The organism is Aquamicrobium sp. YD-1-mutant5 (genome assembly GCF_059509755.1).
On the sequence record NZ_JCAKKP010000003.1, the window covers coordinates 1 to 55452 of the forward strand.

General features: G+C 62.3%; 60 protein-coding genes (1 of these 60 only partly in view). 18 read left to right on the forward strand and 42 right to left on the reverse strand.

Features of this window, described 5'->3' with window-relative positions:
* Positions 1-649 precede the first annotated feature (649 nt).
* Positions 650-2617, forward strand: coding sequence for a M23 family metallopeptidase (locus AC5XE7_RS04200; protein WP_495364950.1), 1968 nt, complete (start codon positions 650-652; stop codon positions 2615-2617).
* Positions 2618-2705: 88 nt separating this feature from the next.
* Here AC5XE7_RS04200 and AC5XE7_RS04205 read toward each other — a convergent pair whose 3' ends face one another.
* The 7 genes from AC5XE7_RS04205 to AC5XE7_RS04235 all read right to left on the reverse strand — a co-directional run bounded on the left by AC5XE7_RS04205 (position 2706) and on the right by AC5XE7_RS04235 (position 13960).
* On the reverse strand, positions 2706-4121 hold the full coding sequence (locus AC5XE7_RS04205) for a L,D-transpeptidase family protein (protein WP_495364951.1): 1416 nt from the start codon (positions 4119-4121) through the stop codon (positions 2706-2708).
* A 167-nt stretch (positions 4122-4288) separates the two neighbouring features.
* Complete coding sequence (clpB, locus tag AC5XE7_RS04210) at positions 4289-6901, reverse strand: ATP-dependent chaperone ClpB (protein WP_495364952.1); 2613 nt, start codon at positions 6899-6901, stop codon at positions 4289-4291.
* Positions 6902-7144: 243 nt separating this feature from the next.
* Complete coding sequence (locus AC5XE7_RS04215; protein WP_495364953.1) at positions 7145-7975, reverse strand: DUF4167 domain-containing protein; 831 nt, start codon at positions 7973-7975, stop codon at positions 7145-7147.
* A 312-nt stretch (positions 7976-8287) separates the two neighbouring features.
* The gene (prmC, locus tag AC5XE7_RS04220; protein WP_495364954.1) at positions 8288-9142 is read right to left on the reverse strand and encodes a peptide chain release factor N(5)-glutamine methyltransferase; all 855 of its coding nucleotides are present in this window, start codon (positions 9140-9142) and stop codon (positions 8288-8290) included.
* 27 nt (positions 9143-9169) lie between these two features.
* Positions 9170-10246, reverse strand: coding sequence for a peptide chain release factor 1 (gene prfA / locus AC5XE7_RS04225; protein WP_495364955.1), 1077 nt, complete (start codon positions 10244-10246; stop codon positions 9170-9172).
* Between the two features lie 114 nt (positions 10247-10360).
* Positions 10361-12631 carry a phosphoenolpyruvate--protein phosphotransferase gene (gene ptsP / locus AC5XE7_RS04230; protein ID WP_495364956.1) on the reverse strand — a complete coding sequence of 757 codons (2271 nt, stop codon included), beginning with the start codon at positions 12629-12631 and terminating at the stop codon, positions 10361-10363.
* A 75-nt stretch (positions 12632-12706) separates the two neighbouring features.
* A complete protein-coding gene (locus AC5XE7_RS04235; RefSeq protein WP_183833185.1) occupies positions 12707-13960 on the reverse strand; it encodes an aspartate kinase in 1254 nt (417 codons plus the stop codon).
* Positions 13961-14159: 199 nt separating this feature from the next.
* On the opposite strand from AC5XE7_RS04235, the gene ubiG reads away from it, so the two are divergent.
* The gene (gene ubiG / locus AC5XE7_RS04240; RefSeq protein WP_495364957.1) at positions 14160-14912 is read left to right on the forward strand and encodes a bifunctional 2-polyprenyl-6-hydroxyphenol methylase/3-demethylubiquinol 3-O-methyltransferase UbiG; all 753 of its coding nucleotides are present in this window, start codon (positions 14160-14162) and stop codon (positions 14910-14912) included.
* 15 nt (positions 14913-14927) lie between these two features.
* Here the strand turns inward: ubiG and AC5XE7_RS04245 are convergent, their stop codons facing one another.
* The 5 genes from AC5XE7_RS04245 to AC5XE7_RS04265 form a co-directional block, all read right to left on the reverse strand.
* Positions 14928-15836, reverse strand: a complete 909-nt coding sequence (locus AC5XE7_RS04245; RefSeq protein WP_495364958.1) for a DMT family transporter — start codon at positions 15834-15836, stop codon at positions 14928-14930.
* 100 nt (positions 15837-15936) lie between these two features.
* Positions 15937-16362: a DUF1178 family protein gene (locus AC5XE7_RS04250; protein WP_183833192.1), complete on the reverse strand. Its 426-nt coding sequence runs from the start codon at positions 16360-16362 to the stop codon at positions 15937-15939.
* Positions 16359-17219, reverse strand: a complete 861-nt coding sequence (locus AC5XE7_RS04255) for a carbon-nitrogen hydrolase family protein (protein ID WP_495364959.1) — start codon at positions 17217-17219, stop codon at positions 16359-16361. Before AC5XE7_RS04255 ends, AC5XE7_RS04250 begins: the two co-directional genes overlap by 4 nt.
* A gap of 18 nt (positions 17220-17237) precedes the next feature.
* Entirely contained in the window at positions 17238-17501 is a 264-nt protein-coding gene (gene grxC / locus AC5XE7_RS04260; protein ID WP_239799572.1) for a glutaredoxin 3, read from the reverse strand.
* Positions 17502-17531: 30 nt separating this feature from the next.
* The gene (locus AC5XE7_RS04265; RefSeq protein WP_495364960.1) at positions 17532-18341 is read right to left on the reverse strand and encodes a ComF family protein; all 810 of its coding nucleotides are present in this window, start codon (positions 18339-18341) and stop codon (positions 17532-17534) included.
* Positions 18342-18404: 63 nt separating this feature from the next.
* Here AC5XE7_RS04265 and AC5XE7_RS04270 point away from each other — a divergent pair, with 63 nt between their 5' ends.
* Positions 18405-19277, forward strand: a complete 873-nt coding sequence (locus AC5XE7_RS04270; protein ID WP_287944460.1) for a methyltransferase domain-containing protein — start codon at positions 18405-18407, stop codon at positions 19275-19277.
* Positions 19278-19439: 162 nt separating this feature from the next.
* Here AC5XE7_RS04270 and AC5XE7_RS04275 read toward each other — a convergent pair whose 3' ends face one another.
* Positions 19440-20063 carry a transglutaminase-like cysteine peptidase gene (locus AC5XE7_RS04275; protein ID WP_495364961.1) on the reverse strand — a complete coding sequence of 208 codons (624 nt, stop codon included), beginning with the start codon at positions 20061-20063 and terminating at the stop codon, positions 19440-19442.
* A 132-nt stretch (positions 20064-20195) separates the two neighbouring features.
* Positions 20196-21470: a polyhydroxyalkanoate depolymerase gene (locus tag AC5XE7_RS04280; RefSeq protein ID WP_495364963.1), complete on the reverse strand. Its 1275-nt coding sequence runs from the start codon at positions 21468-21470 to the stop codon at positions 20196-20198.
* 343 nt (positions 21471-21813) lie between these two features.
* Between AC5XE7_RS04280 and yihA the strand changes: the two genes are divergently transcribed.
* Positions 21814-22497 carry a ribosome biogenesis GTP-binding protein YihA/YsxC gene (gene yihA, locus AC5XE7_RS04285; RefSeq protein ID WP_495364964.1) on the forward strand — a complete coding sequence of 228 codons (684 nt, stop codon included), beginning with the start codon at positions 21814-21816 and terminating at the stop codon, positions 22495-22497.
* 4 nt (positions 22498-22501) lie between these two features.
* On the opposite strand, the gene AC5XE7_RS04290 is transcribed toward yihA, so the two are convergent.
* The 6 genes from AC5XE7_RS04290 to AC5XE7_RS04315 form a co-directional block, all read right to left on the reverse strand.
* The gene (locus AC5XE7_RS04290; protein ID WP_183833207.1) at positions 22502-22684 is read right to left on the reverse strand and encodes a Flp family type IVb pilin; all 183 of its coding nucleotides are present in this window, start codon (positions 22682-22684) and stop codon (positions 22502-22504) included.
* 91 nt (positions 22685-22775) lie between these two features.
* Positions 22776-23093 (reverse strand): hypothetical protein, encoded by a 318-nt coding sequence (locus AC5XE7_RS04295; protein ID WP_239799576.1) that lies wholly within the window; start codon positions 23091-23093, stop codon positions 22776-22778.
* A gap of 120 nt (positions 23094-23213) precedes the next feature.
* Positions 23214-23627: an 8-oxo-dGTP diphosphatase MutT gene (gene mutT / locus AC5XE7_RS04300; RefSeq protein WP_183833211.1), complete on the reverse strand. Its 414-nt coding sequence runs from the start codon at positions 23625-23627 to the stop codon at positions 23214-23216.
* A 4-nt stretch (positions 23628-23631) separates the two neighbouring features.
* Positions 23632-24399 carry a GNAT family N-acetyltransferase gene (locus AC5XE7_RS04305; protein ID WP_495364965.1) on the reverse strand — a complete coding sequence of 256 codons (768 nt, stop codon included), beginning with the start codon at positions 24397-24399 and terminating at the stop codon, positions 23632-23634.
* A 5-nt stretch (positions 24400-24404) separates the two neighbouring features.
* Positions 24405-25646: a bifunctional glutamate N-acetyltransferase/amino-acid acetyltransferase ArgJ gene (gene argJ / locus AC5XE7_RS04310; protein WP_495364966.1), complete on the reverse strand. Its 1242-nt coding sequence runs from the start codon at positions 25644-25646 to the stop codon at positions 24405-24407.
* Between the two features lie 147 nt (positions 25647-25793).
* On the reverse strand, positions 25794-26702 hold the full coding sequence (locus AC5XE7_RS04315; protein ID WP_495364967.1) for a peptidylprolyl isomerase: 909 nt from the start codon (positions 26700-26702) through the stop codon (positions 25794-25796).
* On the opposite strand from AC5XE7_RS04315, the gene AC5XE7_RS04320 reads away from it, so the two are divergent.
* Both AC5XE7_RS04320 and secA read left to right on the forward strand, forming a co-directional pair.
* Positions 26701-26901 (forward strand): hypothetical protein, encoded by a 201-nt coding sequence (locus AC5XE7_RS04320; RefSeq protein WP_495364968.1) that lies wholly within the window; start codon positions 26701-26703, stop codon positions 26899-26901. The two genes, AC5XE7_RS04315 and AC5XE7_RS04320, sit on opposite strands and share 2 nt — an antisense overlap.
* Positions 26902-26957: 56 nt before the next feature.
* Complete coding sequence (gene secA / locus AC5XE7_RS04325; RefSeq protein WP_495364969.1) at positions 26958-29684, forward strand: preprotein translocase subunit SecA; 2727 nt, start codon at positions 26958-26960, stop codon at positions 29682-29684.
* A 64-nt stretch (positions 29685-29748) separates the two neighbouring features.
* Here the strand turns inward: secA and AC5XE7_RS04330 are convergent, their stop codons facing one another.
* The 8 genes from AC5XE7_RS04330 to AC5XE7_RS04365 all read right to left on the reverse strand — a co-directional run bounded on the left by AC5XE7_RS04330 (position 29749) and on the right by AC5XE7_RS04365 (position 35901).
* Positions 29749-30495, reverse strand: coding sequence for an HNH endonuclease (locus AC5XE7_RS04330; RefSeq protein WP_495364970.1), 747 nt, complete (start codon positions 30493-30495; stop codon positions 29749-29751).
* A 12-nt stretch (positions 30496-30507) separates the two neighbouring features.
* Complete coding sequence (locus tag AC5XE7_RS04335) at positions 30508-31386, reverse strand: 3-hydroxybutyryl-CoA dehydrogenase (protein WP_495364971.1); 879 nt, start codon at positions 31384-31386, stop codon at positions 30508-30510.
* 102 nt (positions 31387-31488) lie between these two features.
* Entirely contained in the window at positions 31489-32418 is a 930-nt protein-coding gene (locus AC5XE7_RS04340) for an electron transfer flavoprotein subunit alpha/FixB family protein (protein ID WP_495364972.1), read from the reverse strand.
* 24 nt (positions 32419-32442) lie between these two features.
* Positions 32443-33192: an electron transfer flavoprotein subunit beta/FixA family protein gene (locus AC5XE7_RS04345; protein WP_280198346.1), complete on the reverse strand. Its 750-nt coding sequence runs from the start codon at positions 33190-33192 to the stop codon at positions 32443-32445.
* 225 nt (positions 33193-33417) lie between these two features.
* Positions 33418-34191 carry a rhomboid family intramembrane serine protease gene (locus tag AC5XE7_RS04350; protein WP_495364973.1) on the reverse strand — a complete coding sequence of 258 codons (774 nt, stop codon included), beginning with the start codon at positions 34189-34191 and terminating at the stop codon, positions 33418-33420.
* 21 nt (positions 34192-34212) lie between these two features.
* Complete coding sequence (locus tag AC5XE7_RS04355; RefSeq protein ID WP_495364974.1) at positions 34213-34794, reverse strand: cob(I)yrinic acid a,c-diamide adenosyltransferase; 582 nt, start codon at positions 34792-34794, stop codon at positions 34213-34215.
* Between the two features lie 40 nt (positions 34795-34834).
* Positions 34835-35026, reverse strand: a complete 192-nt coding sequence (locus tag AC5XE7_RS04360; RefSeq protein ID WP_239799586.1) for a twin transmembrane helix small protein — start codon at positions 35024-35026, stop codon at positions 34835-34837.
* Between the two features lie 35 nt (positions 35027-35061).
* Positions 35062-35901 carry an SDR family oxidoreductase gene (locus tag AC5XE7_RS04365; RefSeq protein ID WP_495364975.1) on the reverse strand — a complete coding sequence of 280 codons (840 nt, stop codon included), beginning with the start codon at positions 35899-35901 and terminating at the stop codon, positions 35062-35064.
* Between the two features lie 74 nt (positions 35902-35975).
* Between AC5XE7_RS04365 and AC5XE7_RS04370 the strand changes: the two genes are divergently transcribed.
* Positions 35976-36830 (forward strand): YihY/virulence factor BrkB family protein, encoded by an 855-nt coding sequence (locus AC5XE7_RS04370; protein ID WP_183824186.1) that lies wholly within the window; start codon positions 35976-35978, stop codon positions 36828-36830.
* Here AC5XE7_RS04370 and AC5XE7_RS04375 read toward each other — a convergent pair.
* Together AC5XE7_RS04375 and gluQRS are read right to left on the reverse strand one after the other, a co-directional pair.
* Positions 36800-37684, reverse strand: a complete 885-nt coding sequence (locus AC5XE7_RS04375; RefSeq protein WP_495364976.1) for a DMT family transporter — start codon at positions 37682-37684, stop codon at positions 36800-36802. The genes AC5XE7_RS04370 and AC5XE7_RS04375 overlap by 31 nt on opposite strands.
* Before the next feature lie 93 nt (positions 37685-37777).
* Positions 37778-38653, reverse strand: coding sequence for a tRNA glutamyl-Q(34) synthetase GluQRS (gene gluQRS / locus AC5XE7_RS04380; protein WP_495364977.1), 876 nt, complete (start codon positions 38651-38653; stop codon positions 37778-37780).
* Between the two features lie 93 nt (positions 38654-38746).
* Between gluQRS and AC5XE7_RS04385 the strand changes: the two genes are divergently transcribed.
* Complete coding sequence (locus tag AC5XE7_RS04385; RefSeq protein ID WP_495364978.1) at positions 38747-39388, forward strand: DNA-3-methyladenine glycosylase family protein; 642 nt, start codon at positions 38747-38749, stop codon at positions 39386-39388.
* 137 nt (positions 39389-39525) lie between these two features.
* Positions 39526-40083: an HNH endonuclease gene (locus AC5XE7_RS04390; RefSeq protein ID WP_183824196.1), complete on the forward strand. Its 558-nt coding sequence runs from the start codon at positions 39526-39528 to the stop codon at positions 40081-40083.
* 22 nt (positions 40084-40105) lie between these two features.
* Here AC5XE7_RS04390 and AC5XE7_RS04395 read toward each other — a convergent pair whose 3' ends face one another.
* The 5 genes from AC5XE7_RS04395 to AC5XE7_RS04415 all read right to left on the reverse strand — a co-directional run bounded on the left by AC5XE7_RS04395 (position 40106) and on the right by AC5XE7_RS04415 (position 44041).
* Positions 40106-40402, reverse strand: a complete 297-nt coding sequence (locus AC5XE7_RS04395; RefSeq protein WP_239799591.1) for an HPr family phosphocarrier protein — start codon at positions 40400-40402, stop codon at positions 40106-40108.
* Positions 40399-40800 (reverse strand): PTS sugar transporter subunit IIA, encoded by a 402-nt coding sequence (locus AC5XE7_RS04400; RefSeq protein ID WP_183824202.1) that lies wholly within the window; start codon positions 40798-40800, stop codon positions 40399-40401. Before AC5XE7_RS04400 ends, AC5XE7_RS04395 begins: the two co-directional genes overlap by 4 nt.
* A 145-nt stretch (positions 40801-40945) precedes the next feature.
* On the reverse strand, positions 40946-41410 hold the full coding sequence (locus AC5XE7_RS04405) for an HPr kinase/phosphorylase (protein WP_495364979.1): 465 nt from the start codon (positions 41408-41410) through the stop codon (positions 40946-40948).
* 8 nt (positions 41411-41418) lie between these two features.
* Complete coding sequence (locus AC5XE7_RS04410) at positions 41419-43209, reverse strand: sensor histidine kinase (RefSeq protein ID WP_495364980.1); 1791 nt, start codon at positions 43207-43209, stop codon at positions 41419-41421.
* Positions 43210-43339: 130 nt separating this feature from the next.
* Positions 43340-44041 (reverse strand): response regulator transcription factor, encoded by a 702-nt coding sequence (locus AC5XE7_RS04415; RefSeq protein WP_183831199.1) that lies wholly within the window; start codon positions 44039-44041, stop codon positions 43340-43342.
* 323 nt (positions 44042-44364) lie between these two features.
* On the opposite strand from AC5XE7_RS04415, the gene AC5XE7_RS04420 reads away from it, so the two are divergent.
* The 4 genes from AC5XE7_RS04420 to AC5XE7_RS04435 all read left to right on the forward strand — a co-directional run bounded on the left by AC5XE7_RS04420 (position 44365) and on the right by AC5XE7_RS04435 (position 47737).
* Positions 44365-45975 (forward strand): phosphoenolpyruvate carboxykinase, encoded by a 1611-nt coding sequence (locus AC5XE7_RS04420; RefSeq protein WP_495364981.1) that lies wholly within the window; start codon positions 44365-44367, stop codon positions 45973-45975.
* A gap of 80 nt (positions 45976-46055) precedes the next feature.
* Entirely contained in the window at positions 46056-46493 is a 438-nt protein-coding gene (arfB, locus tag AC5XE7_RS04425; protein WP_495364982.1) for an alternative ribosome rescue aminoacyl-tRNA hydrolase ArfB, read from the forward strand.
* Between the two features lie 71 nt (positions 46494-46564).
* Positions 46565-47023 carry a peptidoglycan-binding protein LysM gene (gene lysM / locus AC5XE7_RS04430; protein WP_183824214.1) on the forward strand — a complete coding sequence of 153 codons (459 nt, stop codon included), beginning with the start codon at positions 46565-46567 and terminating at the stop codon, positions 47021-47023.
* 102 nt (positions 47024-47125) lie between these two features.
* Positions 47126-47737, forward strand: coding sequence for an alpha-ketoglutarate-dependent dioxygenase AlkB family protein (locus tag AC5XE7_RS04435; RefSeq protein WP_495364983.1), 612 nt, complete (start codon positions 47126-47128; stop codon positions 47735-47737).
* Between the two features lie 112 nt (positions 47738-47849).
* Here AC5XE7_RS04435 and coaA read toward each other — a convergent pair whose 3' ends face one another.
* Genes coaA through hisB form a run of 7 tightly spaced genes read right to left on the reverse strand, consistent with a single transcriptional unit; the run spans position 47850 to position 52468 of the window.
* Positions 47850-48809: a type I pantothenate kinase gene (coaA, locus tag AC5XE7_RS04440; protein WP_495364984.1), complete on the reverse strand. Its 960-nt coding sequence runs from the start codon at positions 48807-48809 to the stop codon at positions 47850-47852.
* A gap of 26 nt (positions 48810-48835) precedes the next feature.
* The gene (locus tag AC5XE7_RS04445) at positions 48836-49162 is read right to left on the reverse strand and encodes a phosphoribosyl-ATP diphosphatase (RefSeq protein ID WP_239799597.1); all 327 of its coding nucleotides are present in this window, start codon (positions 49160-49162) and stop codon (positions 48836-48838) included.
* A gap of 8 nt (positions 49163-49170) precedes the next feature.
* The gene (hisF, locus tag AC5XE7_RS04450) at positions 49171-49965 is read right to left on the reverse strand and encodes an imidazole glycerol phosphate synthase subunit HisF (protein ID WP_495364986.1); all 795 of its coding nucleotides are present in this window, start codon (positions 49963-49965) and stop codon (positions 49171-49173) included.
* Positions 49962-50726, reverse strand: coding sequence for a 1-(5-phosphoribosyl)-5-[(5-phosphoribosylamino)methylideneamino]imidazole-4-carboxamide isomerase (hisA, locus tag AC5XE7_RS04455; protein WP_495364987.1), 765 nt, complete (start codon positions 50724-50726; stop codon positions 49962-49964). The genes hisF and hisA overlap by 4 nt, the downstream gene beginning before the upstream one ends.
* The gene (gene hisH / locus AC5XE7_RS04460) at positions 50723-51373 is read right to left on the reverse strand and encodes an imidazole glycerol phosphate synthase subunit HisH (RefSeq protein WP_495364988.1); all 651 of its coding nucleotides are present in this window, start codon (positions 51371-51373) and stop codon (positions 50723-50725) included. The genes hisA and hisH overlap by 4 nt, the downstream gene beginning before the upstream one ends.
* A gap of 1 nt (position 51374) precedes the next feature.
* A complete protein-coding gene (locus tag AC5XE7_RS04465) occupies positions 51375-51866 on the reverse strand; it encodes a DUF2628 domain-containing protein (RefSeq protein WP_495364989.1) in 492 nt (163 codons plus the stop codon).
* A 2-nt stretch (positions 51867-51868) separates the two neighbouring features.
* On the reverse strand, positions 51869-52468 hold the full coding sequence (gene hisB, locus AC5XE7_RS04470; protein WP_495364990.1) for an imidazoleglycerol-phosphate dehydratase HisB: 600 nt from the start codon (positions 52466-52468) through the stop codon (positions 51869-51871).
* A gap of 180 nt (positions 52469-52648) precedes the next feature.
* Here hisB and hslV point away from each other — a divergent pair, with 180 nt between their 5' ends.
* The 5 genes from hslV to AC5XE7_RS04495 form a co-directional block, all read left to right on the forward strand.
* A complete protein-coding gene (gene hslV / locus AC5XE7_RS04475) occupies positions 52649-53200 on the forward strand; it encodes an ATP-dependent protease subunit HslV (RefSeq protein WP_239799603.1) in 552 nt (183 codons plus the stop codon).
* Positions 53190-53705: a GNAT family N-acetyltransferase gene (locus tag AC5XE7_RS04480; protein ID WP_495364991.1), complete on the forward strand. Its 516-nt coding sequence runs from the start codon at positions 53190-53192 to the stop codon at positions 53703-53705. The genes hslV and AC5XE7_RS04480 overlap by 11 nt, the downstream gene beginning before the upstream one ends.
* A 9-nt stretch (positions 53706-53714) precedes the next feature.
* Positions 53715-54227 carry a GNAT family N-acetyltransferase gene (locus AC5XE7_RS04485; RefSeq protein ID WP_495364992.1) on the forward strand — a complete coding sequence of 171 codons (513 nt, stop codon included), beginning with the start codon at positions 53715-53717 and terminating at the stop codon, positions 54225-54227.
* A 140-nt stretch (positions 54228-54367) separates the two neighbouring features.
* Entirely contained in the window at positions 54368-54967 is a 600-nt protein-coding gene (locus tag AC5XE7_RS04490; protein ID WP_280198374.1) for a DUF2585 domain-containing protein, read from the forward strand.
* Positions 54967-55452: the start of a hypothetical protein gene (locus tag AC5XE7_RS04495; RefSeq protein WP_495364993.1), read on the forward strand. The gene runs 579 nt beyond the window's last position; the window shows 486 of its 1065 coding nt (coding positions 1-486); its start codon is at positions 54967-54969; the stop codon falls past the right edge of the window. The genes AC5XE7_RS04490 and AC5XE7_RS04495 overlap by 1 nt, the downstream gene beginning before the upstream one ends.

Genomic DNA, 55452 nt, shown 5'->3' on the forward strand with positions numbered 1-55452 from the left:
CGGTGTAACTTTCTCTCGAAACGTGTCCGCCAAAGTCTCGTAATCCCCATCACTGCAAAGGCCAAAACCCTTACTCCGAGGAAGCTAAACTCTGCCGCCCACGCTTCTCTTTCTTCATATTCAATTGTCAAAGAACGGACTTCACATGAAGTGAGGTCTGTAGGCCGCATCCGCCTCTCAGCGAGGGCCCGTCAGAGTTTCGCTATCGCTTGTCTCTGGCTTTTTGTCAACTCCGAACCGGCTAACTTTTTGGCTTCGTTTAGAGCGAACTCTTCCGTCGCCAGCGGCACCGCCGTCGTTGTTGAGCGGGTTATAGGGGGTGACCGCCCAAAGAGTCAACAACGATTTTGAAGTTTTTTGTATTTTTTACGACAAAAGTTTTGGCGGCGTTCTTCACTGTTTTTTCACGTTTTTTCGGCGCAGGCCTCTTGACTCGCAAAACGCGATTCGAGGCCCTATTGCCGCCTCATTGAAGGCCGACATGCGCACGTGCAGGCGCCGCATCCCTCCTCTCTATATATAGGGGCATCCGGGAGGCGACGCCGGCATCGACACGGTTTCGTTGACTTGAGCCTCTTACGCAGGCAAAGGTCGTTTCCGCGTCATCGACAAGATGTAAGAGACCACGGGAAAGAAGCAGCCTTTCTGGATGCGGGATACCGAAGAGGTCATAGCCGAACTCGGCAACGAGCCGCCTCTTATAGAGGACGGCCGCATGAGCCCCCCGGATCGCCGGGAGGTTTCCGCACGCTGGCTCTCGGGCACATTCCTTACAGGGGTAACCTCAAGCGTGCTGATGGGCGTTGCCCTGCTGGCCGCGCTCGACGGGCGCCAGCAGCTCGCAACACCTCCGGAAATCGCAGAACTCGCCAGCCTTGCATCGAACGACGTTTCCGGCGCGAAGGCCAAGAAACCGCGTGTTACGCCTCCCCGCCAAATTTCCCGCGCCAAGGACCGCCGGCGCATGGATGTTTCCATGGTCACCAGGGTCGGCGACCGCGAGGTAATCCACTCGATACCGCTGGTGCAGGTCAACATGGCGCTGGCCGCGGCCTACACGACGACGACATCCTATCCGGCTTTCGATCCCTTGCGCGTGTTCAGAGATGATGGCGCGGCACCGGCAGCGGCACCATCCGCGATCGCCGGACAGATTTACGGAGCCAAGGTTGAAAGCGAGATCAGCCTGAAAACCATCGACTTCCCGATCGCTACTGCCTCCTTCGATGAAAAGAGCGAACTGTCGGCAGACGAGGTCGAGAAGGTTGTCCGCGAAGCAGCCGACGACCTTTCCGAAGGTTCAATTCAGGTTGCATCGCTGCATTATGTCGACCCGCAGCGTTTCGGCGACCAGCTGACGCAGAGTCTCGCCGGCACTTACGGCGTCAGGGTCGTTCCTGAAAACGTATCCGTGGCGCCACGACCAGACCCGGAAGCCGGCGAACAGGGCCCGGTGTTCGCAGAGGAGATCATCCCGTTCCGGGAAGATCGCCGGATCGATGAAGCCCTGGCCGATTCAGGCTATGACGGAAGTGATGCAAAGGGGATGGCAGCCTCCATCGCCAAGCTGCTGAATGCGCCCGCCCTCAAATCCGGAACCGTTCTGCGTGTGGGGCTGGAAATCCGTGGCGACGTTGCCACCGTGGTTCGCACGGGCGTTTACGACAGGAAGCGCCACATCGTGACCATAGCCCGCAATGATGACGGGCAATATGTACCTGCCGGCGAACCGGAACCAAATCCCGAGTTGCTGACCGCCTTTGATGATTCCCCGCCGGTTCAGGCGCGTGGCAACCTGCCTACCGTATATGACGGCATTTACCGGGCCGCCTATTCCTACGGCATGTCCCGGGAAATGACGCAGCGCCTGATCAGGCTGCTCGCCTCAAATGTCGACTTCCAGTCGCGCACCACAACGTCGGACCGACTGGAAGTGCTTTTCTCTCAGCCCGACGAGGACGACGATGCCTCGGAAAATTCCGAGCTTCTTTATGTGTCCGCCAGCATCGGCGGACAGTCCCGCAATTTCTATCGCTTCCGCATGGAAGACGGTTCATTCGACTATTTCGACGAAAACGGCAGCAGCGCCCAGCAGTTCCTGCTGCGCAATCCATTGCCGAATGGCAAGTTCCGGTCCGGCTTCGGCGGCCGCAGGCACCCGATCCTGGGCTACACCCGCATGCACACCGGTGTGGACTGGTCGGCCCCGCGCGGCACGCCGATCATCGCCGCGGGCAATGGCGTCGTCGAAAAGGCCGGCTGGGCGGGAGGTTATGGCAACCAGACGCTGATCCGCCATGCCAATGGCTATGTCAGTTCTTACAATCACCAAAGCGGTTTTGCGAAGAACATCGTTGCCGGTGCGCGGGTGCGGCAGGGCCAGGTTATCGGCTATGTCGGCTCGACCGGCCTCTCGACCGGCGCTCACCTTCACTATGAGCTGATCGTCAACGGAACCAAGGTCGATCCGATGCGCGTGCGCCTGCCTGTCGGCAAGGTTCTGAAGGGCGATGAACTGGCCAGCTTCCAGCGCGAGCGCGCGCGGATCGACGAATTGCTGCAGCGGCAGGACCGCAACGGGCTCAAGGTCGCGAGCGCCAACAAGGTCGAAGGCTGACGCAAAACCCCGCCCCTCTCCCGCAAAAATTCTGGCTGCAAAGGAGTTTTGGCGGGCGCCCTTCAGTCTCCGACGCCGCCCCGCGGGATCAGTCTATAAATTCCACCGTTACGCCCGGCTTCACCAGCTTGGCGAGCTCGGCCGCGTCCCAGTTGGTCAGGCGGATACAGCCATGGCTTTCGGTCTTGCCGATTTTCGAGGGCTCCGGCGTCCCATGGATACCGTAAGTGGGCTTGTCGAGCGCAATCCAGATCGAACCGACCGGCCCGTTGGGGCCAGGCGGAATCGTCAGTACCTTGTCGTTCTCGCCCTGCTTGAAATTGACCTTTGGATTGTAGGTGTAGTTGGGATTCACGGCGATGCGCGTCACGGCATGGATTCCGGAAGGTGAAGGCGTCGCCGAGGAGCCGATGGTTGCGGGATAGGCCGCGACCAGCTTGCCGCTTTCATCATAGGCACGCACCTGCTTCGTCGCCTTGTCGGCGGTGATACGCGCCACGGGCGTCGAAACCAGCCTGCCGAAATTCGCAACCCTGATAATGGTCCCGGGACGATTGAAGTTGGCTTCCGGATTGAGCGCCTTTAGATAGGCCTCATCCATGTGGAACCGCTCGGCCAGTGCCTCCTCCACGGAGGTAAAAGACATGTGTTCGAGCTGAGCCTTATGGCTGTAATCAACCGGAACCGAGGCGATATAGGGTCCGGCCACATCCTGATTGGTGATCTCGTAATGAGAAAAGGCGTCGCCGCCGGTGTTGGCCAGAGCCTCGGTAATGGCGATGGCATCCGTGGAACGCAGCGTCTGGCCGGTGATTTCCCGATAGACGCCCAACGCCTTTTCCACATTGGAACCGAACCGGCCATCGATCACGCCCGGCGAGGCGCCAGCCCGATCGAGCAGGATTTGCAGTGCGGCTATATCCTCACGCGCGCCAAGTGCGAGGGAAGAATCGACGCGCGTCGTCGGCGTCGCCGGCTTGGATGGCGAGTCGGGTGCGCGAAGATTGGGTTCGAGCGAAGCCTCTTCAAGCTGACGCCTTTCGATTCGTGAAGAATCCGGCACCTGCGGGAACTCGCCTGATGGACCGCGATAGGTGTCGCCCGGCGGTTCAGGGAATTCCTGATAATAGCCGCCGGAATAGGGATCGTAGACCCGGGCTTCTTCTTCACGCTGGCGCTGAAGGAAGCGCTCCATGTCGCCGGGGTCGTCGTTGTAATACCGTTCCTGCTGCCTTTGCTGCCGGCGCATTGCCCGCCGGTCGCGGCGCGTATCCGGCGGTTCGACCGCGATCACCTCGCCCGTATAGCTGTCGACGATAACGCGGTTGCCGGCACCATCGAAATACACTTCAAGATCGCCCGACTGCGCCAGCATCAGCGAACCGGCCGGTTCGGACACCGGCCTCTGCTCTTCAGCAGAACCAAAGCCCCGGGAAGCCATCGCATCGAATGAAAACAATGCTGCGGCAATTACCGAAGCGGACAGGAAAATATGCGACGACATGCAGGCTAAGCTCTCCATGCATTCCATACGCCCGCAGGGGCGAATCATTTTTCAGGGCATTTTGCCCACAACCCGACCTTTGAAGATAATTTTCCAAGATGAACCGGGCATGAAGATGGCCGCATTGCTGCGGCCATCCTGTTTAGCCAGCACGGCTGGAGCGGGGCTTACGCTGCCTGTTCGGCCTCGGCTCCCGCACCCGACCGGCTCCGGAAGTTCAGGCGATCGGATCCGGCGGTCACCTTCACCGTCGAGCCGTCCAGGATTTCGCCCCCGAGAATCTTCTCGGCCAGCGGATCCTGCAACTCCTTCTGCATCACGCGCTTCAGCGGGCGTGCGCCATAGGCAGGATCATAACCCTTCTGCGCAAGCCATTCGACCGCCTCGTCATCCAGCTCGAGATGGATCTTGCGATCGACCAGCAGGCTTTCGAGCCGCTTGAGCTGAATGCGGACGATCTGGCCCATATCCTGCCTGCGCAGGCGGTGGAACAAAATCACCTCATCGATGCGGTTCAGGAATTCCGGCCGGAACGAAGCCTTGACGACATTCAGCACATCGTCGCGCACCACATCCACGTCCTGATCGTCGGTCAGATTGACCAGATATTCCGCACCGAGGTTGGAAGTCATCACAATCAGCGTGTTGCGGAAGTCGACCGTGCGGCCCTGTCCGTCGGTCAGGCGTCCGTCATCGAGAACCTGCAGCAGAACGTTGAAAACGTCCGGATGCGCCTTCTCGATCTCGTCGAACAGCACGACCTGATAAGGCCGGCGCCGCACAGCTTCCGTCAGGGCGCCACCTTCCTCATAGCCGACATAGCCGGGAGGCGCGCCGATGAGCCGGGACACGGAGTGCTTCTCCATGAACTCCGACATGTCGATGCGCACCATGGCGTTCTCGTCGTCGAACAGGAACGAAGCCAGAGCCTTGGTCAGCTCCGTCTTGCCCACGCCCGTGGGGCCGAGGAACATGAACGAGCCGATCGGCCGGTTCGGATCCTGTAAGCCCGCGCGCGCACGGCGCACGGCCTTGGAGACCGCCTGCACGGCCTCGCCCTGACCGACCACACGCCTCGCCAGTTCGTCTTCCATACGCAGAAGCTTGTCGCGCTCGCCTTCCAGCATCTTGTCGACCGGAATGCCCGTCCAGCGAGACACGATATGTGCCACGTGATCGGGCGTGACGACCTCTTCGACCATGCCGCCCGGCTTGCCGTCATGGGCTTCAGCCTCGGCCAGCTTCTTTTCCAGTTCCGGGATCCGGCCATAAGCAAGTTCGCCGGCGCGCTGGAATTCACCCTTGCGCTGGGCAATGGCAAGTTCGTTGCGCGCTGCGTCCAGTTCCTTCTTCAGATCGGCGGCCAGACCAAGCTTCTGCTTTTCAGCCTGCCACTTGGCGGTCAGTCCCGAAGATTCCTCTTCCAGATCGGAAAGCTCCTTCTCCAGCCGCACCAGACGATCCTTGGAAGCTTCATCCTTCTCGACCTTCAGCGCCTCGCGCTCGATCTTGAGCTGCATGATGCGACGGTCGATCTCATCCAGCGCCTCAGGCTTGGAATCGACCTGCATGCGCAGGCGCGATGCCGCCTCGTCGACAAGGTCGATGGCCTTGTCGGGCAGGAAGCGATCGGCAATATAGCGGTTGGACAGGGTCGCAGCCGAGACCAGAGCCGAGTCGGAAATGCGCACCTTGTGGTGCTGCTCATACTTCTCCTTCAGGCCGCGCAGGATCGAAACCGTGTCCTCGACGGTCGGCTCATCCACGAATACGGGCTGGAAACGCCGTGCGAGCGCCGGATCCTTCTCCACATGCTTGCGGTATTCGTCGAGCGTGGTTGCGCCAACGCAGTGCAGTTCGCCGCGTGCAAGTGCCGGCTTTAGCAGGTTGGAAGCGTCCATCGCCCCATCCGCCTTGCCGGCGCCGACCAGCGTGTGCATCTCGTCGATGAACAGGATGATGCCGCCGGCCGCGGCAGTGACCTCGTTCAGCACGGCCTTCAGCCGCTCCTCGAACTCGCCGCGATATTTCGCGCCGGCAATCAGAGCGCCCATATCGAGCGCCATCAGCTGCTTGTCCTTCAGCGATTCGGGCACGTCGCCATTGACGATGCGCAGCGCCAGCCCTTCGGCGATCGCCGTTTTGCCGACGCCCGGCTCGCCGATCAGCACCGGATTGTTCTTGGTGCGCCGCGAAAGCACCTGAATGGTGCGGCGAATCTCGTCATCCCGGCCGATGACCGGATCGAGCTTGCCCGCGCGCGCGTCGGCCGTCAGGTCGCGCGCATATTTCTTCAACGCATCATAACCCTGCTCTGCCGAAGCCGAGTCGGCGGTGCGGCCCTTGCGGATGTCATTGATGACCTGATTGAGCGCCTGTGGGGTCACGCCTGCCTTGGCGAGAATGTCGGATGTTGCCGCCGACTTCTCCATCGCCAGCGCCTGCAACAGACGCTCCACCGTTACGAAACTGTCGCCGGCCTTCTTCGCCAGATCCTCGGCGGTGGAAAATACCTTGGCCAGCGGCTGCGCCAGATAAAGCTGGCCATTGCCACCCTCAACGCGCGGCTGTGCCTCGAGCGCTGCATCAACGCCGAGCTCCACATCCTTCGCACGACCGCCGGCGCGATCAATCAGCGAGGCTGCGAAACCTTCATCGTCATCGATAAGAGCCTTGAGAATGTGCTCGGGCGTGAACTGCTGGTTGTTTCGGTTCAGTGCGTATTGCTGTGCCGACTGAATGAAGCCGCGCACGCGCTCGGAATATTTATCAAGATTCATGCCTGTCTCCTTGGCTGTCCGGCCCGCTGTGCGGCACCGGAGCAGATTGCGGTGACGAACCCGCCCCATGGAGCCAGGTTCAATTCTTCACAGATATGGGGCGCACAACCAATGCTCTCAAGGAGCCCGTGGACGTAACAGGAGGAATTTTCCGGGCTTCTTCGCCGCACATGCTTTCGACGACAAAAAAGCGGTGGAGATTTCTCTCCACCGCTTTTCATATCTTCAAAAAGAGTTCTCGGATCAGCTTTCCGAAGCGGCCACGGCCGGCTCTTCAGCCTGCGCTCCCTCGGCCGCTTCCTTGCTCGCCGCAGTGGCGCGCGGCTTGCGCGGACGGCGCGGCTTGGCAGGCGCTTCCGCCTCCGGCTTTGCTTCCTTCTTCTCGGCCTCGGCGGCCAGAGCGGCCGGGCCGAGATCGGGTTGAGGTGCCAGCGCAGCATCATCAGCTACAGCAGCAGGCGAAGCAGCTTCTTCCGCCTCAGCCACGGCCGGTGTAGCGGCAGCTTCGCTGTCCTTCTGGCGCGGTTCGCGAGTGCGGCGTTCGCCGCGCTGGCCGCCGGCCCTCTCGCGGCCCCGACCGCCTTCGCGGTTAACGCGATTCTCGGCAACTTCTTCCGCGTTCAGCGCAACTTCGGCGGGAACGCCTTCGATCACCGGCTGCGGACCCGAGCCATTCCCGGCCTGAGGCTGGTTCTGATGCGCTTCATTGCCGGTGCTGGCAGCAACTTCTGCGTCATCGCGATCGTCTTCATCGTCGAAGTCGTCACGTACAGGCTGTACATGCTGGATCGGCATCTGCGCCTGTGCGGCAGCAATGATTCGATTGTAGTGCTCGGCGTGCTGCAGATAGTTTTCAGCCATCACGCGATCACCGGAGCTCATCGCATCACGAGCGAGCGTCGTGTATTTTTCGGCGATCTGCTGAGCGGAGCCACGAATTTTGACGTCCGGACCATTGCTCTCGTAATTCCGGCTTAAAGGGTTCGGCCCTTTGCGGTTGTTATTGTTATTATTGTTATTATTGCCGCCATTGTTGCGACCGCGCATACGCCTGTTCTGCTGTTGTGGCCTCATCCGAGTCTCTTCAGTTGGAAAATCAAGAAAAACCTATCGCGGCGGCAAGGCTCATGGGGCCTGCCGATTTGTCATCCCGCCGGTGCTCGCCCGCATCGATTGCGTTGGCGCCACGTGCCACCTTGTCCCGGTCACATAACACTTACCGGATGATTCCCCGCGAAGCATTCAGCGCCATTTGCGCATAAGGCAGCTATGTCCAAGGGAACCGAATCTCTGGAAGATCTGCCTGCTTCAACTCATCCGGTTGAGGTGACCCTATCTATATTTGCAGACCTTGCCAAGCGTTATTTCGCCGCGGGTACAAGCTCTTTACGCAACTGCGAACAGAAGAACCCGGTCATTTCCGCCCAGATCGCGTCTGGCTTCCAGCAGCCGAAAACCTTCATTTTCAAAAATGGAGATGACCTCCAAACGCTGCGTATTGCCGATTTCCACGACCACGGCACCATCTTGTTCGAGATGGGCGGCTGCCTGCGCGGCGATGACGCGGTAGGGTTGCAATCCGTCCTCTCCACCATCCAGAGCGCGCACCGGATCAAATAACCGGACTTCAGCTTGCAGGCCGGCAATGTCATCGGAACGAATATAGGGAGGGTTTGAGGCAATTACATGGAAACGACCGTTTATTTGTGAGAACCAGTCGCTGCGCAGGGTCGTGAACCTATCTGCAAGGCCGAGACCGACGGCGTTGCGCGCTGCGGTTGCCAGTGCATCCGGCGAAACATCGACGCCGATTGCCGAGGCGTCCGGCACATTGGCGAGCAGGGCAAGCGCAATGGCGCCGGTTCCCGTGCCAAGGTCCAGCACCCTGCACGCCCCTTCCCGCGCAGCGACGTCACGCATGAAAGGCAGGATCGTGTCGATTAGGATCTCTGTGTCCGGCCGCGGCTCCAGCGTCTGCGCCGACAGCGACAGCTCAAGGCCGTAGAACTCCCGAAAGCCAAGGATCCTGTGGACAGGCTCGCCGGCGCATCGGCGTTCAAGCGCGGCCTCGACCGCTGCCACCACCCGTGCCTCTGTGACCATGTCCGGCCGCGCAATGGCGTCACTGCGGCTGGTGCCGGTGAAATGCTCCACCAGAAGGCGCGCATCCAGCGCGGCATCTTCAACTCCCGAAGCTTCAAGCCTTTGCCGGGCAAGACGCAACAGTTCTGCAAGGGTCAAGGAAGCCTCCGGCGACGGCGCAAAACCTCAGCTCTCCGTCATATCGGCCAGCAGCTTCGACTGATGGTCGGAAATGAGGGCATCGATGATTTCGTCCATCTCGCCCATCATCACCCGATCCAGCTTGTAGAGAGTGAGGTTGATGCGGTGGTCGGTCACCCGCCCCTGCGGGAAATTATAGGTGCGGATGCGCTCGGAGCGGTCGCCGGAGCCGACCTGCGACTTGCGCGATTCGGAGCGCTCTTCCGCTGCACGGGTGCGCTCCATGTCGAACAGGCGCGCACGCAGGATCTGCATGGCCCGCGCCCGATTCTGATGCTGCGATTTTTCAGCCGACACCACCATGATGCCTGTGGGAAGGTGAGTGATGCGCACGGCCGAGTCGGTGGTGTTGACGTGCTGGCCGCCGGCGCCAGAGGCGCGCATGGTGTCGATGCGGATGTCTTCGGCGCGAATGTCGATATCGACCTCCTCTGCTTCCGGAAGCACGGCGACCGTGGCCGCCGAGGTATGGATGCGCCCCTGCGCCTCGGTTTCGGGCACGCGCTGGACGCGATGCACGCCCGATTCGAACTTCAGATGCGCGAACACGCCCTTGCCGGAAACGGTCGCGATGATTTCCTTGTAGCCGCCGACATCGCCTTCGCTGGCCGAAATGACCTCGAAGCGCCAGCCGCGCCCGGCCGCATAGCGCTCATACATGCGAAAGAGATCGCCCGCGAACAGGGCCGCCTCATCTCCACCGGTGCCGGCGCGGATTTCAAGGATGGCATTCTTCTCGTCTGCCGCATCGCGGGGCAGAAGGAGGATCTGAATGTCATGCTCCAGCGCCTCGATGCGGTCTTCGACATCAGGCAATTCGGCTTCAGCCAGTTCGCGCATCTCCGCATCGGTCGACTTGTCGGCCAGCATGGTGGTGAGATCTGCCTGCTCGCGCTCGGCTTCCCGCAAAGCGCGGACCTTGCCCGCAAGATCCTGCAACTCGGAATATTCCGAAGCCATCTTCACATAGGCTTCCGGCTCCGGGCCAGCCGCCATCTGCGCTTCGAGCATTTCGAAACGTTTGACGACCTGATCCATGCGATCGCGGGGAAGACTGCTCATGCTGCTACCGTTGCCGGGCTGGGCATCCAGCAAACGGACCGTAAAGCCAGCTTGGCACAGATGCGGATGAAAAGACCCTGTTCACTCCAACTTTCTTCAAAACGCCGGAATGCACTAAAGGGGGATAGAATGGTCGTCGGCAAAGGCGTGTAACAGCGCCCGCATCGGAATATCGTTCGCGGTGGCCGACAGATTGTCGGCGAAAAACGCCTCCAGCTCCGCCACCGGCAGCTCCGTCAGCATCGCCTTGACCGGGCCGATCGACGCCGGAGACATGGAAATGGAGCGGAAGCCGAGGCCGATCAGGACCATGGCCGAGATCGGCTTGCCGGCCAGTTCGCCGCACAGCGTCACCGGCGTGTGGTTGCGCCGGCCTGCATCCGCGACGGTCTTCAAAACCCTCAGGAACGGCACCGAAAGCGGGTCGAAGCGATCGGCCACCAGCGTGTTACCGCGATCCACGGCCATGACGAACTGGAACAGGTCGTTGGAACCGACCGATACGAAATCCACCGCCTTCATCAGCTCGTCGAGCTGGAACAGCAGCGAGGGCACCTCGATCATGGCGCCGAGCTTGAGGCTGTTGGGCAACAGATGCGCGAAGCGCGACAGATGGCGCACCTCGCGGTCGATGATTTCGCGCGCCTGGGCGATCTCGCCGAGCTCCGTCACCATCGGCAGCATCAGCTTCAGTTCGCGCCCGCCGGCAGCCTTGAGCAAAGCGCGGATCTGGGTGCGCAGCAGGCCCGGCCGGTCGAGGGTGAGGCGGATGGCGCGCCAGCCGAGCGCCGGGTTCTCCTCCGGCGTGTTGTTCTTGAAATAGGGCAGCACCTTGTCGCCGCCGATGTCGATGGTGCGGAAGGTGACGGGCTTGCCGCGCGCGGCATCCAGCACATCCCGGTAAAGCTGTTCCTGACTCTCGGCGCGCGGGAAGGTGGAGGCCACCATGAACTGCAGCTCGGTGCGGAACAGGCCGATGCCGGCAGCACCCGATTCCGCCAGTTGCGGCAGGTCGACCATGAGGCCCGCATTCATCAGAAGGTCGATCTGGACGCCGTCTCTGGTCACGGAGGGCTTGTTGCGCAGCTCTCGATAAAGCTCCTGCCGCCGCGCGCGGAACCGCACCTTTTCGGCATAAGCCGATTCGAGGTCCGACTGCGGGCGCAGATGAACCGAGCCTTCCTCACCGTCGACGATGATGGCGTCGCCGTTCTCGGCCATCGACACGGCGCCCTTGACCTGCCCGACCACCGGAATGCCGGTCGCGCGCGCAACGATCACCACATGGCTGGTGGCGGCGCCGTCTTCGAGCACCAGTCCGCGCAGCTTCTCGCGCGGATAATCAAGCAGTTCCGCCGCCCCCATGGAGCGCGCCACGATGATCGCATCCTTGGGCAAGGCCGCCGCGATGTCTTCCGGGCCGGCTCCCATCAGCTGGCGCAGCAAACGGTTGGCGAGATCGTCGAAATCGCTCATCCGCTCGCGCAGATAGGGATCGGTCATGTGGATCATGCGCGCGCGCATGTCGCTCTGGACCTTCTCGACCGCAGCCTCGGCGGTCAGCCCGTTGCGGATCGCTTCTTCCAGCCTGCGCACCCATCCGCGATCGTTGGCGAACATGCGGTAAGCTTCCAGAACCTCGCGGTGTTCGCCCTCGAAGGCCACGTCGCGCCGTTCCAGCATGTCGTCGATGGACAGCCTGAGCGAGCCCAGCGCCGTTTCCAGCCGCCGGATTTCCTCGTCGCTGTCCTCGTTGAACAGGTTGGTGACAACGACGCGCGGCTCGTGCAGCACGACATGGCCAAGCCCCATGCCATCGTTGAAGGACACGCCGCCGAACGAAACCGGACGCTTGAGATCAAGCTCGAGGCCGGGACGCGAAAGCCGGGCAAGATCGCCGGTGGCGATCATCTCGGCGATGACCATGGCGGTGGTTTCCAGCGCCTCGACCTCGTCGTCGCGATAGGTGCGCATGGTCTTGTTCTGGACGACCAGAACGCCGAGCGTGCGCCCTGCCCTCAGAAGCGGCACACCGAGGAAGGAGCTGTAAATCTCCTCGCCGGTCTCGGGCAGATAGGCGAAGGCTGGATGTTCCTGCGCGTTCGACAGGTTGAGCGGCCGGGCGCTGGCGGCAATGGTGCCGACCAGACCCTGACCAAGACGCAGCTGTACAAGGTGAACGGCGCCGGGGTTGAGGCCTTCGGTAGCGTAGAGCTCAAGAACCGAATCGGCGCGCAGCACATAAAGGGAGCAGACTTCCGCCACCATGTTGGCGGCGATGTCGCGCACAATCCGGTCGAGTCTATCCTGCGGCTCCAGCGGCTCCTGCATGAGCTCGCGCAGCCGTTTCAGTAGAACGCGTGGGCCGACCGCCGTTTCGCGCATTGCGGCGTCTTTCTCCAATGGCCGCTCTATCCGGACCTGCGCGCCGGAAATGGCCCGCGGCCGGGCCCGCGACCCTTACTGCCTGTCAAGACCATATACGGAATGGAGCGTGCGCACTGCAAGCTCCGTATACGGTCCGTCGATCAGAATGGAAATCTTGATCTCCGAAGTGGTGATGGCGCGGATATTGATACCCTTTTCCGCCATCGCCTCGAAGGCGGTGGCGGCGACGCCCGCATGGCTGCGCATGCCGATGCCGATGACCGACACCTTAGACAGGCCCTTGTCATGCTGGATGGCATCATATCCGACCGTCTCACGCGCCTTGTCCAGGACGGCGAGCGCCTTGTCGACGTCTCCGGAAGGAACGGTGAAGGTGATGTCCGTGAACTTGCCGTCCTCGGAAATGTTCTGGACGATCATGTCGACATTGATGCCGGCCTCGGCCAGCGGCCCGAAAATGGCGGCGGAAACGCCCGGGCGGTCGGCGACACGACGCAGCGATATCTGCGCTTCGTCCTTGGCGTAGGCAATACCGGTGACGACCTGCTGTTCCACGATTTCATCCTCGTCGCAAATGAGCGTTCCAGGCGGATTGAGAAAGTCGTCCATGCCGGGAGCATCCGGCTCCACGAAGGACGAGCGCACGAAGGTGCGCACCTTATGCACCATGGCCAGCTCCACCGAACGAACCTGCAGCACCTTGGAGCCGAGCGAGGCCATCTCCAGCATTTCCTCGAAGGAAATGCGATCGAGGCGGCGTGCCTTCGGCTCCATGCGCGGGTCGGTCGTGTAGACACCGTCCACGTCGGTATAAATATCACAGCGGTCCGCCTTGACGGCCGCTGCAATGGCCACGGCGCTGGTGTCGGAACCGCCACGGCCGAGCGTCGAGATGCGGTTGTCGGGGGCCAGCCCCTGGAAACCGGCGATGACGGCCACCTGCCCCTCGCCGAAGCGCTTGATCAGGAACGAGCCGTCGATCTCCTTGATGCGGGCGGCGCCGTGCGAATTGTCGGTACGGATCGGGATCTGCCAGCCAAGCCAGGAGCGGGCATTGACGCCGATATTCTGGAGCGCGAGCGCCAGAAGGCCGGCCGTAACCTGCTCGCCCGAAGCGACGACGGCATCGTATTCGCGCGCATCGTGCATGGGCGATGCTTCGCGGGTCCACGCCACCAGCTCGTTGGTCTTGCCGGCCATCGCCGAAACGACCACCGCCACCTCATGGCCGCAATCGACTTCACGTTTCACATGCCGCGCCACATTGCGGATGCGGGCGATGTCGGCGACCGAAGTCCCGCCGAATTTCATCACGATACGCGCCATGGGAGCGGAATGCCTTTGAATGACGGGGATATCCCCGGATGATCGGTCTGGCACGGGACAAACCAGCCTCGCGCCGATGCGCCGCCTCCTTAGCCAATAGAGACTTTTCGCGCAAGGGATTGCCGCAGTCTGGTATAAATGTCGCCTTGACTTTCCGCGTCCCAAACCCGACTTCGTACGAACCACGGAGAGCAAGAACATGTCCGACACCCGACGATCGACCATCGATTCCGGAGAAGTTGAACGTTTTTCGGCACTTTCCGCCGAATGGTGGAACCCGAACGGCAAGTTCCGCCCGCTGCACAAGTTCAATCCGGTGCGCCTGTCCTATATCCGCGACCAGATCGCGGAGCGTTTTGGCCGGGACACCTATGCGGCGCGTCCGTTCGAAGGCCTTCGCATTCTCGACATCGGCTGTGGCGGCGGCCTGCTGTGCGAGCCCATGGCCCGTCTCGGCGCTGAGGTTGTCGGCGCAGATGCATCCGCCACCAACATCGAGGTGGCAAAACTCCATGCCGCCGAATCAGGCGTCGACATCGATTACCGCGCCACCACGGCCGAGGATCTGGCCGATGCGGGCGAAAAATTCGACGTCGTGCTGAACATGGAAGTCGTCGAGCACGTCTCCGACATCGGCCTGTTCATCAGCAAATGCGGCGAGATGGTCAAGCCGGACGGCATCATGTTCGTGGCCACCATCAACCGCACGCTGAAGGCGCTGGGGCTGGCCATCATCGGCGCGGAATATGTCCTGCGCTGGCTGCCGCGCGGCACGCATCAGTTCGGCAAGCTGGTCCGTCCGGACGAGCTGGAAAGCGCGCTCGCCAATGCGGGCCTGAGCGTCATCGACCGCACCGGCGTCGTCTATCATCCGCTGGCTGATCGGTGGCAGCGCTCGAAGGACATGGACGTCAATTACATGGTTCTGGCGGAGCGGACGAAGCCGGCCTGAGGCAAGAGAGCCGAATCAGCCTGCGGCCTGCCGCCGTGCTGCGGTTTTCTGTGCCTTCGTGGTGATGGCGACGCCGATCATCACCATCAGCGCACCCAGCCACGTTTCCCAGCGATAGTGCTCGCCCAGAAAGATGGTGCCGGCAAGCAGCGCCACGGCCGCCGCGACATAGCCGATCTGGCTGAGATAAACCGGCCCGCCCACCGCCTGCAGCCGGAAATAAAAGGCGAACATGGCAGCAGCAGCCACGACCTGAGCGAAAGTCACCCACGGCACTTCAGCAAGCGGCGCGAACGCGGACAGGCCCGGGATGAGAACGATGGCTGCCAGCAGCATCCCTGCTGAAGCCAGATGGCTGCCGACGGCAAGTTCCGTCGGCCCCGTATCCGCCGGCCAGTCGATGGTGCGGTAAATGTTTCCGACTGCCAGCAACACGGGAAGCAGAAGGCCGATCGCGACCCAGACCGGGTCTGCCGGCTGTGAGGCTTCGCCCCGCGTCAGCGCGACCAGCGCCGCACCGGCGAAGCCGATCGCTATTCCGGCCATGCCAAGCGCGTTGGGGCGCTGCATGCCGAGCAGCAGCGAAAGTGCCAGCGTCACCACGGGCGACAGCGTGTACATGATGCCGGTATAGCCGGCGCCAAGCTTCGGTATCACCGAAAAGACGAGCAGATTGGGCAGGGCGTAGGAGATGGCGGCAGCGATCAGGAAATAGCGCAGCCGGTGGCCGGTCAGCCTCATGCGCTGGCGGCGCGCCAGCAGAACGCACAACAGCACGCCGCCCGCTCCCATCGAGATGACGAAAGACCACACCATGGCATGAACGCCGGCCGCAGATGCGATCTTGCCGAGCGGAAGCCCGACGCCGAGCAGAAATCCGGTGATCAGAAGAAGGCCGGCGGCCGAGTCCCAGAGTGCTTTCATGCAGGGAAGCTAGCCTGCTGGGCGCGGCACGCAAATGTGTCAGCACCCATCCGGGCAATTGGGCCAGAGCGGACGCCGAGCGAGCGGACACAGGGTCCGGTCAGTTCCTGTCGTCGGGGAAAACCGGGATCGGCATGAACTCGATGCCGTCCTCTGCAAGGCCCTTCGCCTCTTCCAGCGTCGCCTCGCCATAGATGCCGCGCGCATCCGCTTCGCCAAAATGGATCTTGCGGGCTTCCTCGGCGAATTTGTCGCCGACATAGTCGGCATTCTCCCGCACTTTCGTCGCCAGCGCCTTGATCTCCTCCAGCGCCCGGCGCTGCGCCTCGCCCATGGCCAGCGCCATCTTTTCCTTCTTCTTCGACGTGGAGACCGCGGGCGCCATCAGCGCCTTTTCCACCTTTGAAGAACCGCAGGCCGGACAATCGACGAAGCCGCGCTTCTTCTGGGTTTCGAAGTCGTCGCTGCTGCGAAACCAGGCTTCGAATTCGTGGTCATGCTCGCAAACGAGGGAAAAGCGGATCAAGCCTCTGCCCTTTCGACTGTCCGGCCGGCGCCGTCCGCCACCGTGAATTCCCGTGCATTCTTCAGGTTCGGTATCTTGCCGCGCGCAGCAGCCGATTGTGCGGGGTCGATTTCGGCCACGACGACGCCCGGCCGGTCGTGATCGGCCTCGGCCAGCACACGTCCCCACGGATCGACGATGAGCGAATGGCCGAACGTCTCGCGCCCGTCCTCATGCTGGCCGCCCTGTGCGGCGGCAACGACGAAAGCCCCGTTCTCGATCGCCCGCGCGCGCAGCAGAACATGCCAGTGCGCCTCGCCGGTCTGCCGGGTGAACGCCGCCGGCACGGTCAGCACCTGTGCGCCGGCCAAAGCCTCGGCACGGAAAAGCTGCGGGAAACGCAGATCGTAGCAGATGGCAAAGCCCAGCGTCGCATCGTTGATCCGGGCGGTGACGGCGCGGGTCCCGGGCTCGTAGGCCGCGGATTCACGCCAGCTTTCGCCATGATCGAGATCGACGTCGAACATGTGGATCTTGTCATAGGTGGCGAGCGTCTCGCCGGTGGGAGAAAACAGCAGCGCCCGGTTGGCGACCTTGCCGTCCTCACGCCGGATCGCCGTCGAGCCGATATGCAGGAACAGGCCGAGTTCTTCCGCAAGACGGCGGGCGGTGGCGACGATGATGTCGCGATCCTCGGACACGAAGAGTTTTTCGCGCGCCTCCTTTTCACGCACCATGGCGCCGGTCATTTCAGGCGTCTGCACATAGGTTGCGCCAAGCCCTGCGGCCTCGCGCACCAAGGCCTCCATGTCCCGTGCGTTGCGCTCAGGCTCCATGCCCGAACGCATCTGGACCGCCGCTGCCCTGAACACTCCCATCTGCTTTATCCTCCGATGTCAGGCGTCCTGTGCCAGCAGGGCGTCGAGCCTGCCGGTTTCTTCCAGCGCATGCAGGTCGTCACAACCACCGACATGCTGTGAGCCGATAAAAATCTGCGGAAAGGTCGAGCGACCGTTGGCGCGGGAGATCATCTCCTGACGCAGTTCCGGCGAAAACGAAGCATCAAGCTCCTTGTAGGCCACGCCCTTGCGGTCGAGAAGCCGTTTTGCCGCCGAACAATATCCGCACATGGCGCGCGTGTAGATGGTTACATCGACCATTGGTCAACAATCCTGCCTGTTTCACAGAATTCATATAGGCTCTGTCGGTGCGGGCTGGAAGTCCCCCCGGCCGGCATCGGTCCCGGCACCCGGCAGCACACGCGCGAAGGTGAGCACGCCCACTGCCCCCGCCCCACCCTTTTTCAGGGCAAGGGTCACAGCCCGCACGGTGGCGCCGGTCGTGTAGACATCGTCGATCAGCAGCACCCTCCGTCCGGCTATGGCAAGCATCCCTTCCGGCGGCACCCGGAACGCGCCGCGCAGATTGTCCTCGCGCTCGCGCCGCTCCAGCCCGACCTGCGGCCGGGTCTGGCGCACACGCTTCACTACAGAAGGCTCGAATCTTATGCCCGAACGCGCCGACAGCGCGCGGGCAAGCTCAGCCGACTGGTTGAACTTGCGACGAAAGAAGCGACGCCAGTAAAGCGGAACCGGCACGATCACGTCTGCCTCGGCGAGCAATTCCGCGCCGGCTCTCAGCATCCATCCGGCCATCCATGGCGCAAGATCGGTGCGATCGTGATATTTGAGACCCCGCACCATGTCGCACGCCACTCCCTGATAGATCACGGCAGCACGGGCACGCTCGAATGGCGGCGGATCGGCCAGCGCCTCGCCCGACAGGAATCCCTCGCCCATTTCATGCGGAAACGGCGTGCCCATGACGGGGCACCACGGCCGTTCCAGAAAGGTCAGGCTCGGCCAGCAGGAACCGCACAAAACGCCGGGCTGGCTGACCTGACGGCGACAGCCGGCACACACCGGGGGAAACAATATCCGCGCCGGCCAGTCCAAAATGGTTCGGCCAAGCCCCTTGATCTCCCCCCTCCAATCGGCCACCTGATTGCCAGCTGGTAAGCCCAGATGGCAAATTAAGCAGAAAATCCGGAAGCGCAATACGTGGTGCAGACCCTCTTCGACACCCCTCTCTGGCTGGTCCACAAGCGTCGGGCTCAGCGTCTCGATGTGCCCGGCGCGGACTTTCTCATGCGCCATGCCGCCGACGATCTGGCCGAGCGGCTTTCGGCGGTCGACCGCCGGTTCGGGCGGGCGGCAGCGCTTTTTTGCCAGACGCCTTCGGCAATGGCGGCCATCAGCGACAGCGGCAAGGCGCAAAGCGTCGTGCGGGTGGAGTGCGATACCTGTTTCGCCGGCGGTGCGGACACGGTACTCGCTCCTTTTGAGACCGTGCCGCTCGAACCGGAAAGCATCGACCTCGCCATCTCGCTCATGTCCTTGCAGACGATGAACGACATTCCCGGCATGCTGGTGCAGATCAGGCGCGCGCTGAAGCCGGACGGCCTGTTTCTCGGCGCCATGGCTGGCGCAGGCACGCTGGCCGAGTTGCGCGAAAGCCTTCTTGCGGCAGAAACAGAGCTTCATGGCGGCATCAGCCCGCGCATCAGCCCCTTCGTGGATGTGCGCGACGCAGGCGCCTTGTTGCAGCGCGCCGGATTCGCGTTGCCGGTCGCCGACATCGAGACCATGACGGTGCGCTACGATCATATGTTCGCGCTGATGGCGGACCTGCGCGCCATGGGCGAAACCAATGTGCTGGCCGATCGGTCACGCCGCCCCGCCACGCGCGCCCTGTTCGCCCGTGCGGCCGAAATCTACGCCGAGCGCTTCTCCGATCCGGACGGTCGCATCAGGGCAAGCTTTCCCGTGGTGTGGCTGTCAGGCTGGGCGCCCGATGCTTCCCAGCAAAAGCCGCTGAAGCCCGGCAGCGCGAAGATGTCGCTGGCTGAAGCCCTTCAGAACTCCACAAAGCAATGAAATCCCGGCTTCCGGCCAATTTCCGGCAGGGAGCATCGCAGGGTTCGCGAAGCAGACCTTAAAGCGTGTCGCGATCTTTCAGATTCGCTCCTTACGCTTTAAGTTGCTGTTCTTCCGCATGTCGTTATCCCGAAACCGGTTCCCACTTTCGGGCGACATGCTTTAGCGGACCGAGCCGACCAGAACCTGCTGGTCGTCGCGGATCGAGACCCAGCGTCCGGTGTGATTCGAGGCCTGACGCTTCAGGTAACGATAGCCGGTGTCTTCCCACGAACGCACGTCATCACGCAGGTTGTCGAGAATGAAATCGCCCTTGCTGGTGCGCACCGTCAGCACGGCATGGCCTTCACCATCGGGCTTGCGGACCACGGTGATGAGCAGGTCGGAAAGCGGAACGCCCATCTTGTTCAGCTGGCGGCGCTTTTCCAGCACATAGTCCTCGCAATCGCCAACGCCATTGTCGGGATAGGCCCAGACTTCTTCCTTGCCGTAGATTTCCATATCGCTCATCGGCGTGACGGCCGCGTTGACGCCGGCGGAAACCTTCACCAGCATGTCCCACAGCTGCTGCGTCATCTTTACCGGGCCGCGATCGACCGTGCGGATGGAGCATTCAGCCTTGTTGATCTGGCAGAAATCGTAATGGCCGATTGGCTGCGAGGTGATGCCGCTCGTCACCATGGAGCCGGCCATAACAGCCGGCACACCAAGAGCCAGCACGGCTGCCAGTCCGGTCATGCCTGTCATAATGGCGCGCAAGCGCAGCCCTGAGGAAAAAGAAGTCATCGGCCCGCTCGCCTCTGTTCGTTAACAAAACGTTAACGGCGATTTACACTTCGTGTCAATTGACCTGAAGGTGAGCCTTGAAACATGGTTAAGGAGAGCGGCGAATGTGCAACAGTCGCCGCTGCCTCGGCGTCAGGAAGGTCTGGAGCGCACCAGACGCGGCTTTGCGGCCGCGGCATCCTGTCTGTTGCTGGCGATGAAATCCATGATACGCGGGGCAATCTCGGCACGGAAACGTGAACCGTTGAACACGCCATAGTGACCGACGCGCGACTGCATGTAGTGGGCCCGTTTGGAATCCGGCAGGTTCACGCAAAGGTCGTGCGCGGCCTGCGTCTGGCCGAGCCCCGATATGTCGTCGTTCTCGCCTTCAACCGTGAACAGCGCGACGTTGCGGATGACGCCCGGATCGACAAGCTTGCCGCGATGCCGCATTTCGCCCTTCGGCAGGGAATGGCTGATGAAGACCCTGTCGACCGTCTGCAGATAGAATTCTGCCGTCAGATCCATCACAGCCAGATATTCATCATAGAAATCCCGATGCTTCTCTGCGCTGTCCCCGTCATCCTTGACGAGATGCATGAAGAAGTCCTTGTGCGCGATCATGTGGCGGTCGAGGTTCATGCTCATGAAGCCCGACAGTTGCAGGAAGCCCGGATAGACCTTGCGGCCGAAGCCCGGCGCCGGCCACGGCACTTCCATGATGGCGTTGTCGCGAAACCACTCCAGCCCTTTTTCCTCGGCCAGCACGTTCACGGCGGTCGGGCTGCGGCGCGTGTCGATCGGTCCGCCCATCAGCGTCATCGACGCCGGGGCAAGCGGGTCGCCGCGCTGCTCCATCACCGCAGCGGCCACCAGAACGGGCACGGAAGGCTGGCAGACCGCCATCACATGCGTGTCGGGGCCCAGAGTGTGCAGCATGTCGATTACGTAGTCCACGTAATCGTCGAAATCGAAACAGCCGTCCGCAGCCGGCACCATGCGCGCGTCGGTCCAGTCGGTGATGTAGACGTCCGCATGCGGAAGCATGGTTTCCACGGTGCCGCGCAGAAGCGTCGCAAAATGGCCGGACATCGGCGCAACAATCAGAAGCTTTGGATCCGGGCGCCGGCCAGCCGGCAGATCCCGATGAAAATTCAGCAGGCGGCAAAAGGGACGCGACCAGACGACCCTTTCCGCAACGTCGACGGTGGCCCAGTCGACCTTTGTGGTATCAAGCCCGAACTCCGGCTTGCCATAGTGGCGGGTGGTACGCTCGAAAAGCTCTGCCGTCGCGATCACCGATCGCCCCCACACGGTTCCCGAAAACGGGTTGAGCGGGTTGGAATAGAGCGCGTGCATGGCATCCGCAAAAGCGCGGGCCGGCTGCAATGCGGCATGATTCAGTTCGTAAAGCTGATAGAACATCAAAAGTCCTTGCCACCTGACGACCTATGAGGACGGCGACGCCGGACCTTCACTGTCGGACCGTGAAATTAACAACATATTGCTGCTATGCAATATTCCATGCAACAAAGTGCCAAATTCCTGTGCGCACAGCGTAATTTCACCCGCCGGCTAACACCTTCCCGATCATTCGCTTTCTGGACTAGCCGCATGGGGCCGCTTATAAGCGGCTTCAACAAGGCTGGAGCGTTGGGCGACCGGACGAAATCGTCCGGCACCGCAGCAATATGGCTACAAAGAAATATCTGGAGCAGCGAACCCACATTCGCCAGAATGATCGCGGCTCCAGCGTGAGAGGCATTTCATGACCGCGCCCGATCAGACCAGCGTTGCCACGGCGGCAACCTCCGGCCTCGATATCGCATTGTTCACACGCCCATGGGTTTTCATCCGCGGCGTGCCGGCGATGAAATTCCTGCCGCCCGAAGGCCCGCCGGAGATCGCCTTTGCCGGCCGCTCCAATGTCGGCAAGTCGTCGCTCATCAACGCGCTGGTCTCAAGAAAGGGTTTGGCGCGTACCTCCAACACCCCCGGCCGCACGCAGGAATTGAACTATTTCGTTCCCGATGGATTTTCCGGGCAGGATGCCGACCTGCCGCCGCTGGCGCTGGTCGACATGCCCGGCTACGGCTATGCGCAGGCGCCCAAGGAGCATGTCGATCAGTGGACGAAGCTGGTGTTCGACTATCTGAAAGGCCGCGTGACGCTGAAGCGCGTCTATGTGCTCATCGATTCCCGCCATGGCATCAAAGCCAATGACGAGGACGTGCTGTCCCTTCTCGACAAGGCAGCCGTTTCCTATCAGATCGTGCTGACCAAGACCGACAAGATCAAAGCCGCCGGCGTGCCGCGACTGATCGAGGATACATTGCAGAAAATCCGCAAGCGTCCGGCAGCGTTCCCGGCCGTTCTGGCAACCTCTTCGGAAAAGAATCAGGGGCTGGACGAGTTGCGGGCCGCCATCATCCAGTGCGCACGTGGAGAATAGTCCCTTATGGGCTGCTCATGGCCTGGCTGATCTTTGAATCGTTCGATCCCCACATGGCCGTTACCTGATCCGCGGCTCCGCCGAGCGCCACGATGATGGCAAGCGTGATCAGTGTAGCGATGAGGCCATATTCGATCGCGGCAGTGCCGGTCTGGTCTGCAAGGAACTGCCGGATGAGAACGACCATGCGCGAATGCCCCTCTTTTGAAGAGAACCTATCGGGCAGGGATTAAGGAAGGTTAACGCAACAGCGTTAACGCAGGGTAAAGTGCCGCGGTTCAGCAATCTCCGCTGCGTGAGCCATTGGCGCGAATGATGCAGACGCCGGTGTTGGAAGCCTGCAACACGCTTCTGCGCATGGTGTATGTGTTTGTGCCACGCGCCACGGAACCCGTGCTCATGAAATCAAGTCCCGCCGGCTCGGCGCGGGACAACTGGCGAGCGGTCCTGTCCGCCAGATATGGCGTTACCAGCAGGGTGAGGGCGGCAGCCGCCGTTCCGAAAAGCAGCGAAAGCCGCAACACGCCCATGCCTCCGCGTCTCACGACCGCCTGGCGGCGCCCGCGAATTCTTTCCCAGTCGTTGTCGAGACTCAAACCGGCCTCCCCGGAAAATTGCCCACACCCCTACGGACCAGCAAAGGACCGAAGCCATGTTCAGTTTTTCAGAACATGCTTAATACAACCTTAAAGCGAAACGCCGGAGGCGTTGCCCCGTTACAGAAGATCGATCAGGAAGGGGATCAGCGGCGCATCGGCCGGCGGCATCGGATAGTCGCGCATCTGGCGCGGGCGCACCCATTTCAGCGCCTGCGCCTCGCGCGGCTGCGGCGTGCCGGTGAAGCGCCTGCACACATAGAGCGGCATCAGCAGGTGGAAATCGTCATAGGTGTGGCTGGCGAAGGTCAGCGGTGCGAGGCACGGGATCTGCGTCTCGATGCCAAGCTCCTCGCGCAGCTCCCGCACCAGGCACTCCTCCGGCGTTTCGCCCTGCTCCACCTTGCCACCGGGAAATTCCCACAGGCCTGCAAGCTGCTTGCCTTCCGGCCGCTGGGCGATCAGCACCCGCCCGTCGGCGTCGACGAGCGCGCAGGCGCTGACCAGCAAAAGACGTCTCGGCTTGTCGGTCACGCTTTCAGGCTCCGAGCGGACGGCGATAGTGATAACGATAGACCTCGGTGAACCCGAGGGAGCGGTAAAGCGCAAGCGCCGGCTCGTTGGCGGCTTCCACCTGCAACCACGCCTGCCGCGCCCCGCGCAGGCGCGCCCATTTCAGCGCCGACAGAACCAGCTTGCGGCCATGTCCCTGCCGACGCTCTCCGGCACGGGTCGCAATCTCGAACAGCCCGGCCAGATCACCGTCGTGAACGCAGATCAGGCTGGCAAGCGGCTCATTCCCGCGTTCCATCGCAAACAGTCCGGTTTGCGGCTGTATCGCGCCAATGATCTCGGAAAGACCTGCGCGCAGAGAAGCATCCGCCCCCTGCACTTCCAGCGAAGCCGACACGAAGCGTCCGATATCCTTCAATGGAATCTGGTCGATGGCCTCATCAACCTGCGCCTCGACCAGCGGCATGCTCATGACCAGCGAATCGTCGAAGCGGGACCAGCCCTCGCCATCAAACCATGCGGAAAGCTCAGGCCCTGCCAGCGGCGACACGCGAAATGTGAGGGGACGACCATAGGACTCGAAACGGCGGCCGGCGCGCGCCACACGCTCCGTAATGCTGGCCACATCGCCCCGGTCGAGCGGGTTGACGGAGTTGAGACGCTTGGCCGGATGCCCGGCGGTCAGCCGGATCACCCAGGTGCCATCGTAATGGACAGCGGCAGCCGGCCACGCGCGGAAGCCCGCCGCCTCGAAGCGGCGCACCGAAGCCAGTTGCTCGCTCGGATGGATCACGGTGGTCAGCTCCGATAGTCTCCGTTGATGGTGACATATTCCTTGGTCAGGTCGCAGGTCCACACCGTGGCCTTGCCCCTGCCGATGCCCAGATCGACCCGGATGGCGATCTCATCGCGTTTCATATAGGCCGATGTCGCCTCTTCGGAATAGGAAACGTCGCGTTCGCCCTCATGGGCAAGGCGATTGTCGCCGAACCAGATCGACAGGCGGTCGCGGTCGGCCGGTTCGCCCGCCTTGCCGACGGCCATCACCACCCGGCCCCAGTTGGCGTCCTCGCCGGCGACAGCGGTCTTGACCAGCGGTGAATTGGCGATGGCAAGCGCGATGCGCTTGGCCGAGCGAGCCGATTTTGCGCCCTCCACGGTGATCTCGATCTGCTTGCGTGCGCCCTCGCCATCGCGCACGACCTGCAAGGCCAGCGACTTCAGGATCTTGCCGAGTGCGCGCTTGAAGGACGACAGGTGCGGATCCTTCACGTCGTTGATGGCAGGCGCGCCGCGCTTTGCAGCGGCGCCGGTTGCAAACAGAAGCAGCGTGTCGCTGGTCGACGTGTCGGAATCGACGGTCACCGCGTTGAAGGTCTTTGCCGTGCCGCCGGACAGCAGCGCCTGCAACACAGGCGCAGCGATCGGCGCATCGGTGGCAACAAAGGAGAGCATCGTCGCCATATCCGGCGCAATCATCCCCGCGCCCTTGGCGATGCCGTTGATGGTCACGTCCACGTCACCAAGCTTCACCGTCGCCGTCGCCACCTTGGGATAGGTGTCGGTGGTCATGATGGCGCTGGCGGCCTCTTTCCAGAGCTCGGGCTTCGCATCGCTGACCAGCGCATCAAGCAGATGCGTGAACCGGGCCGGATCGAGCGGTTCGCCGATCACGCCCGTGGAGGCAAGGAAAACCTCGCCCTCGGCACAACCCGCTGCCTTCGCCGCCGCCTTGCCGGTGGCGGAGGTCGTCTCGCGGCCCTTCTTGCCGGTGAAGGCATTGGCATTGCCCGAATTGACGACCAGCACCCGCGCCTTGCCGCCCGGCAGGTTCTCCCGGCAGAAGTCGACGGGGGCGGAAGGACATTTCGAGCGGGTGAACACGCCAGCCACGGCAGTGCCCGCATCAAACACCATGGCCAGCAGGTCGGTACGACCCCTGTACTTGATGCCCGCTTCCGCGGTCGCCATGCGCACGCCCTCGATGGCCGGCATTTTCGGATATTTCTTGGGGGCAAGCGGGGAAATGGCAGCGGACATGTGGCCTCGGCTGAAAAAGGTGGAACGCGACAGGATTTGCCTCATCGCGCAACGTCACGCAAGGCGTTTGAAGGTTCTGGACGGACCGTCATGAAAAAGGCCGGTCATCGGACCGGCCTTTCTGTTTCCCCATCCAGGGAAAGTGGCTTATTCGCCGTCGGCGCTTTCGACGGCCTTCTTCAGGTCAGCGTTGGGAATGTCGATCTTGGCCGCGGCGCGGGCGTCCTTGACCAGCGCGAAATACTTGTCGCGGATCAGCAGCGACTTGACCTGCTCCTTGACCATATCGAACGCCGGCGGCTCCTTGGCGCGCTTGTCCTCAACCTTGATGACGTGCCAGCCGAACTGCGTCTGCACCGGCTCCTTGCCATAGCTGCCCGGTGCGATTTCGAAGGCGGCCTTTTCGAATTCCGGCACCATCTGGCCGGGACCGAAATAGCCGAGATCGCCACCGCTGGTCTTGCCGCTCGGGTCGGTGGTGTGCTCGTTGGCGAGCTTCTCGAAATCGGCGCCGCCGTCCAGATCCTTGACGATCTTGTCGGCCTCTTCCTTGGTCTTCACCAGAATATGGCGGGCGTGGACCTCGTTGACGGGCGTGGTGGCTGAAATTTCCTTGTCATAGCGGGCACGGATTTCGTCATCCGTGATCTTGCCGACAACTTCCTTCTCGACCAGCTGGCCATGCAGAGCGCGGGCCTGGAGGAAGGCGGCGCGGCGCTGGAAATCCTCATCCTTGTCGAGGCCTTCAGCAATTGCCTTGTTGGACAGCACCCTCACCTCGATCGCGGCCGAGAGGGCTGCGGCCCGGCGCTGGGCCTCAGGCAACTGCGCGAACTGCTGGGCAAGCTCGCTCTGCGCGAGTTCCAGATCGGCTTCGGTGATCGTCTGCCCATCGACGGTGGCAACGACGGCCTTCGGATCGACCGGGGTTGCAGCTTCTGCCGCAGCTGCGGCCGGAGCCTGCTCCTGGGCCGCGAGCGGCGCCAGAGCCAGAGCGGAAAGGCCAACGGCCATGCCAAGGCTGGCCAGCGACACGCGACGGTACGAAAATGACATGAAAGAAACTCCGGTGGAGATTGCAACTGTTTCAAAGCACTTCCAGTTAGCGAAAATGTGGCGGAATTCCGCGCATTCATGCGAAAAAGATCGTGCCGTTGACATCGGTGGTGGCGACTCTTATCTGTCCCACGACTTTGCGTCCATAACCGTTTTCCAAGCGATTTATGGTATTCCCTATGCGCAATGGCGGATATGACGGAGCAAACCGGCATCTGCCGCGATATTCAGGATTGCAATTGAAAGGGCCATTTCATGGTCAGTCTTGGCGGACTCGCCCGTAAGATCTTCGGTTCCTCAAACGATCGGCGCATCAAGGCGACCCGAGCCCGGGTTGCGGAAATAAACGCGCTGGAAGAGCAGCTGAAGGCTCTTTCCGACGAACAGCTGAGAGCGCGCACCGACGAATTCCGCAAACAGCTTGCCGATGGCAAGACCCTCGACGACCTTCTGATTCCCGCCTTCGCCACCGTGCGCGAAGCAGCGCGGCGCGTGCTCGGCATGCGCCCCTTCGACGTTCAGATGATCGGCGGCATGGTGCTGCATAATGGCGGCATCGCCGAGATGCGCACCGGCGAAGGCAAGACTCTGGTCGCCACCTTGCCGACCTATCTCAATGCCCTCACCGGCAAGGGCGTCCATGTCGTTACCGTCAACGACTACCTCGCCTCGCGCGACGCGAACTGGATGGGCAAGCTCCATCGGTTCCTCGGCCTCACGGTGGGCATCATCGTCCACGGGCTCTCCGACGAAGAGCGCCGCGATGCCTATGCCTGCGACATCACCTACGCCACCAACAACGAGCTTGGCTTCGACTATCTGCGCGACAACATGAAGTACGAGCGCGCGCAGATGGTTCAGCGCGGCCACAACTACGCCATCGTCGACGAGGTGGACTCCATCCTCATCGACGAGGCCCGCACGCCGCTGATCATCTCCGGTCCGCTTGAGGACCGTTCCGAGATGTACAATACCGTTGATGCCTTCATCATCCAGCTCAAGCCGGAAGACTACGAGGTCGACGAAAAACAGAAGACCGCCATCTTCACCGAGGATGGCACCGAGAAGCTCGAAGGCATGCTGCGCGCCGCCGGCCTGCTGAAGGGCGACGGGCTATACGACGTCGAGAACGTCGCCATGGTTCACCACGTCAATAACGCGCTGAAGGCGCACCGCCTGTTCCAGCGGGACAAGGACTATATCGTCCGCGACAACGAAATTGTCATCATCGACGAATTCACCGGGCGCATGATGCCCGGCCGCCGCTATTCGGAAGGCCTGCATCAGGCACTGGAGGCCAAGGAACACGTCCAGATCCAGCCGGAAAACCAGACACTGGCCTCGGTGACCTTCCAGAACTACTTCCGCATGTATGAGAAGCTGTCGGGCATGACCGGCACGGCGCTGACCGAGGCCGAGGAGTTCGGCAACATTTACGGCCTGGAAGTGACCGAAATCCCGACCAACCTCCCCGTCCAGCGCATCGATGAGGATGATGAGGTCTACCGGACGGTCGAAGAGAAATACAAGGCGATCGTCAAGGAAATCAAGGAGGCGCGCGCCAAGGGCCAGCCGATCCTCGTCGGCACCACCTCCATCGAAAAGTCCGAATATCTGGCTGAGAGGCTGAAGAAGGACGGGCTGACCGACTTCGAGGTCCTCAATGCCCGACATCACGAGCGCGAAGCGTCGATCGTCGCGCAGGCCGGAAAGCCGGGCGCAGTCACCATCGCTACCAACATGGCCGGCCGCGGCACCGATATCCAGCTGGGCGGCAATGCCGACATGCGCATCGAGGAAGAGCTGGGCGACATGCCGGCCGGCCCCGAGCGCGAGGCGCGCGAGAAGGCGATCCGCGAGGACATTGCCAAGCTGAAGGAGCAGGCTCTGGCCGCCGGCGGGCTCTACGTTCTCGCCACCGAGCGCCACGAATCGCGGCGCATCGACAACCAGCTGCGCGGCCGCTCCGGCCGTCAGGGCGACCCCGGCCGCTCCAAATTCTATCTCTCGCTTCAGGACGACCTGATGCGCATCTTCGGCTCCGAGCGCATGGACAGCATGCTCCAGAAGCTCGGCCTGAAGGAAGACGAGGCCATCATCCATCCGTGGATCAACAAGGCTCTGGAAAAGGCCCAGACCAAGGTTGAGGCCCGCAACTTCGACATCCGCAAGAACCTGCTGAAATATGACGACGTCGCCAACGACCAGCGCAAGGTGGTGTTCGAACAGCGCATCGAGCTGATGGACGGCGAAGGCCTTGGCGAGACGATCGCGGAGATGCGGACCGGCGTCATCGAGGAAATCGTCAACAAGGCAATCCCCGAGAACGCCTATCCCGAACAGTGGGATCTGGCAGGGCTGCGCGCCGAGGTCGCCCAGTACCTCAATCTCGACCTGCCCGTCGAGGAATGGGCGAAGGAAGAAGGCATCGCCGAGGAGGATATTCGCCAGCGCATTACCGAGGCCGCCGAGGCCGCCGCGAAGGACCGCGCCGAACGCTTCGGCCCGGATGTGATGAACTATGTCGAACGCTCGATCATGCTGCAGACGCTCGATCATCTGTGGCGCGAGCACATCGTCAACCTCGACCATCTGCGTTCGGTGATCGGCTTCCGCGGCTACGCCCAGCGCGACCCGCTGCAGGAATACAAGGCCGAGGCCTTTGAGCTGTTCCAGGCCATGCTGGGCAATCTGCGTCAGGCTGTTACCGCGCAGCTCATGCGCGTCGAGCTGGTGCGCCAGGCAGCGGACGCTCCTCCCCCCCAGGCGCCGGAAGCGCATGGCCAGCACATCGACGCCACCACCGGCGAGGACGATTTTAGTGATTCGGCCGTGCTGCTGCGCGCTGATACCAGTGCCGTCATGGCCCCCGAGGACCGCGATCCGGCCGATCCGGCGACATGGGGCAAGGTCAGCCGCAACGAGCCCTGCCCCTGCGGCTCCGGCAAGAAGTACAAGCACTGCCACGGCACCTTCGCCTGATCGGCGCCGGCCTGCGCGACAATCCATATGAAAACGCCGACCGGTGATTTCCGGTCGGCGTTTTTCATTTCAGAATGGAACTCGAACTTTTGCATCGTTGATGATCAGCCGATCTAACCGATGCTGATACCAACACCGCAGTTCGACATTCTATTGCCTCGAAAAATATTGTTTCCAGGCAAAGTAGTCTGCTCACGCCCCAAGCGGACTTGGCTTTGACCCAACCACAGCCTCCCCTCAATGGTTGCTTCGGAACCTCTAAAACCATCTTCAAACCAACGTCGCGGGGACCAAATCGCACGACTGCAAGATTGTGCTTATATTCAAAGTCCCAAAAATCGTTCACTCGGAACGCAATGTTATTATCTCGTATTGCTAACAGCAAACCGCCATGGCGATCCAGAAGATTAAGCGACACTTTTGCTTCGCCGTCAGCCAGCTTACAGCTAATGATTGGCAGCCCTTGGAACTGGAGGATAATGGGCGTGTTCTCGTACCAATTCCCACCAACCTTGAATACAAGGTTGGACTTATTGTATTCGAGTGCCCCCTGAACCACTCCTTTTTTGATATTGTAAGGCTTGTCTTTAAGATCATAGGCATATTGCCTGCTTTTCTTAGCAACCGCAGGATGGCAGTTGCCGCAAAGTGCAACCATGTCATCAGGTCTGAAATGCTCTTCCTCAGAAAAAGGCACAATATGATGATATTCTATGTAAGGATGTCCGCACCGGACACAGCCAAAGCCCGCCTCCTGTCGTAACCTCCGTTCAACTTCTGCGGGGGTATTTGGTCGGCTATATCCAGACATAGGGCCCTTAACCTAGCGCGTCGGCACCGGATGCTCGCCCCGGTAATCGTAGAAGCCGCGGCCTGCCTTGCGGCCCAGCCAGCCGGCCTCGACATATTTCACCAGCAGCGGGCACGGGCGGTACTTGGAATCCGAGAGCCCGTCATGCAGCACCTGCATGATCGACAGGCAGGTATCGAGGCCGATGAAGTCGGCGAGCTGGAGCGGGCCCATCGGATGGTTGGCGCCAAGCCGCATCGCCGTATCGATCGCCTCGACCGAGCCCACGCCTTCGTAAAGCGTGTAGATCGCCTCATTGATCATCGGCAGGAGGATGCGGTTGACGATGAAAGCCGGGAAATCTTCCGAGACGGTGATCGTCTTGTCGAGAGCATTCACATAGGCCTTCGCCGTCTCGAAGGTCTGGTCGTCGGTGGCGATGCCGCGCACCAGCTCGACCAGCTTCATCACCGGCACCGGGTTCATGAAGTGGATGCCGATAAAACGCTCCGGACGATCTGTCTGCGCCGCAAGGCGCGTGATGGAGATGGAGGAGGTGTTGGTCGCAAGGATGGCCGCCGGATTGAGCTGCGGACAAAGCTCGGCGTAAATCCTGCGCTTGACCGTCTCGTCTTCCGTCGCCGCCTCGATGACGAGATCGGCGGCGGCCAGATCGGACATGGACTGGGCGCCGGAAATACGCGAAAGCGCTTCCTTGCGGACCTGCTCGTCGAGCTTGCCGGAAGACACCTGCCGCGCGAGGTTGCCACTGATGGTGGCGAGACCCTTTTCAATGCGGTCGGAGGAAATGTCGTAGACGAGCACGTCATAGCCGGCGAGAGCCGAAACATGCGCGATGCCTCCGCCCATCTGCCCCGCTCCGACGATGCCGACCGTTCCGATCCTGCTCATTCCTGACCCCGTCTGATTGATATTTGTGCACTGCAAACTAAAAGGACGGGGCGACTGCGTCCACCCCGTCCCTGACAGTTTAATACGTATTGCGCTTGGCGGTCAAAGCGCCTTTTGGAGCTCCGGGATGATGGTGAAGAGGTCACCGACGATGCCGTAGTCGGCGACCTGGAAGATGGGGGCTTCCTCGTCCTTGTTGATGGCGACGATGACCTTGCTATCCTTCATGCCGGCCAGATGCTGGATGGCGCCGGAGATGCCGGCGGCGATGTAGAGCTCGGGCGCGACCACCTTGCCGGTCTGGCCCACCTGCCAGTCGTTGGGCGCATAGCCGGCATCGACGGCGGCGCGCGAAGCGCCGACGGCAGCACCCAGCTTGTCGGCCAGCGGCAGGATCACTTCCTGGAACTTCTCGGCCGAACCCAGCGCGCGGCCACCCGAGATGATGATCTTCGCGGATGTCAGCTCCGGACGGTCGCTCTCCGACAGCTTGTTCTCCACGAAGGACGACACGCCCGGATCGGAGGCGGCCGAAACGCTCTCGACCGCGGCCGAACCACCCTCGGGGGCGGCCTGGAAGGAAGCCGTGCGCACGGTCACGACCTTCTTCGCATCGCCCGACTGCACCGTCTGGATGGCGTTGCCGGCATAGATCGGGCGCTTGAACGTGTCGGCCGACACGACCTCGATGATCTCGGAGATCTGCGCCACATCGAGCAGCGCCGCAACGCGCGGGGCGACGTTCTTGCCCGACGAGGTCGCCGGCGCGACGATGGCGTCGTAATTGCCGGCCAGCGAAACGATCAGTGCCGCATACGGCTCGGCCAGACGCTCGGCCAGCTCGTCGGCCTCGGCCAGCAGCACCTTGCGCACGCCCTTCAGCTTTGCAGCGGCATCGGCGGCAGCCTTCGCGCCCTTGCCGGCGACCAGCACATCCACGTCGGAGCCGATCTGGAGAGCGGCGGAGAGCGCCTTGGCCGTCTGGTCCGACAGCGAGGCGTTGTCATGTTCGGCGATCAGAAGAATTGCCATTGTCTTTGTCCCTTTCCGCTTCGCTTAGAGCACGCCGGCTTCGTTCTTGAGCTTGTCGACAAGCTCGGCCACCGAGCCAACCTTCACGCCCGCCTTGCGGCCGCCCGGCTCTTCGGTCTTCACAACCTTCAGGCGCGGCGCCACATCAGCGCCGAAATCGGCCGGGCTCTTCTCGTCCAGCGGCTTCTTCTTGGCCTTCATGATGTTGGGCAGCGAGGCATAGCGCGGCTCGTTGAGGCGCAGGTCCGTGGTCACGATCGCCGGCAGCTTCAACTCCACCGTCTGCAGACCGCCGTCGACCTCGCGGGTAACCCTGGCCTTGTCGCCGTCGAGCTCGACCTTCGAGGCAAAGGTGCCCTGTGCCCAGCCCAGAAGCGCTGCCAGCATCTGGCCGGTCTGGTTGCTGTCGTCGTCGATCGCCTGCTTGCCCATGACCACCAGGCCCGGCTGTTCGGCCTCGACCACACCCTTGAGCACCTTGGCGACGCCCAGCGGCTCGACCGCCTCGTCCGACTTCACCAGAATGGCGCGGTCGGCGCCCATGGCCAGCGCCGTGCGCAGCGTCTCCTGCGCCTGCTGCGGGCCGACCGAGACCACGACGATCTCCGTAACCTTGCCCGCTTCCTTCAGGCGGATCGCTTCCTCGACCGCGATCTCGTCGAACGGGTTCATCGCCATCTTCACATTGGCAAGCTCAACACCGCTGCCGTCCGCCTTCACGCGAACCTTCACATTCGCATCAACAACCCGCTTGACGGGGACGAGAACTTTCATGTTGCACTCACCTCTCGAGATTTCCTTGGGTGCGCCATAACAGCGCTTTTCCAGTCAAAATTGTTCAAAGCCGACATTTCCGTTCGCTATAGGCCCGTTCGCCATAGACTGGTATGCGGCACCCTGTAGTGGCGGGAGGGCTTCCTCAGGCGGGCGGAACCGTAGTTGCGGCCCTTTGGCCCGTCAATATGTGCAGTGCAAACAAAATCGTTTGAATTGTCTGCTTTACTGCCTGCCCCAACGCGCAGCCGGCTTATCTTCGCTCACGGCCACCGGAGCCAACGTTACGTCATCCTCAGCGGCAGCATCAGCCACTTCTGCCGGCGCGAACAAAGGCACGTCCCGGCGTTTGAACAGAAGCAGCAGCACCGCACCGCCCAGAATGCCGCCGACATGGCAGGCCCATGAAATCTGGTCTTCCCCCGCCCACAGGAACATCACGAATTGCAGGCCGATCCAGGCCGCCAGCGCCCACCCGGCAGGCACCCGCAACGGAATGCGGGCGAAAGCAAGGATCCACACCTTGTTGCGCGGATAAAGCATCAGATAGGCGGTGACGACGCCGGCCACCGCGCCGGATGCACCGATCAGCGGCGCCTGCGATTCCGGCGCCACCAGCCCGTGCATCAAGGCGCCGGCCGCAGCACTCAGCAGATAGAAGGCGAGGAAGCGCAGATGCCCCATGGCATCTTCGACATTGTCGCCGAACACCCACAGAAACAGCATGTTGCCGCCAAGGTGCAGGACATCCAGATGTAGGAAGGAATAGGTGAGGTAGCTCCAGCGCTCCGGCACCACGATGAACTGCGGCGCCAGCTCGGCATAGTGGTAGACGACCGACGGTATGAAGCCCAGCCCAAGCATCGCGGCGTTGGAGAAATCCTCGCCGCCCAGCGTCGTAACGCAATAGACGACGATGTTGAGCGCGATCAGCCCGATCGTGACATAGGCAAACCGTATGTGGTGCAGACGGTTGGTGTCATAAAGCGGGATGAACATGCGGCTCCTGTGGATACGGGCTCAGCGGTTCTTGCCCGGAACCCATAGCACATCGGCATTTCCGTTGTCATTGACGGCCCGTGCCGCAACGAAAAGCAGATCCGACACGCGGTTGATGTAGCGGATGCCTTCGGCATTGACGTGCTCGCCCTCCTGCTGGGCCAGCGCCACCATCTCGCGCTCGGCGCGCCGGGCCACCGTGCGCGCCAGATGCAGCGCGGCCGCCGCCGGCGTTCCGCCGTTCAGCACGAAGGAGCGCAGCGGCTGGAGATCCTTGTTCAGCAGATCGATGTCCTGCTCGACGCGCTCGACCTGCGAAGCAATGATGCGCAGCGGCTCGTAGTCCAGCTTCCGGCCGGTGTCCGGCGTCGAAAGGTCTGCGCCGAGGTCGAACAGATCATTCTGGATGCGCCCCAGCATGGCGTCGATGAGAGGATGTGCGGATGCCGTGTGGACACGGGCCATGCCGATGCAGGCATTGGCCTCGTCCACGGCGCCGTAGGCTTCCACGCGCTGGTCGCATTTCAGCCGCCGCTCGCCGGTCCCGAGCCCGGTGGTGCCGGCGTCGCCGGTGCGGGTGTAGATCTTGTTGAGCCTGACCATGACGACCTCCGGGGCAAACTCTGGGACAACCTCAGTCCGGCTACCTGCCGGCGATGTAGACGGCGAGAAGCAGGAAGACCAGCGCCACGAACTGCAGAATGATGCGCGCCTGCATCAGCTTGTTGGACGTGTTGCCCGACCCGCCGCGCATCATGTTCATGAGGCCGCGGATGAGCACGACGACCACGGCGAACATGAAGACGACGGCGATGATGTTGAAAGCGGTTGCCATATGCAGATGTCCGTTGCTGTATCGGGCTTTCGGGTTCAGGCGGCCCGCGAAAGTATGCGGTAGAACAGGTTCGCCGGCAGCAGCCGCTTGATGAGCGCGCCGACCCTGGCGGGCATCGTTACCACATAGTGCGCGCGCGGGCGTTGCGACACAAGCGCATGGCGCAACGCCCGGTAGACGACGGCGGGCTCCGAGCGCACCTTGTCCGTGGTGCTGCGCACCTGCTCCATCTGCGCGCGATAATCGTCGCGATAGGAAGAAGTACCGTAGTCGACATGCTTGAGGAACCAGACCATGCCGTTCCTGTGAATGTTGGAACGTACCGGGCCGGGCTCGATCAGCGAGACATGGATGCCCGAGCCTTCCAGTTCGAAACGCAGCGTCAGCATCAGCCCTTCCACTGCATGCTTGGAGGCGCAATAGGCGCCGCGCAGCCGCGCCGGCATCAGGCCGAGTATCGAGGAGCAGTGAACCAGCCGGCCATGCCCCTGTGCGCGCATCGCCGGCAGCACGCGCCGCGTCAGGTCATGCCAGCCGAACACATTGGCCTCGAACTGTTCGCGCAGGGCCTCCACCGGCAGGTCTTCCACCGCCCCGGCCTGTGCGTGGGCGCCATTGTTGTAGAGCGCATCGAGACGCCCGCCGGTCAGCTCCATCACGTCCCGGACGAGCGCTTCGATGGAGGCTGGTTCGCGATAGTCGAGATAGAAGGCTTCGAAACCCCCGGCTTCCAGCGCTTCGATGTCCTGCTTTTTGCGCGCCGTGGCGAAAACCCGCCAGCCATCGGCCTTCAGAGCGCGGGCGCAGTAAGCGCCGATGCCTGAAGATGCTCCGGTGACGATGATGGTGGGCAACTGTGCGTCAGGACCGGCCATTCTTCCCCGGGGCTTGTCTTTCAGGGGCAACCTTTCCCATATTCGCGGCCTTGATTCAATCACGGGACCGGCCATTGTTACGCAGGATTGTAGCCGTCAAACGCGTTCTCTATGACGCGCTCGGGCATTTCAACGACGACGACGGATGGTCCATGGCCAGTCATCTGGCCATTTCGGCGCTGATGGCGCTGTTCCCGTTCCTGATCTTCGCGACCACGCTGGCCTCGTTCCTCGGCGCGGAGGCCTTCGCCGATACCGCCGTGCATCTGGTGTTCGACACATGGCCGGAACAGATCGCCAAGCCCATCGCCAACGAAGTCCTCAACGTGCTGACCGTCCAGCGCACGGACCTTTTGACCTACGGCGTTCTGCTGGCCGCCTTCTTCGCCTCGAACGGCATCGAGGCCCTGCGCACCTCGCTGAACCGCGCCTACCGGGTGACGGAAGATCGCGGCATCATCTACCGGCGCATTCAAAGCCTCATTTTCGTGCTGATCGGCTCCGCCGTGTTCTTCGCCATCAGCGTGCTTCTGGTGTTCGCGCCGTTGCTGGCGCGGCTGGCGGAGGCGCATTTCGAATGGATCAGCCCCTATATGGGCACCATCACCTTCTGGCGCTACACCATCGCCGCCACCGTCATCATCGGCGCTCTGCTGGCGGTGCATATGTGGCTGCCGACCGGGCGGCGCAGCTTCCTGTCCATCCTGCCCGGCATCGGCTTCACCCTCGTGGCATGGGTTGTCGGCTCGATGATCTTCGGCGCCTATATCGACAATTTCTCGTCCTATGCCTCGACCTATGCGGGGCTTGCCTCGATCATGATCGCGGTGGTCTTCCTCTACATCGTGTCGGCGATCTTCATCCTCGGCGGTGAGCTCAACGCCGCCATCAGCCGCTATCAGGAAGCGCGCGCCCGCGTCGGCGCCTGAGCACGCGCCGTGGCCAGCCCAACGCCCAGCGTGGTGATGGCCATGCCGACGATCTGGACTGGCGTAAGCGTTTCCCCGAACAGCGCCCAGGCCATCAGGGCGGTTACCGCCGGAACGAGATAGAACAGGGACCCGACCTTCGACATTTCGCCATCCCTGATCAGGATCATAAGCAGGAAGATCGCGCCCACCGACAGGACCAGAACCAGCCACGTCATGGCAAACACAAGCTCGCCATTGAACACCACCGTGCGCGTCTCGAACAGGAAAGCAATGGGCACGGCAACGGCCGCGCCGCCCACATATTGCCAGAAGGTTCCCGTCACCAGATCGCCGCCGGAGCCGTGGCGCTTCTGCCAGATGGTTCCGGCGCTGATCGCCAGAACCGCACAGATCGATGCGCCAAGCGTGGCCGGGGTGATGCCGCTGCCAGCCACCCCGAATTTCGGCCACAGCACGAGGATGACGCCGGCAAGGCCGATGCCAAGCCCCAGCCAGTGGCGCGGCTGGATCTTCTCGCCGAGCAACTGCCCCGCCATCACCGCCGTGACCAGCGGCTGGAGGCCGGCCACCAGCGCCGACAGGCCGGCCGGCATGCCGTGGCGCACCGCCCAGAATGTGCCCCCGAGATAGACGCCGTGCATCAGCACCCCTGCGCCCATGGCGTGACAGGCGGTGCGTGCCGGCAGCCTGCGCGCATGCAGGACAATTGCGAGGAAGGCGAAGATGACGGCCGCGATGACGAAACGCGCACCAAGGAAGGTGAACGGCTCCGCCCACGGCATGGCGTAGCGCGCGCCGATGAAGCCTGTCGCCCACAGAACCACGAACAGCGATGGGATGAAGCGCTTCATCGTAAACCTTTCGGCCGGTCAGAACGGCATTCTTGTTCACCGCTTAGCGGTCTCATCCCTGTCAGGCAAAGCAAAACCTGTAGGCCATCGGGCTTACAGGCCGACAAGCCGCCGAATTTCCTGCGGCGTGGCGCCGGCGGTCCGCAGGGCGGTAAGTCCGGTCGATTTCATGCTTTTCGACAGCTTGCGCCCGTCCTCGCCCAGAATCAGCCGGTGATGGCGATAAAGCGGCGCAGGCAGGCCCAGAAGCTCCTGCAAAAGACGCTGGACGGCGGTTGCATGATAAAGATCGCGACCCCGCACCACATGGGTTACGCCCTGCAGCGCATCGTCGGTCACTACAGACAAATGATAGCTGGTCGGGATTTCACGACGCGCGAGAATGACGTCACCCCATGCGGCGGCATCGGCTTCCACGGTTGCGACCTCGGCGAGGCCGTCGTCCTGATACTCCCGCCATGACAGCTTCCGCCCGATCCGGGCGAGCGCCGCCGCCATATCCAGCCGCCAGGCGAAGGCCCGGCCCTCATCGATGCGCCGCTGCCGTTCCTGCGAGCCAAGCGTCTTGTCGAGCCCCGGATAGAGCGGCGCGCCATCCGGGTCACGGGGCCAGCCCGTGCCATCCCCTTCACGCGCTTCCGCAAAGGCCCTGATTTCCCCCCGGCTCATGAAAGCCGGGTAGACCAGCTCCTGCCGGACGAGTTCGGCGAGCACCTCCCGATACGTGCCGAAATGGGCGGACTGGCGACGCACCGGCTCCTCCCAGGCAATGCCGAGCCAGCGCAGATTCTCATAGATGCCGGCCTCGAACTGTGGCGTGCAGCGCGTGGTGTCGATGTCCTCGATGCGCAGGAGCAGCCTGCCGCCAGCCATCTTCGCCAGATCGTCGTTGAGCATGGCGGAAAGCGCATGGCCAAGGTGCGGTTCGCCGTTGGGGCTGGGTGCGAAGCGAAAGATCGGTGCTGTCATGCTGCTGCGGCAAATCGGGTTGTGCGGCGCTCTCGCCGATTGCTACTCTCGCCGGGCAATCGACACAAGCAAACCCTGAACACAAGCATTCCCATGCAGCGCATCGAAACAATGGTACATATCACGCAGGGTCTCGATGCGCTCGTCGCGCTCGATCCGCGTCTCGCCATAGTACGCGAACGCGCCGGCGACGTGCCGCTGCGCCTTTCCGAGCCCGGCTTTCACAGCCTCGCCTCGATCCTGATCTCGCAGCAGGTGTCGCGGGCCAGTGCGGATGCCATATTCGGCCGCCTCACCGCCATGCTCGATCCGCTGACGCCGCAGGCCGTGCTGGAGGCCGACGAAGCCATCTTCCGCACCGCCGGCCTTTCGCGCCCCAAGCAACGCTCCATTCTTGCTGCTGCGACGGCGGTGGCGGAGGGCCTCGATCTCGACGGGCTCTGCCGGCTCGATGCCGACGAGGCGCACCGCCGCCTTACCGCCATTTCCGGCATCGGCACATGGACGGCGGATTGCTATCTGCTGTTTGCTGCCGGCCATCCCGACATCTTTCCCGCACGCGATGTCGCGCTGCAGACCGCAGTGGGCCATGCCCTGACCATAGACCCGCGCCCGGGTGAAAAGCCGCTCCTGCGGCTGGCCGAATCATGGCGCCCGTGGCGGGGCGTGGCGGCGCGCCTTTTCTGGGCCTATTACCGCGAACTTAAGGGGCGCGAGGCCGCACCTCCCGCCTGAGGCCTCGAAAAACCGCGCAAAACATGCCTTTTGCAGGCATCGCGACCTGCACAATCCGCTTCACATGACTGTCATGGGAGGCGTAGAATATCCGCGACATCCAGAGCATGATCAACGCAGCAAAGGAGGTTGGACAGGTGACGGTCGCCGTATCTCCGGATGGGCTTCCCGCGCTGGTGCTGAACGCGGATTATCGCCCGCTCAGCTACTATCCCCTGTCGCTGTGGTCATGGCAGGACGCCATCAAGGCCGTGTTCCTCGAACGCGTCAACATCGTCGCCGAATATGAGCATGCGATCTCCTCGCCGAGCTTCTCCATGAAGCTGCCGAGCGTGGTGAGCCTGAAGACCTATGTGAAGCCCTCCCGCTACCCGGCCTTCACCCGCTTCAACGTGTTCCTGCGCGACCGCTTCCGCTGCCAGTATTGCAACACGACCGAGGATCTGACCTTCGACCACGTCATCCCACGTCGTTGTGGCGGCACGACGACGTGGGAGAACATAGTCGCCGCCTGTTCCCCCTGTAATCTGCGAAAAGGGGGCATGCTGCCGTCTCAGGCCAGAATGTGGCCTCAGCAGAAGCCCTACCAGCCCACGGTGCAGGACCTGCACAACAACGGCCGGCTCTTCCCGCCCAACCATCTGCACGAAAGCTGGATGGATTTTCTCTACTGGGATGTCGAACTGGAACCGTGAGGCGCTTGTCTGGCCCCGGCGGTCAGCATTCCTCGCCGAAGCGGTTGGAAATCAGTTCCTCAAGCGCATCCAGCGCCGCTCCGGCATCAGCGCCGCGGGCAATCACGCGCACCGAGCAGCCGGGGCTGGCAGCCAGCATCATCAGCCCCATGATCGAGGTGCCGCCGACGCGGGTGCCGTCCTTCTCGACGAAAATCTCCGCCTCGAAACCGGAGACCATCTGCACGAACTTGGCCGAAGCACGCGCATGAAGGCCGCGCTGATTGACGATCTTCACGTCGCGCGCCAACTCTTCCATGTTATCGGCTTCAATGCTCATTTGCTGGCCAGCAGCTGGCTTGCGACATTGATGTACTTGCGGCCCGCCGCCTGCGCCTCTTCAAGGGCTGCCTGCATGTCGTCATTCTTGCGCACGCTCGAAAGCTTGATCAGCATCGGCAGGTTCATGCCGGCGATCACTTCGGCCCGGCCGGCCTCCATGACCGAGATCGCAAGGTTCGAGGGCGTGCCGCCGAACATGTCGGTGAGAACTATGACGCCGGTTCCGGTGTCCACCTCGGCCACCGCCTCGACAATGTCGCGGCGGCGCTGCTCCATGTCGTCATCGGCACCGATGGACACCGTTGCAACCTGTTCCTGAGGTCCGACCACATGTTCCAGCGCATAGCGGAACTCTTCGGCCAGTCGACCGTGCGTCACGAGCACGAGTCCGATCATCGTTGGATGGCTCCCGTCATGGCCCCTTCACAAGCGCTTTTTATACTCGCCACCCCGGCGACTTGGGAGCGCTATCTTGTCGAGACGTGGCGCGTTGACAAGCCCTAAAGTGCACCTCGGGTGGCCATATTGCCGCATTGCAGCATCATTCTGCCCTGAAAGGCGGCAATTTCAGCCAGGCGGCCAGCATCTGAAGCGCACAGACGACATTCCGGGCCGGCAGATCAATGCGCGGTACCACGCATCCGGCGACGGTTTCATGCGCCTCCTCCTGAAGGCGCGGAAGTTTCGTATCGGGCACCAGCCGCACCATCAGGTCGATCACGGCGCCATCTTCGCTGGCCGCCAGCCTTTGCGGCCCGATGCCGCAGACTTCAGCCAGACCCGAAATCGTGTCGGGAGCATGGCAAACCAGCCGTTCGCCATGGCCGCTTGCAAAAACCTGATCGTCCGCCACCAGCCGGCAGAAGCGCCCGCCGGTGCCAAGCCTGTCGATCAGGGCGAGCGCCAGCGTGCTCTTGCCCGACCCTGACGGGCCGGTGATCAGGACGCCCTTTTCGGCGACCAAAACAGCCGTGCCATGGACATTGGTCGCCGGCCAGGCCCGCACGACGGCGCTCACAACTCGGCCGGCAGCACGATGGTGAACCGTGCCCCCAGCACCTCGCCCGGCTTGTCGGCCGGAATGTTACCGGCCGTCAGCGTGCCGCCATGCGCCTCCACGATCTGGCGGCTGATCGACAAGCCGAGGCCCGAATTCTGACCGAATGCCTCACTCGACGGGCGATCGGTATAAAACCGCTCGAAGATGCGCTCGACCGCATCGGGGCGGATGCCCGGGCCGTTATCATCGATGGTGATGACGTTAGAGTTTCCCTTACGCGCCAGCGAGATCGAAACAACGCCGTGTTCTTCCGGCACGAAGGAACGCGCATTTTCGATCAGATTGGTGATCACCTGCCCCAGCCGCAATTCGTGGCCGCTTACCCGGTAGCCCTTGGAGCCTGCGGGGGAACCTGCGGGCAGATCGGCGACATGAAGCCTGATATCGACCGGCTTCTTGTGACCCGACGCCTCGCGCGAGACCGCGACCAGATCGGTGATGAATTTCTTCAGGTCGACGCTGTCCGCATCCTCGCGCGCCAGTTCAGCATCGAGACGCGAGGCATCGGAAATATCGGTGATCAGCCGGTCCAGCCGGCGCACATCGTGCTGGATCACCTCCAGCAGCCGCTCACGCGATGCTTCGGATTTGGCGAGCGGAAGGGTCTCGACCGCGCTGCGCAGCGAAGTGAGCGGGTTCTTCAGTTCGTGGCTGACATCGGCCGCGAAGCTTTCGATGGCGTCGATGCGGGCATAGAGCGCATTGGTCATGTCGCGCACGGCCACCGAGAGATTGCCGATCTCGTCCTGCCGGTCGGAGAAATCCGGGATCTCCTCGCGGCTCTTGACCCCGCGCCGCACGCGCACCGCAGCGGCAGCCAGCCGGCGCAGTGGATTGGCGATGGTGGAAGCCAGCAGCAGCGACATCAGCGCCGTGACCAGCGCAGCAATGCCGAACACGCGCAGGATCGCCTTGCGCTCAGCGGCGACGATCTTGTCGATGTCGCCCTCGGTGGAAAGCATCAGCACGCCCAGCACCGCCCGGAAGCGCTGGATCGGCACGGCGACAGAAACCACCTGCTCGCCCTTTTCCGAAATGCGTACGATCGTCGAAGGGCTGCCGGTCAGCGCTTTCATCACTTCCGGATAGGCTGCGCCATTGCCGCCCGGCTGCTCGTGATAGACGGGCAGGTCCCGGTTCCTGAACAGGTCGAAGACGAAACGCTCCGCCCGCTCAAGAAAGTTCGGCTTGTCCTCTTCCAGAGGCGGCAGGTCGTAGCGCAGGATCTGGCCGCGCGAGTAGAGCCGGCGCGAATCCAGCAACAGGATGGCGTCCCGGTCGTAGACCCGCGCGCGCGTGTTGGTGGGCGAGATCAGCCGGCGCAGCAGGGGCGCGACGCGCTCCGGGTTGATCGGAAAATCGAGATTGTCGAGCTGGTCCGATCCCGGCGCAAGGCTTTCACCGGCCTGCAGTTCCAGCAGCTTTTCCGGGTCGATGCTGATCGAATCCGTTTCGATCGTGGCCGAAGAGGCGATGGCGCTGGCGATGATCTCGCCCTGCGTCATCAGGCTTTCCACGCGCGCGTCGATCAGGCCGTCGCGGAACGTGTTCAGATAGAGAATGCCGGTGACCATGACGGCAAGGCCGGCAAGGTTGACGAACAGGATGCGCCGCGTGAGGCTGGAAAAGACATGGTGGCCGAGAAAACGGCGCACGGGCACGGTCAGCCGCGACAGCACCGAAAGACGGCGCACGGGGCGTCTCGATACACCCCCCTGCTTCCTGAGCTGTGCTTCGCTGACCATGGCCCCCGCAGCCTCATGCGTGCCGCGCCTATAGCAATTCCAGCAAAAATGCGCAGCGGTTTTGCGTTCGGAATTGCCTCAAAACAAAAGGTCAGAGCGTTTCTGCGATTCCGGGAAAAGCAGAAATGCTCTAGGCTTCCTTGAAACGATAGCCCACGCCGTAAAGCGTCTCGATCATCTCGAAGTCGTCGTCCACCATCTTGAACTTCTTGCGCAGGCGCTTGATGTGGCTGTCGATGGTGCGGTCATCCACATAGACCTGCTCATCATAGGCCGAATCCATCAGCGCGTCGCGGCTCTTCACCACGCCGGGCCTTTGCGCAAGCGAATGCAAAATGAGGAATTCCGTCACCGTCAGCGTGACCGGCACCCCCTTCCAGGTGCAGGTGTGGCGCTCCTGATCCATCACCAGCTGGCCGCGCTCCAGCGAACGGGTCTGCTGGTTCGGGGTCTTGGCGGCGGTTTCGCGCGCGCCTGCACGGCGCAGCACCGCCTTCACGCGCTCGACAAGCAGGCGCTGAGAGAACGGTTTGCGGATGAAATCGTCAGCGCCCATCTTGAGGCCGAACAGCTCGTCGATCTCGTCATCCTTGGAGGTGAGGAAGATCACCGGCAGATCGGTCTTCTGCCGCAGCCGGCGCAGAAGCTCCATGCCGTCCATGCGCGGCATCTTGATGTCGAGGATAGCGAGGTTCGGCGGCCGGGCGGCCAGCCCTTCCAGCGCCGAAGCACCATCGGTATAGGTCTCCACCCTGTAGCCCTCGGATTCCAGCGCTATGGAAACCGAAGTCAGAATGTTGCGGTCGTCGTCGACAAGCGCGATCGTTGCCATTTCGAGCGGCTCCCTCATGGGCGAGTATCCCTTCTAAAAGCAGAAGGGCTTGTGCAGGACAAATTAGGTACAAAATGTGGCACGTCCATTCAACCGCGCCAAGGCCGCCAGGCACATTTGCAGCCGACAAAAAACGAACCGCCAAGCCTTGTGTCCCACTGGCAGACGAGTTTTTACACACATATAAACGATTTAAACAACTTTCAAAATTTTTAAATCGATTAATGATTTGAAATTACTGACTTTTTCTGTTTGTGAGCAGAAAAGGCTCCGGAAACGCCAGCCTTTCCCTCATCGCATCCGCGTATATTGAAAGGACTTCCATGTCGGAAATCGGCAAACGCAATCCTGCACTCGGGCTCGATACACTCGGTCTCAGCACGACGGGACAGTTGTATTTCAATCTCGGCCCGGCAGAGCTCTGCGAGGAGGCTGTCCGCCGCGGCGAGGCAACGCTGACCGCCCATGGCGCGCTTGTCGCCGACACGGGGCAGTTTACGGGACGTTCGCCCAGGGACAAGTTTGTCGTTCTCGACGGGAACACCGAAGCCCATGTCTGGTGGGACAACAACAATGCGATGACGCCGGCGCAGTTCGATGCGCTCTATGCCGATTTCCTGAAGCATGCGTCGGGCAAGGACCTGTTCGTGCAGGACCTGATCGGCGGCGCCGATCGCTCGCTGAGCCTGCCGACGCGCGTGATCACCGAATTCGCATGGCATTCCATGTTCATCCGCAACCTGCTGATCCGCCTCACCGATGAGGAGATCGCCGGTTTCGTTCCGGAAATGACCATCATCGACCTGCCCTCCTTCCGCGCTGACAACAGCAGGCATGGCGGCCGCAGCGAGACGCTCATCGCCGTCGACCTGACCCGCAAGATCGTTCTGATCGGCGGCACGAAATATGCCGGCGAGATGAAGAAGTCGGTGTTCACCGCGCTGAACTACATCCTGCCCGCCAAGGGCGTCATGCCCATGCACTGCTCGGCCAACGAAGGCCCGGACGGCGACGCCGCCGTGTTCTTCGGCCTCTCCGGCACCGGCAAGACCACGCTTTCGGCCGATCCGAAGCGTACGCTGATCGGCGACGACGAGCATGGCTGGGGCCCGGATGGCATCTTCAACTTCGAGGGCGGCTGCTATGCCAAGACCATCCGTCTTTCGGCAGAAGCCGAGCCGGAAATCTTCGCCACCACGCGCCGTTTCGGCACGGTGCTGGAAAATGTCGTGCTCGATGAGAAGCGTGTTCCCGACTTCGACGACAGCTCGCGCACTGAGAACACGCGCTGCGCCTATCCGCTCGACTTCATCCCCAACGCCAGCGCCACCGGCCGCGCCAGCCACCCGAAGAACATCATCATGCTGACCGCCGATGCCTTCGGCGTGATGCCGCCGATCGCGAAGCTGACACCGGCGCAGGCCATGTATCACTTCCTGTCAGGTTACACCGCCAAGGTAGCCGGCACCGAGCGTGGCGTGACCGAGCCCGAAGCGACCTTCTCCACCTGCTTCGGCGCGCCCTTCATGCCCCGCCATCCTTCGGAATACGGCAATCTGCTGCGCGAACTGATCGCCGGGCACAATGTCGATTGCTGGCTCGTCAACACCGGCTGGACCGGCGGTGCCTACGGCGTCGGCAGCCGCATGCCGATCAGGGCAACGCGCGCCCTTCTGACGGCCGCCCTCGACGGTTCGCTCAAGCAGGCCGAATTCCGCACCGACCCGAATTTCGGCTTCGAGGTGCCTGTTTCGGTACCGGGTGTCGATCAGTCGATCCTCGACCCGCGCTCGACCTGGGCCGACAAGCAAGGCTACGACCGTCAGGCCGCGAAGCTGGTCGGCATGTTCATCGACAATTTCGGCAAGTTCGAAACCCATGTCGATGCAACCGTCAGGAGCGCGGCCCCGAAGGTGCAGGAAGCCGCCGAATAAGGCACACACACCGCAACTGCAAAAGGCCCGGTTTCGATCGGGCCTTTTCTTTTTGGCCCTCAGGCCGCATGAGTGCTCACATGGCATTCGAAGACAACATCGTCATTGGCAGGGAAGCCGTCATCTATCCCGACGAGCTGGAAGAGGCGTTCATCCGCGCTTCCGGTCCCGGCGGGCAGAACGTCAACAAAGTGGCCACCGCCGTTCAGCTTCGCTTCCACGCTGCCAATGCCCGCGGCCTTTCCGAACGGGTGCGCGAGCGCACCCTGAAGCTCGCCGGGCAGCGCGCCACCAAGGACGGCGTCATCGTCATCGAGGCCGCACGTTTCCGCACGCAGGAGCAGAACCGCGCCGACGCCCGCCAGCGGCTGGCGGCGCTTGTCGCCAGAGCAGCCGAGCCGCCGCCCCCGCCGCGCAAGAAGACGAAGCCGACCAAGGGATCGGTGGAACGCCGGCTGAAAGCCAAGGCAGGCCGCTCGGTGGTGAAAAAAATGCGGGGCAGGGTCGACAGCGATTGAAAATTCCCGCGCGTCTTCCATTTTTCTCAATTAGCTGCGAAGACAATGATGGTTAATAAAAGGAGAACCCGATGGGTATTTTCGACTTCGTGAAGAATGTCGGCGCCAAGCTTGGCTTCGGTGACGACGAGACACCTGATGCGGATGCGCTGAAGAAGGAGCTGGACTCCCACAAGCTCGGCACTGACGACGTCAAGATCGAGGTCAATGGCGACACCGCCGTGCTCAAGGGTCAGGTCGCCGACCAGTCGGCACTCGAGAAGGCGATCATCGCGGTCGGCAACACGCTGGGTGTCTCCAAGGTTCAGGCCGACGAGCTGACGGTTACAACACCGGACGCCACGGTCAAGGAAGCCGTCTTCTACACGGTCAAGAAGGGCGACAACCTCTCCAAGATCGCCGAAGCCCATTACGGCAAGGGCAAGGCTTCGAAATACACCGTCATCTTCGAAGCCAACAAGCCGATGCTGACGCACCCGGACAAGATCTATCCCGGCCAGGTGCTGCGCATTCCCGATCTCGAAGGCTGAGACTGGAAAATATCCTGAAGAAACGGCGGCTTTCGGGTCGCCGTTCTGCTTTTCAGTGGTTCATAACTGAAGGCCCTATAACTGAAAACTACGAACAGACCGATGCCCACCCTGCCAGACGGCGTACGTCATTTTCCGCTCTACCTTTCGCCTGAGCAGCAAGCCTCGCTTATCGATGAGATCAGGCAGGTGGTGCAGAACGCCCCGCTCTTTGTCCCGGCCATGCCACGCACCGGCAAGGAAATGAGCGTGCGCATGACCAATTGCGGCGAGCTCGGCTGGGTCACGGACAAGGAGCGTGGCTATCGCTACCAGCCCACGCACCCGCTGACCGGTGCGCCATGGCCGCCGATTCCTGAAATGCTGCTCGATATCTGGCGCGACGTAGCGGGCCACGACAAGCCGCCGCAGGCCTGTCTGGTTAATTTCTACGATGAGAAGGCCCGCATGGGTCTGCATCAGGATCGTGACGAATCCGACTTTTCCGCTCCGGTAGTCTCCATCTCGCTGGGCGACGACTGCCGCTTCCGCGTCGGCACCGCAGAGCGCGGCGGATCGACCGCCTCGCTCAGGCTGGCGAGCGGCGATGTGCTGGTTCTGAGCGGGCAAAGCCGCCTCGCCTTTCATGGCGTCGACCGCATCTACCCGCAAAGTTCCACGCTTCTGAAAAACGGCGGCCGCATCAACCTAACGCTGCGCCGCGTCACCGCCTGAGCGGCCGGCTGGAGCACCGGGCGCTCTGACGAGCGTATCCCCACTGCTCCAGCTTGATTCCCTTGGCCGCATTTGTGCAACGTCAGACGATTCGGTCTGACTGCAAAATGCTCTACAGCTTGCGCAGCGCCACTTCCTCGATCAGGTGATCGGCGCCCTTGCGCAGGATGAGATCGGCGCGGGGGCGGGTCGGCAGGATGTTCTCGCGCAGGTTCCGCAGGTTGATGTTCATCCACAACCCCTCGGCAATAGCCTGTGCGGCCCCTTCCGAAAGCTGCGAATAACGATGGAAGAAGGAATCCGGATTGCGGAAGGCGGTGTCACGCAGCCGCATGAAGCGGGCGATGTACCAGTCGTGGATCAGCTTCTCGTCGGCATCGATATAGATGGAGAAGTCGAAGAAATCGGACAGGAACGGCACGAACTTGCCATCCGGCGGCAGATGGCGCGTCTGCAGCACGTTCAGCCCTTCGAAGATCAGGATGTCCGGCCGGTCGATGGTGGTGAAAGCACCCGGCACGACATCGTAGGTCAGGTGCGAATAAAGCGGCGCCTGCACGTCCTTCTCGCCGGACTTGATGGCCGAAAGAAAGCGCAGCAGCGCGCCGACGTCATAGCTCTCGGGAAAGCCCTTGCGCTCCATCAGGTTTTCGCGCCGCAGAACCTCGTTGGGTAGCAGAAAACCGTCCGTCGTCACCAGATCGACCTTCGGGCTGGAGGGCCAGCGCGACAACAATTCCATCAGCACGCGCGCCGTCGTCGATTTTCCGACCGCAACCGAACCGGCAAGGCCGATGATGAAGGGCGTCTTGGAGACCCCCTTGCCATTGAAGAAAACACGGCGCTGACTGGCGAGAAGCTGGCTCGCCTCGACATGCGCCGAAAGCAGCCGCGACATCGACAGATAGATGCGCCGGACCTCGTCGAGATCGACCGGATCGTTCAGCGACCGCAGGCGTTTGATTTCCTCGCCCGTCAGGGTCAGCGGCGTGTCGGCCCTGAATTTGGCCCACTCTTCCGCCGAAAAAAACATATAGGGAGAATACTGTGCGGTCGGCGCAAGCTGATCCATCGCGACTCCAGCCCTCGCTCCGGGGTTTAACCCGGCTGGTTGCGGGATGCCTTTTCGGCGACGCCCGATTGCCCGGTCCGTCGCTCGAGTTCGGCAAGCACCTCGTCGAAGGGAACATCCGCGATCCCCAGCACGACGAGCAGATGATAGATGAGATCGGCGCTTTCCGAAACGATGCCGTCGCGATCTTTCGTAACCGCTGCGATCACCGTTTCCACCGCTTCCTCGCCCAGCTTCTGGGCCGCCTTGTCCATGCCTTTGGCAAACAGCCGTGCGGTCCAGGAATCAGCATCGCCGGAGCGCGCCCGCTCGCGGATCGTTGCTTCCAGGTCGGAGAGCGTGAAACTGGCCATGGCGCCGTTTAAATCCGAACCGGACCGGAGTCGAGTCGAACGTCGATGCCGGCGGCAGCCATATGGGCCTTTGCCTCGGCTATCGAATAGGTGCCGAAGTGGAAGATCGATGCCGCCAGCACCGCCGTCGCATGACCATCGCGGATGCCCGCCACCATGTGGTCGAGCGTACCGACGCCACCGGAGGCGATCACCGGCGAGCGCACCGCGTCGGCCACGGCGCGCGTCAGGGCGATGTCGTAGCCGGCCTTGGTGCCGTCGCGATCCATGGATGTGAGCAGGATTTCGCCGGCACCGAGATCCACCACTTTCCGGGCAAATTCGATTGCGTCGATGCCGGTGTTTCCGCGTCCGCCATGGGTGAAGATTTCCCAGCGATCCGCCTCGCCCTCGCCGCTCACCTTCTTGGCATCGATGGCGACGACAATGCACTGGTTGCCGAACTTGTCGGCGGCTTCGGCCACGAATTCAGGATTCTTCACCGCAGCCGTGTTGATCGACACCTTGTCGGCGCCGGCCAGCAGAAGCTTGCGGATATCGGCCACCTGCCGCACGCCACCGCCGACCGTCAACGGCATGAAGCAATGCTCGGCCGTGCGCGCCACCACATCGAAAATGGTCTCGCGGTTGTCGGAGGAAGCGGTGATGTCGAGAAAGCAGAGTTCGTCCGCGCCCGCCGTATCATAGGCGCGTGCTGCCTCCACCGGATCACCCGCATCGACCAGATCGACGAAATTGACGCCCTTGACGACACGGCCGTCCTTGACGTCGAGACAGGGAATGACACGGGCCTTGAGGGTCATGAGCGGTCCTCGAACATGGCAGCCTGCGGCTTTGCCTCGCCGCGCAGAACGGCCAGCGCCTCGACGGGGTCGATGCGCCCGTCATAGAGCGCACGCCCGGAAATCGCGCCTTCGAGCTTCGCGGCGTCCGGCATGGTCATGCGCACGATGTCGGCGATCGAGGCGAGCCCGCCCGAGGCGATCACCGGAATGGAAACGGCCTCGGCCAGATCGATGGTCGAATTCCAGTTGATGCCGGCCAGCACGCCATCACGGTCGATGTCGGTATAGATGATGGCCGCGACGCCTGCGCCCTCGAATTGTTTCGCCAGCTCGATGACACCGAGTTCCGAGGCTTCCGCCCAGCCCTCGACCGCGACCTTGCCACCGCGCGCATCGATGCCGACCGCGACCTTGCCGGGGAACGCCCTGCAGGCCTTTTTCACCAGTTCAGGCTCACGCACCGCCACCGTGCCGAGGATGACGCGGGCCAGCCCCTTGTCCAGCCAGCTTTCGATATGCGCCAGGGTGCGGATGCCGCCACCGAGCTGCACCGGGTTCTTCGTCGCCTTCAGGATCGCCTCGACGGCGGCACCATTGACGCTCTGGCCCTCGAAGGCGCCGTTAAGGTCCACGACATGCAGCCACTCAAAACCCTGTTCCTCGAAGGCGCGCGCCTGAGCGGCAGGATCGTCGTTGTAGACGGTGGCCTGCTCCATGTCGCCGAGCTTCAGGCGCACGCACTGGCCGTCCTTGAGGTCGATGGCGGGAAAAAGGATCATGGCGTCCACCTCAGGAAATTGGCGATGAGAGCAAGGCCCAGCGCCTGGCTCTTTTCGGGGTGAAACTGGGTTCCGACGAGATTGTCGCGCGCCACGGCGGCCGTCACCGGGCCGCCATAGTCGGCCACGGCGATAACCTGTTCCGGCTTCTGCGCATCGAGATGATAGGAATGGACGAAATAGGCATGCAGCCCTTTCGGCCCGGTCGGGATGCCGGCGAATACCGGATGATCGCGCGTCACCTCAAGCGTGTTCCACCCGATCTGGGGAATTTTCAGCGACGGATCGGAGGGCATGATCTCCGTCACGTCGCCGGCGATCCAGCCAAAACCCTGCGTCACCGTCTTTTCCAGCCCGCGCGCGGACATGAGCTGCATGCCGACGCAGATGCCGAGGAAGGGGCGGCCCTTATCAATGGCCACTTCCTCCACCGCTTCCCACATGCCGTCCACGGCGCGCAGGCCAGCGGCGCAATCGGCGTAGGCACCGACACCCGGCAGCACGATGCGGTCGGCGACGCGCACGCGGTCCGCATCCGCCGTGAGTTCTATGTCGGCCGCAATGCCCGCCTCGCGCGCCGCCCGTTCGAAGGCCTTGGTCGCCGAGCGCAGATTGCCCGACCCGTAATCGATGATGGCAACGCGCATGTCAGTTTCTGCCGTATGGGATGAGGCCGAGCGAAGGCGCAGGCGCCGCCCGGTGAACGGGGCGCTGTCCGGTTATTTCTGCGGGAACAATGGCCGGGCTGGTCTCCGGTTCATCCGGCGCGGCGGCAGCCTCATGCGCGTAGCGAATATAGGCTTCGTCGGCATTGCCGCCTTCGACGACGCCCCATTGCGTGTAGCCGCGACGACGAAGGGCTGCGATCCGCATCGCCTGTCCTTCCAGACCCACATAGATCGACACCAGCAACCCCATCAGCGAACCGGCGGGGCCCATGCCGGCCAGCTCTCCAATGACCGTTATCCCACCCATGACAGCGATGGCGATGACGGCCTCCAGCCACAGCCGGTGCCACAGAAGCCACAGCGGCGGGACAAGGAAAGCCGGCCACGAAAAGCGGTCGCGAACCAGAATGGCCTGCTCGCTCCTGCTTTGCGGACTGCCGGAAGGCGGCAGCATCACGACATGGCTTGCCATCGCTACCCCTTCAGCGATCCCTTGGTTGAGGGAATGGCGTCAGGCTGGCGCGGATCGGCTTCCGTCGCCGCGCGCAACGCCCGCGCCACCGCCTTGAAGCAGGTTTCCGCGATATGGTGATTGTTGGCGCCATAGCGGTTGTTCACATGCAGCGTGATGCCCGCATGCTGCGACAGCGCCTGGAAGAATTCGCGCACCAGCTCGGTGTCGAAAGTGCCGATCTTCGGCGCGGAGAATTCCACGTTCCAGACGAGGAACGGCCGGCCGGAGACGTCGAGCGCAGCACTGGTCAGCGTCTCATCCATAGCCAGATCGATGGAGGCATAGCGCATGATGCCGCGCCGCTCGCTCAGCGCCTTCGCCAGTGCCTGACCGATGACGATGCCCGTATCCTCCACCGTGTGGTGGTCGTCGATATGAAGATCGCCCTTGGCGCGCACCACCATGTCGATCAGCGAATGGCGCGAAAGCTGGTCCAGCATGTGATCGAAGAAGCCGACGCCGGTGGAGATGTCGGACTTGCCGGTGCCGTCGACATTGAGCGAAACCGTGATCTCGGTCTCTTTCGTCTTGCGGCTGACCTCGGCGGAACGTTCGACCATGAAATCTATTCCTCAGGGGAAATCTGGAAAACGCAAGCCTTCTAGCAGCATGAAGATGCGATTGCCAGTTGGCAAAGCAGCGTTTGCAATCGCGTGGCGGCGACATAAATAAGCAGGCGAAACATCTCGTCATGCGCCGCTTGCTTCAGATGAAGGAGCGGCGCGATATCGGAGCATCACATGTCGAATGAACTGACCATGCACGCCACGACCATCATCACCGTGCGCAAGGGCGGCAAGGTGGTCATCGCCGGCGACGGACAGGTCAGCCTTGGCCAGACCATCATGAAGGGCAATGCGCGCAAGGTGCGCCGCATCGGCAAGGGCGGCAACGTCATCGCCGGTTTCGCGGGCGCCACTGCCGACGCCTTCACCCTGATGGAGCGGCTTGAGGCGAAACTGGAACAGTATCCCGACCAGCTGACGCGCGCCTGCGTGGAACTGGCCAAGGACTGGCGCACCGACCGCTATCTGCGCCGGCTGGAAGCCATGATGCTGGTGGCCGACAAGAGCGTATCGCTGGCGCTGACCGGCAATGGCGATGTGCTGGAGCCCGAACAGGGCGTCATGGCCATCGGCTCCGGCGGCAACTATGCGCTGGCCGCTGCACGCGCGCTTATCGATACCGACCTGAGCGCCGAGGACATCGCCCGCAAGGCCATGCAGATCGCAGCCGACATCTGCGTCTACACCAACCACAACTTCGTGGTCGAAACCCTCGATGAAGCCTGAGGATACGCCGGACTACGAATTCCGGCCGCTGACGCAGGCTGACCTGCCGCTGGTGGCGCGCTGGCTGGCCGAGCCGCATGTCGCCCGCTGGTGGGGCGATCGCGACAAGGAGCTGGAAGGCATTGCCAGCCACATCGACAGCATTGCCGTCGAGCCCTTCATCATAGAGCTTGGCGGCAAACCCATAGGCTATATCCAGAGTTACGATCCCTATCTGGAAGAAGGCGACAATCCTTTCGACGACCAGCCTTTCGGCACGCTTGGCATCGACCAGTTCATCGGCGAGCCTTCCCTGATCGGGCAGGGCCATGGCCCTAGGCTGATCGCACAGTTTGCGCAGATGATGTTCGGGGAAGGAGCGCCGCGCCTGCTTGTCGATCCGGCCCCCGCCAACAGCCGCGCCATCCACGCCTACGAAAAGGCAGGCTTTCTTCCAATCGGCACGCGCATGACCCCGGACGGGGAAGCGATGGTGATGGTGCTCGACAGCGACCAAGACGACTGAGGCGGGAGAATGACTATCGCGGCAATTGAAGGCCCCCGCATCATTCTGCGGCCATTCTCCGCCACGGATGCGGACGAGGCCTTCGTCGCCATTACGCCCAGCCTGACACGGTTCATGAGCTTCGACCCTCCTCCCACGCGCGCCGCCTTCGACGCCATCTGGCAGGCATGGCTTCCCGCCGTCGCAGATGGTTCGGACCTCACTTTATGCATCCGTCACCGGGACTCCGGCCGGTTTCTTGGACTGGCCGGCCTGCACGATGCGCAATCCGCCGAACCCGAGCTTGGCATATGGATCAGCGAGAGCGAGCATGGTCATGGCTATGGGCGCGAGGCCGTCAAAACCGTCGCCCGATGGGCCACGGCTGCCTTGAAACCCGCCTCGTTCCGCTACCCCGTCGCGGAACAGAACCTTTCCAGCCGGCGCATCGCCGAGGCTTTGGGCGGACAGGTCGTCGCCCACGAGACGCATCCGAAATATGCCAGCGTGATCTACCGGGTTCCCCCTGTGGCGAGCGACTGATCTGCTTGCCCTCCCCTGAGAGCCTGCATTTGCACAGGCACCGCAGGGGCCAGCGAAACTTTCCTCTTCAATTTGCCACACTATGTGTTGTCTTCTCGGCGACCGCATGGCGTTGATTCGCCGCGAAAAGGGGACATCGCTTGACCGAGCTGACAGCGCCGCACGAACGCCCTCTCTGGGGACTGGACTGGAAAAAAGGCGTTCTGGCAGCAGTGCTGCTGGTCGCCGCGCAAGCCGCGATCCTGCGCCTCATGGGCCACATCTGGATCTGCAAATGCGGCTATGTGAAGCTGTGGCACGGCGTGGTGGTGAGTTCCGAGAACTCCCAGCACATTTCCGACTGGTACACCTTCTCGCACATCATCCACGGCTTCCTGTTCTACCTGCTGTTCTGGGCGCTGTTTCGCCGTTCCACCGTGTGGACCCGGCTTTCCTTCGCCATCCTGCTCGAAGCCGCATGGGAAATCCTCGAAAACAGCCCGATCATCATCAACCGCTATCGCGAGGCGACAATCTCGCTGGATTATTTCGGCGACAGCATTCTGAATTCGGTTTTCGACACGCTGTTCATGATGTTCGGCTTCTTCCTTGCCGCGCGCCTGCCCGTCTGGCTGATCGTGACGCTGGCCGTCGCGGCGGAACTGATCGTCGGCTATATCATTCGTGACAATCTCACCCTGAATGTCCTGATGCTGGTCTATCCGCTGGACTCGGTGAAGGCCTGGCAGGGAGGCCTGTGATGGCAGCCCCGATACCTGACCAGACCACAATCTCCGGCGACACGCTCCAGCGCGCGCTCGCACAGGGCGTGCTGACGCTGCAGCAGGTCGAGATGCTGCGCTATCTGGAAAACACCGCCACCGGCCTTCCCGCGACCGCACCGTCGGACGACGAAAAATTCCGCTTCATCAACGGTTTCGGCGACATTTTCGTCACCATCGGCATTGCCCTTTTCCTCGGCGCGCTTTCCTATTTCGCGGTGGAAGGCATCGGCGGCGCCGGGGCCGGCTTCACCGTGGCACTGGCAAGCTGGCTGCTGGCCGAATATTTCACCCGCAAGCGCCGCATGGCGCTTCCCAGCATCGTTCTGCTGCTCGTCTATGCGGCTTCCGTCTTTTCGGGAACGCTGATCGTGATGGCCGGCACGGAAGCCTTCAATGTCTCCGCAGCAGCGAAGGACAGCTGGCCCGTCGTGATTGCCGGGCTCATCACCATTGCCGCCACG

Bases quoted from the DNA above. Each gene is read 5' to 3' on its own strand.
- AC5XE7_RS04205 (WP_495364951.1), bottom strand. From the start codon at position 4,121: ATGTCGTCGCATATTTTCCTGTCCGCTTCGGTAATTGCCGCAGCATTG.
- AC5XE7_RS04200 (WP_495364950.1), top strand. From the start codon at position 650: ATGCGGGATACCGAAGAGGTCATAGCCGAACTCGGCAACGAGCCGCCT.
- AC5XE7_RS04445 (WP_239799597.1), bottom strand. From the start codon at position 49,162: ATGGCCAGTTTCACGCTCTCCGACCTGGAAGCAACGATCCGCGAGCGG.
- clpB (WP_495364952.1), bottom strand. From the start codon at position 6,901: ATGAATCTTGATAAATATTCCGAGCGCGTGCGCGGCTTCATTCAGTCG.
- hisH (WP_495364988.1), bottom strand. From the start codon at position 51,373: ATGCGCGTTGCCATCATCGATTACGGGTCGGGCAATCTGCGCTCGGCG.
- coaA (WP_495364984.1), bottom strand. From the start codon at position 48,809: ATGGATCAGCTTGCGCCGACCGCACAGTATTCTCCCTATATGTTTTTT.
- AC5XE7_RS04420 (WP_495364981.1), top strand. From the start codon at position 44,365: ATGTCGGAAATCGGCAAACGCAATCCTGCACTCGGGCTCGATACACTC.
- AC5XE7_RS04280 (WP_495364963.1), bottom strand. From the start codon at position 21,470: ATGTTCTATCAGCTTTACGAACTGAATCATGCCGCATTGCAGCCGGCC.
- yihA (WP_495364964.1), top strand. From the start codon at position 21,814: ATGACCGCGCCCGATCAGACCAGCGTTGCCACGGCGGCAACCTCCGGC.
- AC5XE7_RS04215 (WP_495364953.1), bottom strand. From the start codon at position 7,975: ATGAGGCCACAACAGCAGAACAGGCGTATGCGCGGTCGCAACAATGGC.
- AC5XE7_RS04350 (WP_495364973.1), bottom strand. From the start codon at position 34,191: ATGTTCATCCCGCTTTATGACACCAACCGTCTGCACCACATACGGTTT.
- AC5XE7_RS04395 (WP_239799591.1), bottom strand. From the start codon at position 40,402: ATGAGCATTGAAGCCGATAACATGGAAGAGTTGGCGCGCGACGTGAAG.
- AC5XE7_RS04360 (WP_239799586.1), bottom strand. From the start codon at position 35,026: ATGGCAACCGCTTTCAACATCATCGCCGTCGTCTTCATGTTCGCCGTG.
- AC5XE7_RS04485 (WP_495364992.1), top strand. From the start codon at position 53,715: ATGACTATCGCGGCAATTGAAGGCCCCCGCATCATTCTGCGGCCATTC.
- AC5XE7_RS04365 (WP_495364975.1), bottom strand. From the start codon at position 35,901: ATGGCCGGTCCTGACGCACAGTTGCCCACCATCATCGTCACCGGAGCA.
- AC5XE7_RS04355 (WP_495364974.1), bottom strand. From the start codon at position 34,794: ATGGTCAGGCTCAACAAGATCTACACCCGCACCGGCGACGCCGGCACC.
- grxC (WP_239799572.1), bottom strand. From the start codon at position 17,501: ATGGTCGATGTAACCATCTACACGCGCGCCATGTGCGGATATTGTTCG.
- AC5XE7_RS04315 (WP_495364967.1), bottom strand. From the start codon at position 26,702: ATGTCATTTTCGTACCGTCGCGTGTCGCTGGCCAGCCTTGGCATGGCC.
- AC5XE7_RS04435 (WP_495364983.1), top strand. From the start codon at position 47,126: ATGCCCACCCTGCCAGACGGCGTACGTCATTTTCCGCTCTACCTTTCG.
- hisB (WP_495364990.1), bottom strand. From the start codon at position 52,468: ATGGTCGAACGTTCCGCCGAGGTCAGCCGCAAGACGAAAGAGACCGAG.
- ubiG (WP_495364957.1), top strand. From the start codon at position 14,160: ATGTCCGACACCCGACGATCGACCATCGATTCCGGAGAAGTTGAACGT.
- AC5XE7_RS04480 (WP_495364991.1), top strand. From the start codon at position 53,190: ATGAAGCCTGAGGATACGCCGGACTACGAATTCCGGCCGCTGACGCAG.
- arfB (WP_495364982.1), top strand. From the start codon at position 46,056: ATGGCATTCGAAGACAACATCGTCATTGGCAGGGAAGCCGTCATCTAT.
- argJ (WP_495364966.1), bottom strand. From the start codon at position 25,646: ATGTCCGCTGCCATTTCCCCGCTTGCCCCCAAGAAATATCCGAAAATG.
- AC5XE7_RS04375 (WP_495364976.1), bottom strand. From the start codon at position 37,684: ATGAAGCGCTTCATCCCATCGCTGTTCGTGGTTCTGTGGGCGACAGGC.
- AC5XE7_RS04385 (WP_495364978.1), top strand. From the start codon at position 38,747: ATGCAGCGCATCGAAACAATGGTACATATCACGCAGGGTCTCGATGCG.
- AC5XE7_RS04290 (WP_183833207.1), bottom strand. From the start codon at position 22,684: ATGGTCGTTCTCATCCGGCAGTTCCTTGCAGACCAGACCGGCACTGCC.
- AC5XE7_RS04465 (WP_495364989.1), bottom strand. From the start codon at position 51,866: ATGGCAAGCCATGTCGTGATGCTGCCGCCTTCCGGCAGTCCGCAAAGC.
- AC5XE7_RS04245 (WP_495364958.1), bottom strand. From the start codon at position 15,836: ATGAAAGCACTCTGGGACTCGGCCGCCGGCCTTCTTCTGATCACCGGA.
- AC5XE7_RS04320 (WP_495364968.1), top strand. From the start codon at position 26,701: ATGAAAGAAACTCCGGTGGAGATTGCAACTGTTTCAAAGCACTTCCAG.
- AC5XE7_RS04235 (WP_183833185.1), bottom strand. From the start codon at position 13,960: ATGGCGCGTATCGTGATGAAATTCGGCGGGACTTCGGTCGCCGACATC.
- secA (WP_495364969.1), top strand. From the start codon at position 26,958: ATGGTCAGTCTTGGCGGACTCGCCCGTAAGATCTTCGGTTCCTCAAAC.
- AC5XE7_RS04255 (WP_495364959.1), bottom strand. From the start codon at position 17,219: ATGGGAGTGTTCAGGGCAGCGGCGGTCCAGATGCGTTCGGGCATGGAG.
- hslV (WP_239799603.1), top strand. From the start codon at position 52,649: ATGTCGAATGAACTGACCATGCACGCCACGACCATCATCACCGTGCGC.
- hisA (WP_495364987.1), bottom strand. From the start codon at position 50,726: ATGATCCTTTTTCCCGCCATCGACCTCAAGGACGGCCAGTGCGTGCGC.
- AC5XE7_RS04335 (WP_495364971.1), bottom strand. From the start codon at position 31,386: ATGAGCAGGATCGGAACGGTCGGCATCGTCGGAGCGGGGCAGATGGGC.
- prfA (WP_495364955.1), bottom strand. From the start codon at position 10,246: ATGAGCAGTCTTCCCCGCGATCGCATGGATCAGGTCGTCAAACGTTTC.
- AC5XE7_RS04415 (WP_183831199.1), bottom strand. From the start codon at position 44,041: ATGGCAACGATCGCGCTTGTCGACGACGACCGCAACATTCTGACTTCG.
- AC5XE7_RS04345 (WP_280198346.1), bottom strand. From the start codon at position 33,192: ATGAAAGTTCTCGTCCCCGTCAAGCGGGTTGTTGATGCGAATGTGAAG.
- ptsP (WP_495364956.1), bottom strand. From the start codon at position 12,631: ATGCGCGAAACGGCGGTCGGCCCACGCGTTCTACTGAAACGGCTGCGC.
- gluQRS (WP_495364977.1), bottom strand. From the start codon at position 38,653: ATGACAGCACCGATCTTTCGCTTCGCACCCAGCCCCAACGGCGAACCG.
- AC5XE7_RS04340 (WP_495364972.1), bottom strand. From the start codon at position 32,418: ATGGCAATTCTTCTGATCGCCGAACATGACAACGCCTCGCTGTCGGAC.
- AC5XE7_RS04330 (WP_495364970.1), bottom strand. From the start codon at position 30,495: ATGTCTGGATATAGCCGACCAAATACCCCCGCAGAAGTTGAACGGAGG.
- lysM (WP_183824214.1), top strand. From the start codon at position 46,565: ATGGGTATTTTCGACTTCGTGAAGAATGTCGGCGCCAAGCTTGGCTTC.
- hisF (WP_495364986.1), bottom strand. From the start codon at position 49,965: ATGACCCTCAAGGCCCGTGTCATTCCCTGTCTCGACGTCAAGGACGGC.
- AC5XE7_RS04275 (WP_495364961.1), bottom strand. From the start codon at position 20,063: ATGACTTCTTTTTCCTCAGGGCTGCGCTTGCGCGCCATTATGACAGGC.
- AC5XE7_RS04410 (WP_495364980.1), bottom strand. From the start codon at position 43,209: ATGGTCAGCGAAGCACAGCTCAGGAAGCAGGGGGGTGTATCGAGACGC.
- AC5XE7_RS04400 (WP_183824202.1), bottom strand. From the start codon at position 40,800: ATGATCGGACTCGTGCTCGTGACGCACGGTCGACTGGCCGAAGAGTTC.